Genomic DNA, 57671 nt, shown 5'->3' with positions numbered 1-57671 from the left:
AGAGCATAAAGTTTTAGGAAGTTTTCAATTTTATCCTGAGCAAAACAAATTGGTTAAAAAAGCTTTTGAAATTCCACTTTCAAAGAAAGAATGTGAGTTATTAGAAATTTTTGTTGCCAATCCAAATCAGATCATAAAAAGAGAAGAACTTACCAAAAAAGTCTGGGAAGATAATGGCGTTTTTGTAGGAAGAAGTTTAGATACTTATATTTCTAAATTAAGAAAAAAGCTACAAGAAGATGAAAACATTAAACTAACAAATGTACATGGAGTTGGTTATAAGTTAGAGATAAAGTAAAAATTGTATAGAATTATTAGTTGTTTTACAACTCTCTTTTTTAGTAAAAAATTATTTGGCATTAAATTTGAAATGAAAATTTAAATTCAAATAAAAAAACATTATGATTAAAAAACAATTATTAGCAGTTTTTAGTTTATTTATAATAATTTCTTGTTCATCAAATGATGATGACACAGAATATATAACACATTTAGATGGAGATTTAGAAATTCGATCACTTAAAGATTTAAAAGACCCAACCATTAAAGGGTATACAACAATTAATGGAAATTTAATTATCAATTATACAGATAAAGTGGAAGATTTAAGTGCTCTAGAAAATTTAGAAATAATAAATGGAGGTATACTAATTAGACACAATGATAACTTAAAATCTTTACAAGGTCTGGAAAATATTACAAAATTAGATTTTTTGGAAATTGAATATAATCTTGAACTAACCTCGCTAAATGGACTTGATAATTTAACGAATATATCAAATAGTTTAACTATTGCCGAAAATCGTAAATTAGAAAATCTAAACTCTTTGAATAGTTTAACTGATATTGGTGTTCAATTTTTTCTTTCTAACAATAATTTATTGAACAACCTAAATGGCCTTGAAAATTTAAAAAAAATTCCTCAAATAATAATTTTGAATAATTTGAATTTAATTAGTATTAGTGGGTTAGAAGGAATTTCTTCTTCTGCTGATATTAGTATTTTATCTAACGACTCATTGACTAATTTTTGTTCTTTAGTTCAGTTTGTACAAGCAAATAGTCAGACTATTAAATTTTCTACTGGATTTAATAGTTACAATCCTTCAATAGACGATTTAATTAAGAATAATTGTTCTAATTAAAAAAACTATTACCAAAATCATCTATAATTAATTGTTGGTAAAAGCCAATTTTTAAAAAACTTATTGGGTTCTCAAAATAAAAAAACGACGAATATTAATATTCGTCGTTTTTAACTTTACAATTATTTTATTTTTCTAATGAAAAATTTAAATACAAAGAAAACGTTTGTTTAGGTATAACACTTCCTCCAAATAAATTATAAGAAATTGGTAGGGTATAATTAGCTCCTAAAATAAAATCTTTAGTAGATAATTCTGCTCCAAATGTTCCATTAAAAACATTTCCATCTGTTTTAGAAACTTCTTCACTAAATTGTTCTATTTTATTATAAGTATTTCCTGAAAGACCTAAAAAAGGCAAAAACAAATATTTTTCTTTAGAAATAGTATAATATAAATTAGAAGCATAACTAAACTGATTTCCAAACCTATAATTATTTTTATTTTCCCCTTTTAAATAATAGGTTAGGTTCGTATTTACACCAAATTTATCTGCTTTATAACTATGAGCGATTCCAAAAACACCATCAAAACTACCTGTTCCTAATTGAAAACCTGGGTTTACTCTATTTGTTAATGTTTCTTCGAATTTACCTGTTGGCAATTTGGTTCCTAAACCAATTTCTAAAGAATGATTCGATAGTTCTTTAGCAACAAATGAATAAGAGTCTTCTTTATCTTTCTTAAGCTTCTTAAATAATTTAATTTTATACCAGCCCATAACAGTTACATCTCCAAAACCATTAATATTTTCTGACCTGTCTGTATATTTTCTCTTTAAATCTTGATAAGGTAAAATTGCACTCACATAAAAATTTTCTGTTAGAGGAACCCTTCCCCAAAGCTGATAAGTATGAAAGTTTTCTTTGCTTGTTGGTGAGTTTAAGAAAATTCCATCTTTAGACTCGAAACTTTGATAAATATAACGTAAACCAATAAAACTGGCGTTATTTAAAGTCCCTAAACCAAAACTTCCACTGCTAGTAGAGCAACTACATAAATCACAAGAAAAACTAACTTGTGATATAACTATAAACCCTAAAACAAGGATTAATTTTTTTATTTTAAAATTCGGCAAAACGTTCATCATTTAAAAATGTATTATCTGTTAATGTTTTTAAAAAAGCGATTAAAGCTGTTTTATCATCTGTAGTTAAATCAATTCCTAAACTACCATCATTTTTTACTAATATTGGATCTATTATTCCTCCATTTTCTGTCATTCCATCTGTATAAAAATTAAGAACATCTTCTAACGTTCCAAATCTTCCATCATGCATATACGGAAAAGACATTTCTATGTTTCTAAGACTAGGTACTCTAAATTTATAGAAATCTACTTCATAACCAGAAACACGTTTTCTACCCTCTTCTTCTGTAAATTTTGTATTGTAAGGAATTCCGTTATTTCTATAGGTTTTGTCTGTAAATAACTCTCCAGAATGACAAGTTGCACATTTATTTTTAAATATTTCTAAGCCTTTACTTTCTATAGTTGTAAAAACTGTATTGTCTTCATTTCTAACAACTTTATCATATTTAGAATCTCCAGAAATCATAGTTACCATAAATTGAGAAAGTGCTTTTAACATTCTTTCTGATGTTACTTCTGCATCTCCAAAAGCATTTGTAAATAAAATTTCATACTCTTTATAAGAACTCAATTTTTCTAATACAGAAGGAATAGTTTCATTCATTTCTACTTCACTTGTTATGGGTATAATTGGTTGAAGATCTAAATGAATTGCGGCTCCATCCCAAGTAAATTCTGTAAAAAAAGCTAAGTTTTGTATTGGTTGTGTATTTCTAAAACCCATTTTTCCATCTACTCCATGACTAATAGTATGCCCATGATGTGTAAATGCTGAAGCTTGTTCATGACAAAATCCACAAGAAATAATTCCATCAGAAGCTAATTTTCCTTCATAAAATAATTTTTTACCCAAAGCAACTCCTTCTTCTGTTAAAGGGTTATTTGTTAAATCGTATTCTAATTCTGGAAAATTACTAGGTACTTTTAATTCTAAATTCTTAGGGATTACCATATACTCTTCTTCTTTAGAACAAGAATAAAGTATACAAATACCTAAAAAAACTATACTTATTTTCTTCATAATTAAAAGATTAAAAACGCAACTAGAAAAACACTAATTGCGTTTTATATAATAATTAATTATGTACGTGATCTACAGAAAACATACCATTAACATTGGTAGCAATTTGTGGAGATTTTACTGCATCTACATGTATTTGAGCAGCATCATCTAATAAAAAGCTTGTGGTACCAGATAATACATTAGATATATCTGAAACCACATGTATTTCTGGTGTTAAATCTGTTCTAACTCTTGCTGTGTTTGTTAAGTCTAAAGTTATTTCTTTATAATTATCAAGAGCTGTACCATGGCTTCCCATGTGAAAAGCGAAAGCAGTTTCTGTAGTTGTGTTTTCTGAAGTATAAACGCCTTCAAAAACAAAAAACTTATAACCTGCTTGCCAAGACCACATCATACCTGCATCTTGAGCTAGGGTTAAAAAATCTCCTTGACCTGTTGCTCCTTCTAAATATTTTTCTTGATCTACACCAATTCCGAAAGTTATTTTTGTATAATTTCCTGCAGGAATATTAGAAAGGTTTATAAACTGAGAGGATCCATCTTCTTCACTAATTATAAAATAAGAATCTTCTTTTGGATATGTAAAAATAACTCCATCTTCATCTTCTAATCTAATATTACTAACAATGTATTTTACTTTAGAAATTTTAACCTCTTCTGTTTCATTTGCATTATAAGAGGTTGTAGTTAATAATAAATCTGATGTACTATAAGAATTATCAAATTCTAAAGAAACATTTCCTTCTCCTGTAATTTCTTCTTCTTCGTTTGAACATGCAGTAATTGTTAGCGCAATAAAAAATGCAGCTATGTATTTTGTAATTTTCATAATTTTCTTTTTAAATACTTATTGGTTTAAAGTATTTTATTTTAATAATGGTTGTTATTTTTATAGCACAGTTTTTTATATATAAAGCCTGTGCCCTATATAAATTGTACTAAAAATTAAAATTTGCGTATTATTTTAAGAAAGAAAATCTGGTGGTTGTTCTAAAAGATTAACAAAATTTGTTGGATTTAAAAATTTTAATTTCCAATTATCTTTTATGTTTACCTTAAGTAACTTTTTTATATTATAACTATAGTCTTTTTCTTTAAAAACAGGAAAAAAAGCTTCAGAAATTGTATTGAAACCTTTTATATCTTTGTTAGAAAGATCTATTTGAGGAGCAATTTGTTTTGCTAAATGACATTTACCATTACATTGCAATTGTGGTTTTTCTTTATTTACACAATACGTTTCTATAATGTAATCTATATTATACTCAAAATAGGCGATATACCCTAAATGATAGATTGGTCTAAGAGCAAATGCCATAAATAATGTTATGAAAATAAATTTTTTCAGAAAATATTTTTTTCGCAAATATAGTGCTTAAATAAGATAGATATAGTGATAAATTAGAATTTTTCTGGCACAAAAGTTTGATAGTCTAAAGGAGGTCTTACATAGCCTTTATGTTCTGGTAATGGTGGTAATTCAATTGGTTTTAAATCTATTTTTTCGTAAGGTATTTTACTTAAAACATGACTAATACAATTTAAACGTGCTTTTTTTTTATTATCTGCATTTACAACGTACCAAGGCACTTGTTTTGTATCTGTATGTGCAAACATGTTGTCTTTGGCTTTAGAATACTCTAACCATCGTGAACGAGATTGTAAATCCATAGGGCTAAATTTCCATCTTTTTAACGGATTAGAAATTCTGTTTTTAAAACGTCTTTCTTGTTCTTCATCGCTTACAGAAAACCAATATTTTAAAACAATAGTTCCAGATCTTACCAACATACGTTCAAACTCCGGACAAGAACGTAAAAACTCGTCATATTCATCATCTGTACAAAAACCCATTACCTTTTCTACACCTGCTCTATTATACCAACTTCTATCAAACAAAACAATTTCTCCTGCTGCAGGTAAATAAGGTACGTATCGCTGAAAATACCATTGTGTTTTTTCTCTTTCTGTTGGTACACCCAATGCAACAACTTTACAAACTCTAGGGTTTAAAGGTTCTGTAAAACGTTTAATGGTTCCTCCTTTTCCAGAAGCATCTCTTCCTTCAAAAACAATTACAACTTTTAAACCTTGTTTTTTTACCCATTCTTGTAAATTAACCAATTCTGTATGCAGTTTTGCAATTTCTAGATCGTAATTAAATTTCTTTTTCTTGTTATTTTTAGAAGTCGATTTTTCCATTCTACCAATTTACAAAAATTAGAAAAAACACAATGGTATTTACACCTATATTACCTATTTTAAATCAATTATAAATAATATAAGGCTAGATTTATATGTTTATTTCATCAAATAAAAAAATCCTATTTTTGCGATTCTATTATTAAAGTAAATTTTTGTTAAACTATTATTCATATCCTCATAGTACTTCTAAAGAATGGGTAACCTTTGTTCATGGGGCAGGAGGAAGCAGTTCTATTTGGTACAAACAAATTAGAGACTTTAAAAGCCATTTTAATGTTCTAATTTTAGATTTACGTGGTCATGGGGCTAGCAAACCTACTTTAAAAGATACATTTAACCCTAAATATACTTTTGATTCTATAACTCATGATATTGTTGAAGTTATAGAACATCTTAAAATAGAAAAATCTCACTTTATTGGTATTTCTTTAGGTACAATTTTAATAAGAAACCTCGCTGAAAAAAGAAAAGAATTGGTACAAAGTATGATAATGGGTGGCGCTATTATTAAACTTAATTTTCGCTCTCAAGTGTTAATGAAAGTTGGTAATATATTTAAATCTGTAGTTCCTTATATGATGCTGTATAAACTATTTGCATTTATTATTATGCCAAAGAAAAATCATAAAAAATCAAGATCACTTTTTGTAAATGAAGCTAAAAAATTATATCAAAAAGAGTTTTTACGTTGGTTTAAATTAACTTCTGAAATAAATCCTTTATTACGCTTTTTTAGAACAAAAGACATTAAAATTCCTACTTTATATATAATGGGAGCAGAAGACCATTTGTTTTTACCTTCTATTAAAAACATTGTTTCTAAGCATGTTACTTCTTCTTTATTTGTTGTAGATAATTGTGGTCATGTTGTAAATGTAGAGCAGCCAGAAACTTTTAATAACCAAACTATTCGTTTTATTACATCTTTAAACATATAGTATTTTAATCGTTAAATTGGTTAACCAATTTCGTAAAATTGAACTATATTTGCTCTATAAAAGCATTTGTCATGAATCAAATAATTACTTTTGGTGAGGTTTTAATGAGAATTTCGCCACGAGGAAACAAAAAATTTATCCAATCTAATAACGTTGAGTTTTATTTTGGAGGTACAGAATTAAACGTAGGTATTTCTATTTCAAATTTTGGAGGAGATGTTAAACATATTTCTTGTATTTCTGATGATTTTATTGGAGATACAGCTATATCTTATTTAAGAAGATTTGGTGTAAGTACATCTGCAATTGTGCGCTCTAAAAGACCTTTAGGGGTTTATTTTTTAGAAGTTGGTGCAGTAATAAGACCAAGTTCTATTTCATACAATCGCTCTCATTCTTCGTTTTCAGAAATTCAACCAGAAATGGTAGATTGGGAAACCTCTTTAAAAAAAGGCAAATGGTTTCATTGGACAGGTATTACACCTGCTTTAAACAAAGGAAGTAAAGAAACGCTTTTAGAAGGTTTAAAACTAGCCAAAACAAAAGGAATGCAAATTTCTGCAGACCCAACGTATAGAAGTGGTTTGTGGAAATATGGAGAAAATCCAAGAGAAGTTTTATCTGAAATGGTATCGTATTCTACTGTTTTTATTGGCGGAATTAATGAAATTAACGAGCTTTTAGAAACTGATTTTTCGTACTCTAACGAAGATTTTATTGAAGCAAGTAAGCAATTAATGATAAAATACCCATCTATTGAAAAAGTGTTTGATAAAATTAGAACTTCCATTAATTCTTCTTGGCATAAAATTAGAGCTAGAATGTGGAATGGTATTGAATTTAGAGAAACTGAAGATATAGACATTACACACATTGTTGATAGAATTGGTACTGGTGATGCTTTTGCTGCTGGATTAATTCATGGACTACAAAAATTTGACGACTATAAAGCAATGCAATTTGGATCTGCAGCTTGTGCCATAAAACACACGTACTTAGGTGATGTAAATTATGCAGTTGAAGATGAAGTAATTAGTATTTTAGAAGGAAATATGACTGGAAGATTAAAAAGATAATTTTTTATAAAAATAAAAAAGGCGAGTTTTAAAAAACTCGCCTTTTTTTTATGGTTTGAAATAAAACTTAATTCATTAAATCTTCAATTTCATCTGCTTCAATGGGTATATTTCCCATTAAATTAAATGGTTCTCCTTTTTCTTGTACCACAACATCATCTTCTAAACGAATTCCAAAACCTTCATCAGGAATGTAAATTCCTGGTTCTACAGTAAATACCATATTTGCTTTCATCGGTTCATGTAACAAGCCATAATCATGCGTATCTAATCCCATATGATGAGAAGTACCGTGCATAAAATACTTTTTATATGCTGGCCAATTTTTATCTTCATTTTGCACATCTGCCTTGTCTAACAATCCTAAACCTAACAACTCAGATGTCATCACTTTACCAACTTCCACATGATATTCTTTCCATAAAGTTCCCGGAAGTAACATTTTTGTGGCTTCTTTTTTAACATGATTTACAGCATTGTAAACTGCTTTTTGTCTGTCAGTAAAACTCCCTGAAACAGGAATCGTTCTAGATAAATCACTTTTATAATTTGCATATTCTGCAGCAATATCAAATAGGATTAAATCTCCTGCATTACATTGTTGATTATTCTCAATATAATGCAAAACATTGGCATTGTTTCCACTTGCAATAATTGGCGTATATGCAAACCCTTTAGATCTGTTTCTTACAAACTCATGTAATAATTCAGCTTCAATTTCATATTCCCAAACGCCTGGTTTTACAAAACCTAAAATTCTTCTAAACCCTTTTTCGGTAATATTACATGCATGTTGAATTAAATCTAACTCAATTTGATCTTTTACAGAACGTAAACCTTGTAAAATTGGATTGCTTTTTGCAACAGAATGTGCAGGATATTTTGCTAATAACCATTTTGTAAAACGATCTTCTCGAGTTTCTGTTTCTACATTTGCTCTGTAATGTTCGTTTGTGTTGATGTAAAAAGTATCTGCATAGGTACTAATTTCAAATAAGACCTTTTCTAAATCTTGCAACCAAAGTACAGTTTTAATTCCGCTGGTTTTAAAAGCAGCTTCCTTAGTTAATTTCTCTCCTTCCCAAATAGCAATATGCTCATTGGTTTCTCTTACAAATAAAACTTCTTTGTAAGCTTCATTTGGGCAATCTGGAAATAGGAACAACACGCTTTCTTCTTGATCTACACCACTTAAATATAAAATATCCCTGTGTTGTTCAAAAGGCATTGTACTATCTGCACTAATTGGGTAAATGTCGTTAGAATTAAAAACCGCTAAACTATTTGGCTTCATAGCAGAAGTAAAATGTTTACGATTTTTTATAAAAAGTTCTGAATTTATAGGTTGATATTTCATCTGATTTTGAATTTGTAAAAACAAATGTAACGATAATATCAACAATAAAAAATGACACTAAAAACGTTTCTTTTTTGGAGCGCCTGTTCTTCCTCTTCCAGAAGTATTTGCAGGTTTTTTACCTTTAAAATGTGGCTTTCTTTTTGGGTTATTCTTCTTAGAATTATCGCTAGAATTATTTTGAGAATTACCATTTGTTTTTTTCTTCTTTTTACCAAAAGAACTTTTACTTTGTGATGCTGCTCTTTTTGGTGGCGCAGTATCAGTTGGTTCAAAACCTTCTACAACAGTAGATTTTAATTTTTCTTTAAGTAACTTTTCTATTTCACTTTGATATTCTGTTTCTTCACTACACACTAAAGAAATAGCCTCTCCTGCTGCTCCTGCTCTACCAGTTCTACCAATTCTATGTACATAATCTTCTGGTACATTTGGTAATTCGTAATTTATTACGTGTGGCAATAACGGAATATCTAAACCACGTGCTGCAATATCTGTTGCTACTAAAATTCTAATAGAATTGTCTTTAAAGTTTTTTAAGGCTTTTGTTCTTGCGCCTTGACTCTTATTTCCATGAATTGCTGCAGCAGAAATTTTTTCTTGTATTAACTTTTTAGTTAATTTATTAGCTCCATGTTTTGTTCTTGTAAAAATTAAAACTTGATTCCAATTATTGTCTTTTATCAACTTAATTGTAAACTCAGTTTTTTTCTTTTTATCAACCTTAAAAACTTTATGAGTTACTTTTTTTGCTGTAGAGTTTTGTGGAGCCGTTTCAACCTCAACAGGGTTTCTTAAAATACCAGCTGCTAACTTTTTTATATCTTTAGAAAATGTAGCAGAAAACATCAAGTTTTGACGTTTTGTAGGCATAAAACTAATAATTTTGTTAATATCTCTAACAAAACCCATGTCTAACATTCTGTCTGCTTCATCTAGAATTAAAACATCAACTCTTTTAAAAGAAACCGCTTTTTGGTCATGTAAATCTAATAATCTACCAGGTGTTGCTACTAAAACATCTACACCTCTTTTTAAAGTTGCAATTTGTGGTTTTGCATTTACGCCACCAAAAACTACTGCCGATTTAATGTTTACATACTTACTGTATTCTCTAACATTATCGTAAACCTGAGCGGCTAACTCTCTTGTTGGTGTTAAAACTAACGCTCTTAGTGGTCTATATTTTGGATGTTTAGTGTCTGATAAATATTGTAAAACAGGTAACGTAAAACCAGCTGTTTTACCTGTTCCTGTTTGGGCAGAAGCTAAAATATCTTTGCCTTCTAAAATATGTGGAATTGCTTTTTCTTGTATTGGAGATGGTTTGGTATATCCTTTTTCGGCAACTGCTTTTACCAATGCTTGAGATAAACCTAAATCTGAAAATGTCATAGAAATCTTTTAAGAAACCAACTTTATGTAGTTGTTTCTGCTGCAAAGATACGTTGTTTTAAATTGAAGATAGTACTTATCTTAATTCCCAATTTATGTTAATTTTTTTGAAATTATTAATACTAATAGTAATTTCAGCAATTCAAACCAAACCTTAATAATTATGAAGTTTATTTTTAAGTTTCTATTTCTATGTTTTTCAACATCACTAATTGCTCAAAACCCTACAAATGCTGATGTAATTCAGCAATCTTTAGTAAAGAAAACTAAAATGATGGAAACATCATTGGTAAAAAACATCGATTTTACAAATATCGGTCCAACTGTTATGAGTGGGCGTGTTGTAGATGTTGCGGTAAATCCAGATAATACCACAGAATTTTACGTTGGTTATGCATCTGGAGGTTTGTGGTACACAAATAATAATGGAACCACTTTTACACCTGTTCTAGATAATTCTCCAACTCAAAATATTGGAGATATTGCTGTAGACTGGAAATCTGGAGCCATTTGGGTTGGTACAGGTGAAAAAAATTCTTCTCGCTCTTCTTATTCAGGAATTGGTTTATTAAAATCTATAGATAAAGGAAAAACTTGGAGCAATGTTGGTTTGTTAGATTCTCATCATATTAGTAGAATTTTAATCAACCCAAATAATTCAAATGAAGTTGTTGTTGGAGTTATTGGTCATTTATATTCATCAAATAAAGAAAGAGGAATTTTTAAAACAACTGATGGAGGTAAAACTTGGAAAAAAACACTTTATATCAATAAAGAAACAGGTATTATAGATGTTGCGTTTGCTCCAGAAAATTTTAATGTAATGTATGCTGCTTCATGGGAAAGAGAGCGTAAAGCATGGAACTTTGATGGAGATGGAAAAAAATCTGCCATTTATAAAAGTACTAATGCTGGTAAAACTTGGAAAAAAATAACTAAAGAAAATGGATTTCCTACTGGTGATGGGGTTGGTAGAATTGGATTGGCCGTTTTTAATGAAAATACAGTGTATGCATTACATGACAACCAATTTAGAAGACCCAAAAAAGCAAATAAAAAAACTTCAAAAAGTTTAACAAAAGAAGATTTTAAAACAATGACTTCTGATGAGTTTTTAAATTTATCAGATAAAAAACTAAATTCTTATTTAAAAAATAATGGTTTTCAAGAAAAATATAGAGCAGAAAATGTAAAACAAATGGTGAGAGTAGGTACTGTAAAACCAATTGATTTGGCAAAATATTTAGAAGACGCAAACTCTATGTTATTTGACACACAGGTAATTGGTGCAGAAGTATTTAAAACTACTAATGGTGGAAATTCTTGGACAAAAACACACAAAGAATTTTTAGATGGAGTTTATAGTTCTTACGGATATTATTTTGGTGAAATACGAGTAGATTTACAAGATGAAAACGGAATTTATGTTCTTGGAGTTCCAATTATAAAATCTAAAGATGGAGGAAAAACATTTACTTCTATAAGTAGAGAAAATGTACATTCAGATCATCAAGCATTATGGGTTAATCCTAAAAAAACTGGACATATTATTAATGGAAATGATGGTGGTTTAAATCTTTCTTATGATGATGGAGAAAACTGGATTAAGTTAAACGATCCTGCTGTTGGGCAATTTTACTCAGTTTATGCAGACAATCAAAAAAATTATAAGGTATATGGTGGTTTACAAGACAATGGTGTTTGGGTTGGCAATCATAATGCACAAATAAACAAACGTTGGCAGCAATCTGGTCAAAATCCTTATGAATCAATTATGGGTGGAGATGGAATGCAAGTACAAGTTGATGATAGAAACCCAAATATTGTGTATACAGGTTATCAATTTGGAAACTATTACAGAATTGATAGAGAAAATGGTAAAAACAAATACATTCAACCAAAACATACCTTAGGCGAAAACCCTTATCGTTTTAATTGGCAAACTCCAATTCATTTGTCTAAACACAACCAAGATATTTTATATTTAGGAGGTAATAAATTACACCGTTCTTTAAATAAAGGTGATGATTGGGAAACCATTTCTAACGATTTAACAACTGGAGGTAAAAAAGGAAATGTTGCTTACGGAACATTAACTTCAATTTCAGAAAGCCCGTTTCAATTTGGATTATTATACACAGGTTCTGATGATGGTTTAGTGCATGTTTCTAAAAACGGAGGAGGAAGTTGGACTCGTATTTCTGATAATTTACCACAGAATTTATGGGTTTCTAGAGTGATTGCTTCTCAATTTAAAAAAGAACGTGTTTATGTTACTTTAAACGGATATCGTTTTGATGATTTTACCCCTTATATTTATGTTTCTGACAATTATGGGCAAACTTGGAAAAGTATTAGTAGTAACATTCCAACTTCATCAGTAAACGTTATAAAAGAAGATTCTGAAAACGAAAATGTATTGTATTTAGGTACAGATAATGGTTTGTATGTTTCTTTTAACCAAGGAAAATCTTGGGAGGCTTTTAGTAAAAACTTACCAAATGTTGCTGTACATGATTTGGTAATTCAACCCACAGCAAAACATTTAATTGTAGGTACACATGGTAGAAGTTTATATAAAGCTGAAATTGCTTCTTTACAAAAAATGAACGAAGAAGTTTTATTAAAAACAACAACTATTTTTACTATAAAAAATATACGTAAAGGAAGAAGTTGGGGAAGTTCTTGGAGCCAATGGAGGGCTGCATTTATTCCTGAAATAAAAATTCCTTTTTATCTAAATTCAAGTAAAAACATAAACATCGATATTTATTCTGGTGATGTTAAAATAAATTCAATTTCTATAGATGCAGACAAAGGTTTTAATGAAGCAATTTATGATGTTTCTTTTTCTGAAGAAGGTTTAAAATCTTATAAGAAAGAAAATAAAGATGCTGTTATTAAGAAAGCTAAAAATGATATTTATTATTTACCAAAAGGAAAATACGTTGTTAAAATTGGTGATGCAAAAGGTGAGTTTGAAGTGAAATAGAATTTAGCTTTTATTAGTTAAATAGTTTGAGATTTCTCAACTCCATTTCGTTCGAAATGACACTCTTAATTATTATTTCGATTATCAATAGAAAGCGAAAAATGGTATCATTAGAGATTTCTCAATTACGTTTCTCTCTATTCGAAATAACACTCATATTGTCATTTCGAATAGAGAGAAATCTTATATTAGTTTTATGAAAAAGACATTAGGAACTCATAATTATTACATTTACATAATTACTAATAAAACTAAATCCGTTTTATATATTGGGGTGACAAATGATTTAAAGGAAAGACTTTATTACCATTCTAATCCAGAAGCAAATTCTAAACATTTTTCTCATAAATACAATTGTAAATATTTAATTTATTTTGAACATTATCAGGATATTGAAACTGCAATTAGTAGAGAAAAGCAATTGAAAAAATGGAGTAGAAAGAAAAAAGACTTTTTGATTTCTACTAAAAATCCAAATTGGGGTTTTTTAAATGATGAGGTTTAAAAGAGATTTTTCGACTACGTTTCACTTCGCTCAAAATGACATACAACTTGTCATTTCGACCTTGTGGAGAAATCTATTAAAAACTTAATTGAATTTTAGCGTTTTTTTGTATTTCAGAAGTATGATTAAAAAACAAATTTTGAGATTCAAATTCAACTTCTATTAACCAATAAGAACCTTTAAAATAAGAATTTAAAACAGTTGCTTCTGTATCAGAATTTTCTACAACTTGTATTTGATGTGGATAAACTAAAACAGTTTTATTATTGATGGTAATTTCATTTACATCATCGAACAAAGCAGCAATATATTTCTCTTTTGGATTGTTGTAAATCTCTTTAGGAGAATTGTTTTCTATAATCTTGTTGTCTTTAATAACAATTAATGTATCTGCAAAAGAAAGCGCATCATTTTTATCGTGAGTAGCCACAATACAAGCAATATTTTTTTGTTTTAAATAACTAAATAAGTTTCTACGTAAAGAGTTTTTTTTGAAGTTATCTATCTGCCCAAAAGGTTCATCTAAAAGTAAAAGTTTTGGTTCTTTTGCCAAAGCTCTAGCAATAGCAACACGTTGTTTTTGACCTCCACTTAAGTTTTTAACCATAGTGTTTTCAAATGCCTGCATTTGTATAACTTTTAGTAATTCTTGTGTTCTGGCTTCGCTTTCTTCTGGATAAAAACGCGATAAGAATTTTTTAATATTTTCAGATACAGAAATGTAGGGCATTAAATCGAAATCTTGTGCTACGTATTTAAAGTTTATAAAACCTGGAACTAGTTGTTTTTTGGGACCTATAATTTTGTCTTCTTTCCAGAAAATTTCTCCTTCATTTAAGTCTACTAACCCATAAATTGCTTTTAAAAGTGTCGATTTTCCACAACCACTTTCTCCCATTACACAAAGATGTTCTCCTTCTTGTAAAGAGAAATTAAAATCGTTTAGAATTGATTTTTTTTTGTGATATTGAAAAGAAATGTTGTTCACTTTTAACATGCTGCAAAAATAGGTTTTCTATTTGATTTTTGATTGCAAAAAAAATAGCAAATACGCCTGCGTTAACGATTGAACGGTTTGTTTGAGCTCGTTGAAGAATGAAACAGCGAGTAGTGAAAGCGTGACCCTTGTGGTAACGCCCAAAAAAAAACCGACACAAAATTGTATCGGTTTTAAAATTTATACGAAAATCTACTTAAGATTTAATTTTACTTTTTGGTGGATTTGGTAATTGATCAAACCCCATATTGAATAAAGTAAACCCAAAAATATCTGAATATTGCTCAATAGTTTTTGCAACTGGAGTTCCTGCTCCATGACCTGCATTGGTTTCTATTCTTATTAAAGTAGGATTGCTACCTGTTTGTTTTTCTTGCAATTCTGCTGCAAATTTAAAACTATGTGCTGGTACAACTCTATCATCATGATCTCCTGTTGTTACCATTGTTGCTGGGTATTTTACACCCTTTTTTACATTATGAACTGGCGAATATCCTTTTAAATAATCGAACATTTCTTTGCTATCATTAGCTGTTCCATAATCATATGCCCAACCTGCACCTGCAGTAAATGTATGATAACGTAACATGTCTAAAACCCCAACTGCTGGTAAAGCAACTTTCATTAATTCTGGTCTTTGTGTCATTATTGCTCCAACTAATAAACCTCCATTAGAACCTCCACGAATTGCTAAATAATCTGAAGAGGTGTATTTATTTTTAATTAAATATTCTGCTGCTGCAATAAAATCGTCAAATACATTTTGTTTTTTTAACTGCGTTCCTGCATCGTGCCATTTTTTACCATATTCTCCACCTCCACGTAAATTAGGAACTGCATATACACCTCCTTGTTCCATCCAAACTGCGTTTGCAATACTAAAACTTGGTGTTAAACTGATATTGAAACCTCCATAACCATATAAAATAGTTGGGTTTTTTCCATTTAATTCTACTCCTTTTTTATGTGTAATAATCATTGGTACTTTTGTACCATCTTTAGATGTGTAAAAAACTTGTTTACTTGTATATGCATCTGAATTGAAATCTACTGCAGGTTTCCAATAAGATTCATAGGTTCCGTCTTTTGGATTGAACTTATATAAAGAACCAGGAGTACTATAATTTGTAAATGAAAAATACAATTCTTTTGCTTCTGTTTTTCCGCCAAAACCACCAGAAGAACCAACTCCAGGTAATTTTACTTCTCTAATTAATTTTCCATCAAAATCGTATTGTAACACTTTAGAAACAGCATCTACCATATATTCTGTAAAGAAATATCCTGCACCAGAACTTAAACTTAAAACGTTTTCTGTTTCTGGTATAAAATCTTTCCAATTTTCTTGCGTAGGATTTTTAAAATCTACTGTTACTACTTTTTTATTTGGCGCATTTAAATTGGTTACTAAATACAATTTACTTCCTCTGTTTTCTGTAACATACGTATCACTTTCTACAGTTTCTATAATTGGTTTAAGCTTACTATTTTTGTCTTCTAAGTCTTTAATAAATAACTTATTTCCTGATGTAGAAACTGATGCAGAAACTAATAAATACTTATTGTCTTCTGTTAAATAACCACCTACATATCTGTGTTTTTCTGAAGCTTTTGCTCCAAAAATAACAGCGTCTTCTTTTTGTGAAGTTCCTAATTTATGATAGTATAATTTGTGTTGATCTGTTTTTGCAGACAACTCACTTCCTTTTGGTTTGTCGTAACTAGAATAGTAGAAACCTTCGTTTTTGTACCAAGAAATTCCTGAGAATTTTACATCAACTAACGTGTCTTCTTTTATCAATTTAGATTCTGCATCCATAACAATAATCTTTCTCCAATCAGATCCTCCTTCAGAAATTGCATAAGCAGCTGTTTTTCCATCTTCAGAAAAACTTAACGAACCTAAAGAAGTTGTTCCGTCTTTAGAAAACGTATTTGGATCTAGAAAAATTTCAGCATCAGAATTTCCTTTTGTTCTATAAATTACATTCTGATTTTGTAATCCGTCATTTTTAGAAAAATAAGTGTAATCTCCTTCTTTAAAAGGAGTTCCTATTTTTTCGTAATTCCATAATTCTGATAAACGCGATTTTAGTTGTTCTCTGTATGGAATCTTACTTAAATAATCGAAAGTAACTTTGTTTTCTGCTTTTACCCAAGCTTCTGTTTCTTTGCTTCTATCATCTTCTAACCAACGGTAATTGTCTATAATTTCGATTCCGAAATAAGAATCTATAACTGGTTTTTTGTTTATTTTTGGATACATAAATTACTTTTATAAACCTTAAAAATAGAGTTTACTTTTTAAGATTTCTATTTTTTTTCTAATAATTAACAGTTTGTAATTTTAGATGTTATAAAACGACTACTTTTGTGTAAAACAGATTTATTATGACAGAAAACTTAACGAAAGCAATCTTTTTAGAAAAGGTGTTTAATTTTGAAGAAAATAAAGAATGGAAATTTGAAGGAAATAAACCTGCTTTGATAGATTTTTATGCAGATTGGTGTGGACCTTGTAAAATGTTAGCTCCTGTTTTAGAAACATTATCAGAAGAATATAAAGGTAAAATAGATATTTACAAAATTGATACAGAAGCAGAACAAGAATTAGCTGCAGCATTTGGAATTAGAAGTATTCCTTCTATGTTATTTTGTCCTGCAGAAGGAGAACCACAAATGGCAAATGGTGCTTTACCAAAAGCAGAATTAGAACGTATTATTGCAGATGTTTTAAAGGTAGAAAAGTAATATAATATCTAATAAATAAAAAAGAGGCTGCCTGAAAAGGTTTTAGTGATGTCATTTTGAGCTTAGTCGAAAAATCTATATTATTTATTATCAATAGTAAAAGATTTCTCCATAAAGTCGAAATGACAGCTAATTTTACTTTTTAGAAAGCCTCTTTTTTATTTGTCTGTTTTAATATCATTTATCTCAAAATCTGCAAAATATACTTTTTCATCTCTAAGTTTATGGGCATATTTTAAACTTCTATAAATACCCCATTTTGGTCTTGCGTACACCATAGTTTCATACCAAGTTTGAATGTTTTTTTTATCAACTTTTAAAATTGTTTTGCCTTCTAATGTTTTTAAAGTTACAGCATAACTTCCGTTTTTACCATAAGTAATAGTTTCATCTGCAACAATCCATTTTCCTGTAATTTTAGCTAATTTTACACTGCTTAAAACCTCTTGTTCATCTTGATCTATGTACACAATGTCAAAACTTCTTTTTCCTTTTTTTTCTCTAGCCATAAAAGCAAATAAAGGTTCGTTTGTTTCTGTTAATCTGTAGGTTATTTGATGTAAGTTTGTATGTCTTGATGATGCTTTAAACCCTTTTTCTAGTTTAAATTTCCATTTATAATTTAGAGTTTCTCCTTCAGTTGCTAAAATAATGTCGCTAGATCTTTTGTGCGCTTTAATTTCATTTCGTTGTCTGTCAAAACGTTTACACCTGTCTTTGTCGTGTTTAATATGAATAATAAATTCAAAAACATACTTGTTTAAAGTTTTATCAAACACTTCTTTAATGTGCCTTCCAAAATCTTTATGATTACAATCTGGCACTTCTACAGCTGTTTTATTTTCTGAAATAAGTACAGAGTTTATCAACTCATATGTGTTTCCTTCTCCATCTGCAGTTAATTTTACTTGAGTAAATCCATCATTAGAAAAAAATAGAATAAAAATTGTGATTAAATTTAGTAGTTTTTTTAGGTTATGAAAATGCATAAATAGTTTGCTTTTTGAATTACTAAAGTAATTAAAATCTACATTCTTAAAATTACAACACATAAGAATCTAATGTATAAGAAAATTATGTATATATTTGTAAAAGAGATTTCTCCTAATTCTTCGTTCGAAATGACATTTAATAAGAGAAAATCATCAGTAAAACATTTAAATTATGGGAAATCAGAAATTATACAAAGGTTCTTTACAAACCATCATTTTAAAATTATTAGAAACTAATGATAAAATGTATGGTTATGAAATTACACAAAAGGTAAAAGAACTCACCAAAGGCGAATTAAAAATTACTGAAGGTGCTTTGTATCCTGCACTGCACAAATTAGAAGCTGATGGTTTGTTAGATGTAGAGGTGGCAAAAGTTGGAAACCGACTTAGAAAATATTACAAATTAACAGAAAGTGGCACCAAAGAAACTGCCAACAAGTTAGATGAAATGCAAGAATTTTTAAGAACGATGCAACAATTGGTAAATCCTAAATTTAGTTTGGAGTAAATATTTTTTAGCTATGGAATTAACAACAGAACAAATAGAAAAAATAGAACATTATTTAGATATAAAGGATATAAAATTTATAGATGTAAGGTTTGAAGTTTTAGATCATATTATTTCTGATATTGAAGTAAAAACGCAAACAGAAAAATTAGATTTTAAAACTGCATTTAATAATGTTACAGTTAAATGGAATAAACATTTAAAACATTCTTCTAGTTATATGTTTGGTATAATGTTTAGTGTTCCTAAAATTGTATTAGAAAAAGCAAAAAAGAGGTTTTCAAACTGGTTTTTCATTCCTTTTCCAATCTTTATTGCTACATATTTTCTTATTGAAAAATCAAGTTATATTTTATCTGAAACTGCAAAAAACGGACTTAACCTGTTTTTTCAAATTTCATCTATTTGCACTCTTATTATTTTTTTAGTTTTATTTATATTAAAATTAAAAAACAAGACATCAACAACCTATAGTTTTATATTAAATACACAAAGTTTAAATTTACTTATGGTGTTAATTCTTTTATTTGATTTTGATTATCTTACTAAAAATGGAACTTTAGACTCAATTCAAGTCACAATGTTAATAGGTTTTATTTATTCTACATATACTTATTTTTATTTCTACAAAAAACACAAAGAAGCCATCAAAAAATATAAAATTGTATAAGAATGAAACTAACCCAATCTCACATAAAAGAACTCTACAATTTCACCAGAAAACATTATGTAGAATATTATGATGTACAAACAGAATTGGTAGATCATTTGGCAAATGATATTGAGCAAATTTTAGAAGAAAAACCAAAATTAACTTTTGAACAAGCAAGAGATAAATCATTCAAAAAATTTGGTGTATTTGGTTTTATGACTGTTGTAGAACAGAAACAAAATCAAATGACTAAGAAGTATTTTAAAACCATTTTAAGCTTCGCAAAAGAATGGTTTCGTTTACCTAAAATAATTCTTACAATTTTAATAGCATTCGCTTTTTATTACATTCAAGAAATACCTAAAGCTTATTTTATATATGCATCAATTTATGGTATTATTATATTTTTAGAAGTCTTCATTCTTTTTAGAAACAAAAGAAAATCTAACAAACAGTTTAAAGAAACAGGTAAAAAATGGATGTTTCAAAATATTATTCAGATAAACGGAATTGGTGCCTCAGCATTAATAATGTTTTATATTTTCGATTATTCTATACCAAATAACGCTAAGGATTTTTTATTTATGGGAGATTTTAGACGATTTTTTTCAGCTTTACTAATTTCTGCAGTTGTAATTTTAGGATATATAACTCTAATTGTAATCCCACAAAAAGCAGAAGAATTACTAGAAGAAACCTATCCAGAATATAAATTATCAAAAACTTTGTAACAAATTCTATTTTTAAACTACTTATTACCAATCAAACTAATTACTACATATGATTTTACACTTTTTAAAACTAGAATGGAAACAATTTGTTCGTTCAGCTTCTTTTGGAAAAAGTATAGCACTAAAAATATTGATGGCGTTTTTAGCTCTCTATTTTATTGTTTCTTTTTTAGCAATTGGAGTTGGAGGATATTATATTCTAAAAAAAGAATTTCCAGAACAAGATCCTTTACAAATTGTAAACTCCTACTTGCTTTTTGCAATTTTTGGAGAACTAATATTCAGGTATTTAATGCAAAAAATACCAATAATGAATATAAAACCAATGCTTATTCTGCCTATTAAGAAAAGTAAGTTGGTACATTATGTATTAGGAAAATCCTCTTTCTCATTTTTTAATATTATGGGATTGTTTTTTTACATTCCTTTTGCAATTGTTTTAATAAAAGAAGGGTATAACACAGCAGGAGTTTTTGGCTGGTTATTTACAATGATTTTAATTATTCAATCTGCAAATTTCTTAAACTTTTTAATCAATAAAAACAATATTGCTTTAGGTATTATTGGTGCAATTTTGTTAGCATTAATTGGCTTACAAAAGTTTAATATTGTTGATGTAGTTGGTTATGGAGGTCAAATTTTTGATGCTATTTATGCAAAACCAATTTATTCTTTAGTAGGTGTTGTTGTATTGGTTGTTTTATATCAATTAAATTACAAACAATTACGAAATCAAGTATATTTAGATGAAGCAGTTGCTGCAAAAGTAGAAGAAGCCAACACTTCTGATATGACTTGGGCAGATAAATTAGGTGATGTTGCTCCGTTTATAAAAAACGACATGCGTTTAATTTGGAGAAATAAAAGAACAAAAACAGTATTTATGATGTCTTTTCTATTTTTGTTTTACGGATTAATATTTTTTAAAAATCCAGCAGTAATAGAAAAAATGCCAGCAATGTTAATTTTTGCAGCGCTATTTATTACAGGTGGTTTCACTTTAAATTACGGTCAATTTATTCCTGCTTGGGACAGTGCACACTATAAAATGTTAATGAGTCAAAGTTTTAGATATCGTAAATTTTTAGAGTCTAAATGGTTTTTAATGGTTGCAATGACAGCAATTTTATACTTTTTAAGCATTCCTTACATCTATTTTGGATGGGATATTTTCTTAATGATTACAGCAGGAGCAATCTTTAATATTGGTTTTAATTCTTTGTTTTTGTTGTATGCAGGTTCTTTTAACAGAAAAAGAATCGATTTAACAAAAGGAGGTTTTTCTAACATGCAAGGTACAAGTGCAACACAGTTTTTAATAGTAATACCAATTATGGGAATACCAATGTTATTATTTTGGGGGTTTAGTTCTCTAATTAATTTTAATGCAGGTATAATTGCAATTGCAGTTGTAGGAATTTTAGGATTAGTTCTAAAAAACTATATCATGAATTTTATCGAAAAAAAATACATTAAAGACAAATACGCTATGATTAACGCTTTTGGTAAAGAAGCATAATTCAACCTTTTAAAAAGACACAATGATTACAATAGATACAATTTCAAAAAAATACGGAAAAGCAGAAGTTTTAAACGTTTCATCATTAGAAATACCAACAGGACAAAGTTTTGGTTTAGTGGGTAATAATGGTGCAGGAAAAACAACATTATTCAATATTTTATTAGACTTAATTAGACCCACAACTGGTGCAATTACTAATAACGATATTGTTGTAAACCAAAGTGAAGCATGGAAAAACTTTACAGGTTCTTTTATAGATGAATCTTTTTTAATAGGATATTTAACTCCAGAAGAATATTTCGATTTTATTGGAGATTTAAGAGGAATGAATAAAGCAGATGTAAAATCTTTTTTAACTCAGTTTGATGAATTTTTTAATGATGAAATTATTGGAAAGAAAAAATATTTAAGAGATTTAAGTAAAGGAAATCAGAAAAAAGCAGGAATTGTAGCTGCGTTAATGGGAAATCCACAGGTAGTAATTTTAGATGAACCATTTGCAAATTTAGACCCAACAACTCAAATTAGATTAAAAAATATCATTAAAACCTTAACAGAAAACAGAGAAATTACAGTATTAGTTTCTAGCCACGATTTAACGCACGTTACAGAAGTTTGCGAAAGAATTGTGGTTTTAGATAAAGGAAATGTGGTAAAAGACATAGAAACATCTGCAGAAACTTTAAAAGAATTAGAAAGCTATTTTTCTGTATAAGCACTCTTTTCTTAATTTATTACTATTTTTACGCTCTTATTTATACTATTTTCAACAAAAAATAGTTGTAAATAAGAGTTTTTATTTTCTTAGCCCTTTAAAATAGTTGTTAAACTAATATTTGTTTGTGTGAAAATCATCAAAAAAATAATATTTATTCTTTCTGTATTTGCAGTTATATATTCTTGTAGCACAAAAAAAGATACAGTTGTTAGCAGAAATTGGCATTCATTAAACACAAAATACAATGTATTATTTAATGGTAAAGAAGCATTTAAAAAAGGGGTTGAAGCAATAAATAATGATTATAAAGATGATTGGTTTCAACAATTACCAATAGAACCTTTAAAGTTTGAAGGCGAAAAACTAGAAATACCAACATTTAATTCTGGTATGGGAGCTGGTTTTGGTGATAAAAATAAAGAAGAAAAAAAAGCTTCTACTCCATTTGGTATTGCAGAAGAAAAAGCAGTAAAATCGATTCAGAAACACGGAATGAATATTGATGGTAATGAGCGTAACAGTCAAATAGATGATGCTTATTTACTCTTAGGAAAAGCACGTTATTACGATGAACGTTATATACCTGCCATTGAAGCTTTTAATTATGTTATTACCACTTATCCTTTTGCAAGTTTAATTAATGAAACTAAAATCTGGAGAGCAAAAACTAATATCAGATTAGATAATGAAGAGTTTGCTATAGAATCATTAAAACTTTTACTTCAAGTAAAAGATACTTTAGAAATAGACTTGCCAGAAGAAATTAAAGAACAAGGTTATACAGCTTTAGCAATGGCTTATGTTAAAACAGATAGTATTCAAAAAGTAAAAAAATATCTTGTTAAAGCAACAAAAACTTTAAAAGATAGAAATCAAGGAGCAAGAAACTTATTTATTTTGGGTCAGATTTTAAGTTCAGAAAACAAGAAAGATTCTGCGTCAATGGTTTTTAATAAAATTATCGACTTTAAAAAAGCACCAAAAAAATATAAAATGCATGCTCATATTGAGTTAGCAAAAAATTCTACTAACGATTCAACAACGGTAGTTGTTTTAGAAAAGTTACATAAATTAATTAAAGAAAGAGAAAACAAACCTTATTTAGACGAGTTATACTATCAAGTTGGATTTTTGCATGAAAAAAATGATAGCATCAATTTAGCCGTAAATTATTATAAAAAATCTTTAAGAGCACAATCTGTAAACGTAAAACAGAAAACGTATACTTTTGAAAGATTAGGAAACATTAATTTTAAAAATTCTAAATACAAATTAGCAAGTGCTTATTATGATAGTATTTTAAACATTTCTAAAGATACACATAGTTTAAGAATTAGACGTATTAAGAGAAAGCACAAAAACTTAGCTTCTTTAATTAAGTTTGAAAACATTGTTACAAAAAACGATAGTATTTTAAAAATTACATCTCTTTCTAAAACCGATCAAGAAGTATATTTTCAGAAATATATAGATGATTTAAAAAAAGCAGATAAAGATGCTGCTCAGTTAAAATTAAATAAAGCAGCCTTTGGCGATACTTTTGGTGGTAGTTCTTTACAATCTAACAAAAAAGGAAAATGGTATTTTTATAACCCACAATCATTAAGTTTTGGTCAAACAGAATTTAAAAGGATTTGGGGAGATAGAAAATTAGAAGATGATTGGAGATGGTCTTCTAAAACTTCTTCTAACATAACAGACAATGATTCTGTACAAGTTGTACAAAAAAAATTACGTTACGACTTAGAAAGCTATATTAAAACAATTCCAACAAGAAAAGGAGCCATAGACACTTTAAATCTAGATAGAAACCAAGCCTTATACGAATTAGGATTAATTTATAAAGAGCAATTTAAAAATCCAAATATTGCATTAAATAGACTAGAAAGAGTTGCTTCATTAAACCCAAAAGAAGAATTAATTCTACCCATAAACTGGCATTTGTATCAAATTTATAAAGATTTGGGTAATAAAACAAAAGCCAATAAACATAAAAATGTAATTCTTACAGATTATGCAACCACTGTTTTTGCAAAAAATATAAAATATCCAAATAAAAAAAATAAAGAAGAAATTTCTGTAACCGAAATAGAAACAAAATATAAAGAATTGTATTACTTATATAAAGATAATCAGTTTAAAGAAACCGTTAAACAAGTAGTAGATTTACTACCATCAATAGAAAATTCAAAATTAATTGCTAAATTTGAACTTTTAAGAGCCTATGCTATAGGAAAGTATACAGATAAAAAAACTTATAAATTTGCACTAGAAGCCATAATTATTAAATATGGAAATACAGAAGAAGGAAAAAGAGCAAAAGAAATAGTTGAACAATTAAGTAAGTAAAATGTTTAGTAATAAAGACAAGAAACCTCAAAAAAATAAAGTTATGGAAAGAAATGTTGTAGCTAAAAACACAACAATTATTGGAGACATTAAATCTGATGGAGATTTTAGAATTGATGGAACTTTAGAGGGAACATTAATTACAAATGGAAGAGTAATTATTGGTACAGATGGATTTATTAAAGGAAAAGTAGAAGCTACAAATGCAGATATAGAAGGTGAGTTTTCTGGAGAACTTTTGGTATCAAATACATTAACTATAAAAGGAACTGCAGATATTTCTGGAGATGTAACTATAGGAAAACTTTCTATAGAACCAGGAGCATCATTTAATGCAACATGTGCAATGAAAGGAGCTATAAAAGAATTGAATTCTTCTAATGACAAAAAAAGACGCTCAGAAAAAACCGCTTCATAAAGCTATGCAACTCTCAGGTGCAGGTTTGCAAATGGGATTGACAATTTATTTAGGTTTTTTATTCGGAGAATGGTTAGATGTAAAATTCGAAACTTCCTTTTTAACTGAAACAATAACTTTAATTGCCATTTTTTTTGCCATGTATTCATTAATAAAACAAGCGAATAAAATTAATGATTAGAAGCATTTTTGTTTTTACTGTTATTTTCTTTATTTTATTTCTACTAAGCTTTTCTTTTCATGAATTTTTAGTAGAAAACCAACAAATAACACTACCTTTTTCACTCAAAAAAGTATACATTTTTCACCTTGGTTTTTCATTGTTAATTTGTATTAATTTTTTAGTATTTTCTACTGTTAATAAAATATTTGAACAACTTGGTTTTATCTATCTAGGTACAATTATTTTAAAACTTATTCTTTTTAGTTTAATCTTTCAAAAGTCTTTGTTTTCAAAAGAAGAGCTCAGTTTTACGGCAAGAGTATCTTTATTTATTCCTATGATTGTATTTTTATTAACAGAAGCTGTATTTGTTACCAAAATATTGAAGAAAAAACAATAATAAATAATTCCCACAAAAAAAGGTTTGAGATTCTGAATAATTCTATATCTTTGCGCGGAATTTAGAAAGCGTATTTTTACAATGAAGATTGCACAAAAAACAATCAAGTTTCTTTTAATAGCAGCAATAACCTTTTTTACTTCAATAGGTTATGCTACAGAATCTGATAAAAAGCACGATAACCAGAATGATGGTGGTCGTGTAAATACGAAGGCAGAAGTAGAAGCATATATTCTACATCATATTAAAGATTCTCACGACTTTTCACTTTGGTCTTATACCTCAGATGAAGGAGAAAGAAAACATGTTGGTTTTCCTTTACCAGTAATCATTTGGTCTAGTCAAGGTTTGGTAACATTTATGTCGTCAGAATTTCATCATAATGATGATGGTCATGTAATTGTAGAAAAAAATGGATTAAAATTCACAAAGATTCACTCTAAAATATACGAATTAGATAAAGAAGCTGCAACAGTTTCTTTTGATGAAACTCATCATGCAACCAATGCTCATAAAGTATTAGACTTTTCTATTACTAAAAGTGTTGTGGGTATTTTATTAATAGGTTTCTTATTATTATTCTGGTTCTCTAGATTAGCAAAACAATACAAAACCAAACAAATCCCAACAGGTTTTGCAAGAGTTTTAGAACCTTTGGTATTATATGTAAGAGATGAAATTGCACGACCAAATATTGGAGACAAGCATTATAGAAGATTTACAGGGTATTTATTAACTGTATTTTTCTTTATTTGGGTTTTAAACTTAGCAGGTTTAACTCCTTTAGGATTTAACGTTACTGGACAATTAGCAGTTACAGGATGTTTAGCAATTTTTACATTAATAATTTATACTTTTAGTGGTAATAAAGGATACTGGATGCATATGATTTGGATGCCAGGGGTTCCTGTTTTAATAAGACCCGTTTTAGCAATTATAGAATTAGCTGGAGCATTAATTATTAAACCATTTTCATTATTAGTACGTTTGTTCGCAAACATATCAGCAGGTCATATTGTGGTAATGAGCTTAATAGCAATCATGTTTACTCTTAAAGAATCACTTGGTGTGGTTGGAGCAACAGGTTTGTCTTTAGTATTATCATTTTTTATAACATTAATTGAGGTTTTAGTGGCTTTCTTACAGGCTTATATCTTTACAATGCTTTCAGCATTATTCATAGGTATGGCTGTAGCAGATCACTCAGAAGCTCATTAATACAAATTTGTTTAATTTAATAAAAATACATTTATTATGTACAATTTAATTGGAGCAGGATTAATCGTAATCGGAGCAGGAATTGGTTTAGGTCAAATTGGTGGAAAAGCAATGGAAGGTATTGCTAGACAACCAGAAGCAACTGGAAAAATTCAAACAGCAATGATTATTATCGCTGCATTATTAGAAGGTTTAGCATTTGGTGCATTATTCTTAGGAAAATAATCCAAACAAAAACAAAAAATAGCGTTCTGTAACGGTTGGTTACAGAACCTGTTTTTAAAATTAAACAACTAGAAACAAAAAAATTAATTAGTTTATAGAATGGAAACTTTATTAAACGATTTTTCACCAGGATTATTTGCAGTATCTACAATCTTATTATTAGCATTAATTGCTTTAATGGTAAAGTTTGCTTGGAAACCTATTTTAAACTCTTTAGAAGAAAGAGAATCTGGTATCGAAAACGCTTTAGCAGCTGCAGAAAATGCACGTAAAGAAATGCAAAACCTACAAGCAGATAATGAAAGACTTGTAAAAGAAGCAAGAGCAGAAAGAGATGCAATGATGAAAGAAGCTAGAGACATTAGAGATAATATGTTAGCTGAAGCAAAAGAAGACGCTAAAGAAGTAACTACAAAACTAATAGAAAATGCACAAGCTTCTATAGTTCAAGAAAAGCAAGCTGCTTTGGCAGAACTTAAAAAGAACGTTGCAGAATTATCTATTGGTATCGCAGAATCAGTAATTAAAAAAGAATTATCTTCTAAAGATGATCAACTTAAATTAGTTGAAGGAATCTTAAAAGATGTTACTTTAAATTAAAATAGAATGAAAGACGCAAGAGCAGCATTACGTTACGCAAAAGCAATTTTAAATCTTGCTAAAGACTCTAATTTAGAAACAGTTGTTAATGACGATATGTTATTAATTGCAGATACAGTTTCTAAAAACGATGATTTTGAAGTAATGTTAAGAAGCCCAATTGTTAAATCTGAAGACAAAATAAAAGTTTTAAACGGTTTATTTGATGGTAAGGTTAACAATATTACTCTTGGCTTATTTCACCTGTTACAAGATAATAAAAGAATAGCTTTACTAGAAGCAATAGCTAAACAGTATGCAATCATTTATGATTTTGATAAACATACACAAGAAGCTAAAGTTACTACTGCAGTTCCTTTAACAAAAGAAGTTGAGAAAGAAGTTTTAGCTAAAATTGTTGACTTAACAGGAGAAAAAGCAAATTTAGTAAACGAAGTAAACCCTAATATTTTAGGAGGATTTATTTTGCGTGTAGGAGATGTGCAGTATGATGCAAGTATCTCTAATTATTTAAGTGAATTGAAAAAGGAATTTGACAACAGTCATTACATTCCTAAAATTTAATAATACATCAAATTATAAAAGATGGCAAGTATTAAACCAGCTGAAGTATCAGCAATTTTAAAACAACAGTTAACAAATTTTGAAGCTAAAGCAACTTTAAATGAAGTAGGAACTGTTTTACAAGTAGGAGATGGAATTGCTCGTGTATACGGTCTTTCGAATGTTCAATATGGTGAATTAGTAGAATTTGAAAACGGACTAGAAGGTATCGTATTAAACTTAGAAGAAGATAATGCAGGAGTTGTATTGTTAGGAGCTTCTACATCAGTAAAAGAAGGTTCTACTGTTAAACGTACAGAAAGAATTGCTTCTTTACAAGCAGGTGAAGGTGTTGTAGGTCGTGTGTTAGATACTTTAGGAAATCCTATAGATGGTAAGGGACCAATTTCTGGAGAAACTTATCAAATGCCTTTAGAGCGTAGAGCTCCTGGGGTTATTTTTAGAGAGCCAGTAACAGAGCCATTACAAACTGGTATTAAATCTATTGATGCAATGATTCCTGTTGGTAGAGGTCAACGTGAGTTAATCATTGGAGATAGACAAACTGGTAAATCTACAGTTGCTATAGATACTATTTTAAATCAAAAAGAATTTTACGATGCTGGTGAGCCAGTATATTGTATATATGTAGCTATCGGTCAGAAAGCTTCTACTGTTGCAGCAATTGCAAACATGTTAGAAGAAAAAGGAGCATTAGCTTATACAACCATTGTTGCTGCAAATGCATCAGATCCTGCAGCAATGCAAGTATATGCACCATTTGCTGGAGCTGCAATTGGAGAATACTTTAGAGATTCTGGAAGACCAGCTTTAATCATTTATGATGATTTATCTAAACAAGCTGTTGCTTACCGTGAAATTTCTTTATTATTAAGAAGACCTCCAGGACGTGAGGCTTATCCTGGTGATGTATTTTACTTACACTCAAGATTATTAGAACGTGCTGCAAAAGTTATTAATGATGATACAATTGCAAGTGAAATGAATGATTTACCAGATTCTTTAAAAGGAATTGTAAAAGGTGGGGGTTCTTTAACTGCATTGCCAATTATTGAAACACAAGCAGGTGACGTTTCTGCATATATTCCAACAAACGTAATTTCGATTACAGATGGACAAATTTTCTTAGATGGAGATTTATTTAACTCTGGTGTTCGTCCAGCAATTAACGTAGGTATTTCTGTATCTCGTGTTGGTGGTAACGCACAGATTAAATCTATGAAAAAAGTATCTGGTACTTTAAAATTAGATCAAGCTCAGTTTAGAGAATTAGAAGCATTTGCTAAATTCGGTTCAGATTTAGATGCAGCTACTTTAAGTGTAATTTCTAAAGGACAACGTAACGTTGAAATTTTAAAACAAGCACAAAATGATCCTTTCTCAGTAGAAGATCAAGTTGCAATTATTTATGCAGGTTCTAAAAACTTATTAAAAGATGTTCCTGTAGATCAGGTTAAGAAATTCGAGAAAGATTATATCGATTACTTAAACGCAAAACATAGAGATACTTTAGATGTTTTAAAGTCTGGTAAATTAACTCCAGAAACAATTGCTGTTTTAGAAGCAGCAGCTAAAGAAATTTCTACACATTTCGAATAAAAATTAGTTGTCATTCCCACGAAAGTGGGAATTTCAAAATTTCAATAGAATGGCAAACTTAAAAGAAATACGTAATAGAATTACCTCTATTAAATCTACAATGCAGATTACATCTGCCATGAAAATGGTATCTGCTGCAAAGTTGAAAAAAGCACAAGATGCAATTACGGCAATGAGACCGTATTCATCTAAACTAACTGAATTATTGCAAAATTTAAGTGCAACTTTAGATAGTGATGCTGGTGGAGCATATTCAACACAAAGAGAGGTTTCTAAAGTTTTATTAGTTGTAGTAACTTCTAATAGAGGTTTATGTGGTGGTTTTAACTCATCTATTACAAAAGAAGTTATTAAAACTGTAAATGAAAATTACAGTAATGTTGATGTTGATTTATTTGCTATCGGTAAAAAAGGTGGTGATGTTTTATCTAAACAATTTAATATTGTAGCAACAAGAAACGATATTTACGATGATTTAACTTTTGATAATGTAGCTGCAATTGCAGAAAAATTAATGAGCCTTTATACAGAAGGCACGTATGATAAAATAGAAATTCTTTACAACCAGTTTAAGAATGCTGCAACTCAAATTCCTCAAGTAGAACAATTTTTGCCAATTAAACCTATTGAGGGTGGAAATGCTTCTGATGTTAACTCTGATTATATCTTTGAACCTTCTAAATTAGAAATTATAGAAGCTTTAATACCTAAGTCTTTAAAAACTCAATTATACAAAGCTATTAGAGATAGTTTTGCCTCTGAACATGGTGCACGTATGACTGCAATGCATAAAGCTACAGACAACGCAACAGAGTTAAGAGACGAATTATTATTAACTTATAATAAAGCACGTCAAGCAGCAATTACTAATGAAATCTTAGAGATTGTTGGTGGAGCTGAAGCTTTAAATAACTAAAATAATTTTTTTATAAAATACAAAGCGAACCAATTTGGTTCGCTTTTTTTATATATTGGCATAGCGTTTGAACTTATTCTTAAAAAACAAAAATGAAGACAATGAAATTTTTATCAATACTGACAATAATTTTTGGATTTTCACAATGTGGAAGTACTAATTTTGAAACAAACCCTCCATTTCAAATTGATTCAGCAGAATACCATTCTTGGGTTGGAGGTGTACCAGGAGTTAGTGGTATTAATGTGCAAATTAAATTAAAAAATAAATCTGCAATAGCATTTAATTCACTTTATTTTAGAAAAAAATCTACTAAAGTAGAAATAAAAGATGCTTCACTTTTAATAGCACATTATAATACTTCTAAAAGAAATAAACCTGATTTAATTTTACATTCAGATTCTAAAAAGGAACTAAAAAACAAAATTCCTGATCCTGATAAATTTCCTTTCGAATTAAAAGAAAATGAAGCTGTTCTAAGTTATCAATTAGGTGGAAAAACTAGATACATTAAAATTAAAGACATAAAAAAACAAAATAGAAACTCTTTTCCTAAGATACAATAATCATTTAATTATCAGATAAAAACCACTCAATTATGAGTGGTTTTTTATTTTGGCACACATTTTGAAATTACATAAGCATAACCATTAAATACAAGCTTATGAAATCTTTAAAATTACTTTTAACAATTATTATAACAGCAACACTGTTAAGTTCTTGTACAACTTATTATGAAGATTCTTATGATAGCCAGATTTATATAGAAAATGTAGTATCTAACTATGATGTTTGGTATGTAGATTATCATAGAACTACTGGAAATGGAGATATTCCATATGTATCAAAAGCATTTACTTTATCATTTTTAAACGGAATTTTATATGCAAATAATAATATTGTAGATATTGGTAAAACAGGAAATGGTTTAGGAATTGATGTGGGAACTTACAATACATATAATGGTTTACTAAATACAAATCATGATATAGATGGTGCAAACGATTTTGAAGTTACTCTAATATCTAGCAATGAAATACAATTATATAACTACAAACAGAATGTAAATTATTACCTTATTGGTTATCAAATAAATCAATTTGACTATGATAAATTATTTTATGAAAACATAGAATACTTTTTACAAGAATATGTTGCCTGGGAAAAAGAAACTACAATAGGTGGAATGCCAAATGCTTTTGATGAGGAAAACTTTTTAGCGTTTACGCCAGAAAATATAACAACATTTTATAGTTCTAAAAATAATTTTGGCACACAAATTGATTATATTAATTGGAGTTTCGTTGGTGGATATGAAATCTACGATGTAACAGGGTATGAAAATTTAAAGATTTTAACACTTAATTATGATGGTGGAGATATTGAAGAGTTCGAATTAAGCGTTATTAATGATAGAAGAATAGAACTTTACAATGTAGATTCGAAAACTACATATGAGTTTTCTGGAAGAGGGTTTGTACAATATTTAAAAAGTACAAAAAATAAAAAAGAAGCAAAAGATCTTGTAAGAAATGAGGGAAGAAAACGTACTAAAATAGAAAGAAAAACAAAGAATAGAAGAAATTTAAAATAAGTTTGGTTAGTTGATTTTTGATTGGTTAGTTACCAATCAAAAGGAAAACCGCTCTTTACAGAGCGGTTTTTTCTTTGTTAAAAAAATTAATGAAAATTTTATTTTATAAACCATAAACGAAACAACTTGTTTTTATACTTTTAAAGAAAGAAATATTAGGGTACAAATATGAGTAAAACAGCATTTATTACAGGAGCAACATCAGGAATTGGAAAAGCAACTGCTGAAATTTTCGCAAAAAACAATATAAGACTCGTGCTTTGTGGAAGAAGAACTGAAAGATTAAAAAAACTTCAAAAAGAATTAAGTAAACTTACAGAAGTTACCACTTTACAATTTGATGTTTCTAAAAGAACAGAAGTAGAAACTGCAATCAATTCACTTCCAGAAAATTTTAAACAAATTGATATCTTGATCAATAATGCTGGTAATGCACATGGTTTATCAACAATACAAGATGGTAGTATTGATGATTGGGATGCTATGTTAGATATTAACGTAAAGGGTTTATTATATGTTTCTAAAGCAATTATTCCTCAAATGACAGAAAGAAATAGTGGCTTTATTGTAAATATTGGCTCTATTGCTGCAAAAGACGTGTATCCTAACGGAAATGTATATTGTGCTTCTAAACATGCTGTAAACGCTCTAAATAAAGGAATGAGAATAGATTTAAACAAACATAACATTCGTGTTTCTGCAATTCATCCTGGAGCTGTAGAAACTGAGTTTTCTGATGTTCGTTTTAAAGGTGATACTGAAAAAGCGAAATCTGTTTATGCAGGTTATAAAGCTTTACAAGCTGATGATATTGCAGATATTATTTATTTTGTAGTTACAAGACCTTACCATGTAAATATTGAAGATTTGGTTGTGTATCCAACTGCACAAGCAACTCCAACAATTTTGAATAAGAATTGAAATGATTAACAAACGCTTACTTATTAAAAAACTACTTTCTCATAATGATGAGAATAGTTTTTATGATAAAAAGCAAGAAATATCATTAAGTTCTAAAGACGGAAAAGCAAAATTTTTAAAACACGTTTGTGCGCTTTCTAATTCTAACCCAAAAAACAATTCTTACATCGTAATTGGTATTGAAGATGAAGAAAACAAAATTATTGGTGTAGACTTTTTTGATGACAGTAAGATTCAAAATTTGGTAAATGCATACCTTAAAAATCCACCAAAGATTGAGTATGAAAATGTACCTTTTCCAAGATTACCTCGTCATAAAGTAATTGGCTTAGTTACTATACATCCAAATAACAAAATTACATCACTTTTAAAAAATACTTGGAAATATAAAAAAGGAACTTCGTTTTATAGAAGAGGAAGTATTTCTATATCAACCCCTAAAAACTTCGAATTAAGAAATACTAACAAAAAAATTGTTGATGCCATAGAAAAAAATGCGGGTAATAATATTGAATTAACTTTAAATGGCGTTTTCGATTTTATTAATAATCATAAACCAACACACAAACCAAAATACAAGGTTTTTAATGAGCAATTTGTGTTGTGTTGGGCAGGAAAAAGCAAGATAATTAATAATAAAGAATTTTTTTCTAGAGTAGATATTGAGTTAATAAATGAACAAGTAAAATTATTTTTTTCTGCTTTAGATGATGTACAGATAAGTTATAATAAAAACTCTTTTATTGTAACAGAATACATTTTATTAGGATTAGAGAAAGAAGAAAAATATTATCCTTTAGAAAAAACAATTATCAATTTTAAAAATAACGGAAAGCATAATATTTTAAAAGAGTTCTTATTTGTTGCACCAAAATTTAATACAGAAACCATTCTAGAAATTTATAACAGTTGCAATGCTATTATTAAAAAACTTGAAAACAAAATACCCCTTTCAGGTCTAGAACACGAAGATGTTTTGCGCTTACCTACAAACTGCCTAATTTGTTATTTGCATGGTTTTTTAGAAGCTGAAGAACAACTAAAAAAGGCAAAAAATCATATTAGAAACCTTAAAGACAAAACTACCTATATCAAATACAAAGAAGCATTGCGTGTCATTAGAAAAGTAAAATATAGTTAGGATTATTATTTCTTACAAAATAAATTTGAAAAACTTTTTTAAGTAAGTTTTAGAAATAGAACATTTAAAATCTAACCTCTTCATAAGCTCCATAAATAAAAGAATTACATCTCCTAATAAATAAGGAAAAATGGTAGTTGCTATAAATACTTTATTCTTGTATTTTATTTGTTAAACATGGTACTGTCTAAATTCTGATTGAACTTAATATCTTTCGTAATTTCTTCTACCCAAGCATCCTTAATTACATTCGCATTCCAATCTGACTTTGTGTATTTACGATACGTAGTTAATAAAACGCCTTCTATATTTTCATACTTTACACGCATTAAAATAGGGTCTGTAACATTTTTAGAAACTACAGTAAATAGAAACTGATCTACTAAGTTTGTTTTTGGATTAATATATAGTTGATAAATATCTGAAGCTTCATCATTTATTAAATCAAAAGTGATTTTCACAACCTCGTATATTTTATTATCTACATTTTTTTGTCCTAAATACTCATAATTAATACCTGGATCTAATAATTTTTGCATCATTGCAAACCAATAAAAATTAGTCTTACGAGTAAAATTTACACTTGATATAGCTTTACTGCCAGTAACTTCTTCTCCATCTATTTTTAACCAAAAGTCTTTTCCATTATAACCTTGTTCCATTTTTCCCTTTAAATTTGGTAATGTTCTTTGGTGCTTCAAATACCTTCCATGAGATAATTCACCATCAAAAATATAAGACTCTATAGATACATCTTCTTTTTGATCAGGAGTTCGATATGTATAATTAAAAACGATATCCTTCAAGTTTAGTAAGTCTTGATAATGACCTGTTTTTTGAGTCATTTTATAGACTAACTCATGCCCTTTGTTTTTGAATTTAGGTGTTTTAACTTCTATTTTTTTTGATGTTACTCCGTTATTTTCCTTTTTATTTCCACAAGAAATTATTAACGTACTAAAAATAATTGCAATAATTAATTTTGAATAATGCATGTTTTCTTTTATTTAATAATCCCGCTTTAATTTTAAATAGAGATTGTGATTAGTGTATTTATTGTTTATTAATTATTTCGATTAAAACCTCTTTAAAAGTATCTACAGGTTGGGCTCCAGTAATTGCACTTTGTCTATTAAATACAATTGTTGGTACAGAACTAACACCTAAATTTTGCCAATACTTTTCTTTACTTTTAATTTCAAAACGAGCTTCTTCGTTATCTAATTTAGATAAACCTTCTTCAGCATTTAAACCAACATCTAATAAAGCTTGTTTTAAAACGGCTCTTTTAGAAACATCTTTACGATCGCTAAAAAATGCCTTTGTTAATGTCATTTTTAATTCGGTTTGTTTACCAAAGTCTTTAGCATATTCTAATAAAACATGTGCATCAAAAGTATTTACCATTCTCATTTCATCAAAATAATCAAATTTGAAACCTAGTTCTGCTCCAGCTTCTGTCATATTTTGTTTCGATGCTTTTTGTTGTTCAGGAGTAGAACCATATTTTTCAGTAATATGTTCATTTACATTCTGACCTTCTGCAGGCATATTAGGATTTAACTCAAAAGGTTGCCATTCAATTTCTATTTGATCTTCAATTCCAAGTTCAGTAATTGCTTTTTCTAAACGTTTGTATCCAATGGTACACCAAGGACAAACTACATCAGAAACGATATCTATTTTTAATTTTGTTTTCATTTTATTTTTTTATTGCTATTTATAAGAAACAAGAATATCAGCTGCTTTTTTTAAGTTAGGTACCTCAATTTCAGTTTTTGGAGCTAAAGGAAAAGTCTGTTGTCCTGGTCTACTTATAAAAGCAGCTCTCCATCTAGCCCAAAGTGCACCTGCAACATCCCAACCATGTGCTGCAATTAGCATACATTCATTAGGTTTTACATCCAATTCATTTGCTGCCCAATTATATGTATCAGTAAAAGGTTTAAATTTAGCAACAGTTTCAACGCTAAGTCTTTCATCAAAATAATTAGTTAAGCCAGCACTTTCAAATTGTTTAGTAACCCCTTCTTTAGATGAGTTTGTTAATGCTACTAATTTATAACCAGCCTGCTTTAATAGTGTTAAAGCGTCTTTTACTTCTGGATGCGCAGGTAAATCGCGTAACCCAGATAGTATAACTTTGCGAGCATCTTCTTCAGAGATTATAATGTTATTATTTGCTGCTACCATTTGTAAAGCTGCTGCACCAATATGTCCAAAAGGTTCATAGCGTCCACTTGCCGAAACAACTAACGAATATTGTAACATCGTAGTAAACCATAATGACAATAGGTCTTCATTTCCACCTAAAGCAACACCAACTTCTTTTTTCATTTTTGTGAGATCTAGAAGCGTCTCATTAACATCAAAAAATAATACTTTAGGTCTGATTTTAGTTTCCATTTAGAATAGATTTTTATTATAATAAACCTTCCACATTAAAAGGGAAAATTTAATACTATTTATCTGAATTATTGAGGAGTAACATTTTATTTTTTCCAAGCAAATTTTTGAAAAGGAGCATCAACAGGAGTATTTGCAATATGGTTTGTATAATTACTTATTACTTTTTGAGACAACCCTAAAATGATTTCTAAAACTTGTTTCTCTTTATAACCAGCTTCATAAAAAGCTTGTAATTCTTCTTGTGATACATGACCACGATTACGAACTATAAGCAAAGTCATTGTACGTAATGCCTCTAATTTTTGGTTTTCAAGAGGCGTTTCATTTCTTAATGCTTCTGTAATACTTTGATCAACTTTCATCATGTTTGCTATTGCAGTATGTGCAGGAACACAATAATGACATTCATGCTCAACGTTAATAGTTTGCCATACTACTGTTAATTCATCTTTATCAAAAGAAGATTGCGTAAACAATTTGTGTATTGTTTGGTAAGCCTCTAATAATTCTGGAGCATTTGCTAATACTCCATGTAATCCAGGTATCATTCCGTTAGCTTTTAATGATTTTTCTAATAATGCTTTGCTTCCTTCTGGAGCAGTTTCGATGTTGTGTATTTTTAAAGATGTCATAATTTCAATTTTTAATTTATTGTGTTTTTATCTAAACAATCGTTTAGTTATTTGTTAAAAAAAAGGTTTAAATATTTTTGAATGTCATTTCTATATAATCTTCAATTTCTTTTTTGTTATTAACTCTACTAGCAGCAGCTAAACCATGTTTTGCTAATACTAAAAAGTTAGCTTCTTTAAGTACAGTTTCTTCATCTTTTGATGAATCCATTTTTAATTTTTCAATGAATAATTTTTTTAGATTATCCATAAAAGATGTCATTTGGTTATTTACCACTTCATCTTCGCTTTCTGAAAATTCATTATAGGTATTTGTAACTAAACAACCTTTTTGATTTCCTTCTTTATGGCAAATAGCAACAGAATCGTAAAAAAATTGTTTAATATCTTCAACGCCACCTGTAGCATTTTTAAATTTATCAAACATAGTTTTTGTTTTAGCCTTATAACTTTTTAAGCTTTCTATAAAAACTCCATGCTTATTTCCAAAACTAGCATATATAGAAAACTTATTGATGCCCATTTCTTTTTCAAGCATTTGCATTGAGGTATTTTCATAACCGTTTTTCCAAAACAAATTCATTGCTTTATCAATAACCTCTTCTTCTATATATTGTTTTTTTCTTGCCATTATTTATAATTACATCACAAAACTAAACAATCGGTTAGTAATAACAAAGCATTTTAACAATAAATATCAAAAAAGCCCGGAATTTTCCGAGCTTTTTAAATTGTAAATTAAAATTACAAGTCTTTATAAATCAAACTTTATGCCTTGTGCTAAAGGCAATTCATCAGAATAATTTACAGTATTCGTTTGTCTTCTCATATACACTTTCCAAGCATCAGAACCAGATTCTCTACCTCCACCTGTTTCTTTTTCTCCACCAAAAGCGCCACCAATTTCTGCACCAGAAGTTCCAATATTTACGTTTGCAATTCCACAATCTGAACCTGCATAAGACAAGAATTTCTCTGCTTCTTTCATTTCATTAGTCATAATTGCTGATGATAAACCTTGAGCAACACCATTTTGTTTCTCAATGGCATTTTCAACTTCTCCAGAATATTTCATTAAATATAAAATTGGTGCAAAAGTTTCATGTTGAACAATTTCAAAGTGATTTTCTGCTTCAACAATTGCTGGTTTTACATAACAACCAGACTCATAACCATCTCCTTCTAAAACACCACCTTCCACTAATACATTTCCACCTTCTGCTTTCGCTTTTTCTATTGCAGCTAAATACGTATTTACAGCATCATAATCAATTAACGGCCCAACATGATTATTTTCATCTAATGGATTTCCTATTTTAATTTGTTTGTAAGCACCAACAATGGCATCTTTAACTTTATCATAAACAGATTCATGAATTATCAATCTTCTAGTTGATGTACATCTTTGCCCACAAGTACCAACAGCTCCAAAAACAGCACCAGGTACCACAACTTTTAAGTCTGCAGTTGGTGTAATAATAATGGCATTGTTACCTCCTAATTCTAATAAAGATTTCCCAAAACGTTGTGCAACAGTTGCACCAACAATTCTTCCCATTCTTGTAGAACCTGTTGCAGAAACTAATGGAATTCTAGTATCACAAGTCATCATTTCTCCAACTTTATAATCTCCGTTAATAATACAAGAAATTCCTTCTAGTAAATTATTTTCTTTTAAAATTTCTGCAATAATATTTTGACAAGCAACAGCACATAAAGGTGCTTTTTCTGAAGCTTTCCAAACACAAACATCACCACAAATCCACGCTAAAGCAGTGTTCCACGCCCAAACTGCTACAGGAAAATTAAAAGCAGAAATAATACCAACAACTCCTATTGGATGCCATTGTTCTCTCATAACATGTCCTGGTCTTTCAGACGGAATTGTTTGCCCATTTAATTGACGAGATAACCCAACAGCAAAGTCACAGATATCAATCATTTCTTGAACTTCACCATAACCTTCTTGCAAAGATTTTCCCATTTCATAAGAAACTAATTTTCCTAAAGGTTCTTTTAAATCTCTTAATTTATTACCAAATTGACGAACAATTTCTCCTCTTTGTGGAGCAGGCATATTTCTAAATGATAAAAACGCTTTAGTGGCAGTTTCCATCACTTTTTCATAATCTTCTTTTGTAGTCGATTTTACTTTACCAATCAACTTACCATCAACAGGAGAAAAACTTTCAATAATTTCTCCATTCGAAAAATTATTTGAACCTGTAGAAGTTCCTTCATTTACATCTTTTACACCTAATTTCAGTAAAGATTCTTTAATTCCAAAGTCTATCATTTTGTTGTTCCGTTTTTGTTGTTTACATTCGAGTAACGAAATTACGAATAATTTTATATATACTTAAATTAAACAAAAACATTATTTATTGTTTAATTTTAAACAAATATCATGAAAAAACTCTTTCTTATTCTTGCTTCATTTTTAGTTCTGATATCATGTAAAAATGAATCTGAATTTTCTTTAAAACAGAATATATCAAATGTAAAAAAAAGTAAATTTGCTATTATAATTCATGGTGGAGCAGGTACAATTTTGAAAAAAAACATGTCTGATGAAAAAGAGGCAGCTTATAAAGCTAAATTAGAAGAAGCCATAAAAGTTGGACATACTATTTTAAAAAATGGTGGAACAAGTACAGCAGCAGTAATGAGAACGATACAAGTTATGGAAGAATCTCCATTATTTAATGCTGGTAAAGGAGCTGTTTTTACACATGAAGAAACCAATGAATTAGATGCTTCTTTTATGGATGGAAAAACTTTAAATGCTGGTGCAGTTGCTGGTGTTACTAATGTAAAAAGCCCTATTGAATTAGCTATTAAAGTAATGACAGATTCTGATCATGTAATGCTTTCTGGTAAAGGAGCTTCTGTTTTTGCTAAAGAAAAAGGGTTGGAAATTGTTGATCCTAATTATTTTTATACTGAAAGACGTTTTAAATCGCTTCAAAGAATTAAAAATAGAAACAAAACAGAACTAGACCATGATGATAAAAAAGCAGCTTTTTATGATGCAGATATTAAAAATGAAAAATTTGGTACTGTAGGTTGTGTAGCTTTAGATAAAGAAGGAAATATTGCAGCAGGAACGTCTACTGGAGGGATGACTAATAAACGTTGGGGAAGAATTGGAGATGCACCTATAATAGGTTCTGGTACATATGCAAATAATTTAACCTGTGGAGTTTCTTCTACAGGTTGGGGAGAGTATTTTATAAGAACTCAAGTTGCTTATGATATTTCTGCTCAGATGGAATATCAACAAAAAACACTAAAAGAAGCAACAAAAGATGTTATTCAAAATAAATTAACAAAACTTGGAGGCACAGGTGGTGTTGTAGCTTTAGATAAAAACGGAAATATGTCTTTTGAGTTTAATACAGCAGGGATGTACAGAGCTTCTATGAATGATAAAGGGCAATTAATAGTAAAAATCTACAAAGAATAAGACAACCATTCTTCTGGTATTGGCCCTAAATTAAGTTCTATTTCTTTTGATTTAATTTTCTTTTTATACCCTAATCTAGAAATTTTAGGAATAGATAAGTTTACGTTATTTTTTTTATTTATTAATTCTAAAGTTTCTTCAATTGTTCTTTTATTACATAGTACTAAACTATTCATCATAGCATTAGATTCTTTTTCTAAATCATAAAAATCTACAAAATAAGCAGGTTTATTATCTCTATAAATAAGCCATTGTGTATGTTTTTTGTTTTTAAGTTCAACAATTTCTTTTGTTCCACTAAATGTTCTATATACAGTTTTTAAAAATGTCATTTTTTATATTATAAGTAATTAAATAATTAAAATATTATATTAATCGTATTTTACAGCCCTAAAATTAACATATACTTAATTTAAAGATGATGCAAATTTAATTGATTAATATTTAATTTCTTTATTTTTTCGTTTAAACAACAAATATAATCGGTGAATTATTGTTAAAAATTAAATTTAACTCCAGAGTAAATACCTAAGTTAAATGGAGAAAATCCGTTATCGTTTTTATAAAACGTATTTAATTGCACTTTAAACATTGGGTTTAAATTTAAAGACCAATTTTTATGTAAAGAATAATTAAAATCTAACCCTAAATTTCCGCTAAAATTAATAGCGTTTAAATTGGTAGCTTTACCAGATTTTGTAAGAAAGGTTGTTCTTAAATTTACTTCATTCTTATTTAAAAATAAAGAGCTAAACCCCGTAACAATTTGCGAATTAAATTTATTTGTATCTAAAAAAGTATATTTAATTTCAAGTGGAATTTCTATGTAACCAAAGTTTTGATTTAGATTTCCATTCAAACTTTGTGTGTTTAATATAGAATTACTAGCAAAATCTGATTTTTCTTTAGATGCTGTCTCAAAAGAAAAAGAACTTCCATTATTAAACGATATAGAAGATACGTTTTTTGATATTGATGATACAACTGTAATATTATTATTTACATAACTCATTTCTTGCTTATGAATACCAGATTGAATCGTCCATTTATCATTTATTTTATAACCAATTTGAAAACCATAAGAAAAAGAATTTTTACCTTCTGTAGAGTTAGATAAACTTGAAGCTACTGGAGAAGAATTTGAAAATGAATTAGAATTTAAAACTGCAAAAACTGGAGCAACCATCCATTTTTTTATTTCTTTATGGTTAGAAAAAACACTGTCTTTATTTTGTTTTAAATTATTTAAATCTACTTTCTTAATGTTAGTTTTATTAATATTATTAACCTTATCCTCTTGCTTATCTGGTGTTGTTTTATCAGAATAAATCTGTTCTTTTTTTATTACATTTTGCTGTTCTTTTTTTGAAGAATCTATTTTTTCTAGTTTAGAATTGTCAGCTAAAAAAATCTTTTTCATAGCGTTTTTTGTGCTAACTAATGTCTTCTTCTTTTCAGAATTATTCTTTATAATTTGTTTTGTATTTACTTTTTTATTTGCAACAATTACTTTTTTCTTAAAGTTATCTACAGAAATTGTCGAATCTATTTTTATATTGGTTTCTACCTCAACTTTTTCTATAGAACTTTCTGTTATAATAATTTTAGAATCTGTTTTATTAAAATCATTTTCTTCGTTTGAAAACGGAAACAAAAACAACCCTAAAACAAATAGGGCTGCAATACCTCCATTAACAAACCACCAAATAGGAATAATTTTTCTTTTTTTATGTTGAAGCTTAGATTCTATATTGTTCCATACTTTTTTACTTGGAGTTACCTCCAAATTTTTAAGTTGTTTTTGAAACATTTTATCTAAATTATTTTGATCCATTAATTATTTTTTAATTCATTTTTTTGATGATTTTCTAACTTTTCTTTTAAAATTTTTCTAGCTCTAGAAAGATTAGATTTTGATGTTCCTACAGATATTTTTAACAATGCTGCAATTTCTTTATGCGAATAACTATCTAACACATATAAATTAAAAACTAACCTATATCTATCTGGTAATTGTTGTATAAACTCTAACAAAACATCAACATTAAAAATGGTACTATCTAAACTAATTTCTTCTACTTCATCTATTGTAGAAACTTTTTCTACAATTTGTAAATTTGGTTGTGCTCTATATTTTTGTAATACTGTATTTATAGTAATTCTTTTTAACCAACCTTCAAAAGAACCTTTATGTTTGTATTGTTTAATTTTATTAAAAATGGTAATAAAACTATCTTGTAAATTGTCTTCTGCATCTTGATAATTACTTGAATATTTTAAACAAATAGCAAAAAGTTTATCAGCATAAAGTTGATAAACCTCTGTTTGTGCTGCTATTTTTTGTTTGCAACAATCTTGTATGAGTTTTTCTAGTTTGATGCTTCTAATTTACAGGAACTATTACTTCCTCAAAAATATTATCTCCATTACTATCTGTTCCTTTAAAGAATTTAAAAACATAATCTTCTTCTTGAGATGCTTTTACAGCAAACTTCTTTTCTTCTTGTATTAAAGCGTCTGTACAATTTTGATCTAATTCTACAAATGCTGTTATGGCAACTATTCTTGTAGTATCTTTTGTTTCATAATAAATACGATCAAAAGAATAACATCCATTTGGTAACGTATATTTTACTTTAATTGTATCTATTTCGCCTAAAATAAAACTTGCAGGAGTTATAGCTTCATCAATTGGTAAATACTCAAATTGATAATTTGGTGTATCAATATCATTATTAAAACAAGAATAGAAAACAAGTAATCCAAATAAAAGCAGCGTAATTTTTTTCATTTTATAATAGTTTTTTAAATTAATATTTAAGTGTTGGATATCCATTTTGGCATTCTACAGATTTTGGCGCATTTGCAATATCACAAGTAGAAATTATACCATATTTATAATTAAAATCTTTTTCTGCTTCAGAATAAGTTGCTACTTTTTTTAGAAATGTAACAGTATCTATTTGATTAGAATAGGCAATATATCCTTGAGGGCCACCACAAGCTTTTGCACCATAAGCTGTAAATAACCACTCACTTGAGTCTGTGCAAGAAACACTATAAGATAGATTTTGTATTTCATCAAACAAATCCATTAAGTTTCTATGGTCTATTTCTTGCTCTGTTAATTCTCTTTTTACTACTAATTCTTTTTCTGTAAGTGATAGAATTCTCCAAGCATAATTTGTTGGATAACTTTGTGTAGATATACTAATAAGTGTATTTTCTAATTCAAAAGTCCCATCAATATTAAAAAAAGTTAAAGGTGGTGTACCACACCAACCAAAAGTATGTTCTACAAAATCTCCATTTTGAGCAAATGAAATTCCATAACTTTCGTCTGAAAATGAATTTGCTCTTTTAAAGGTAGTGGTTTCTCCATCATAAACAGGTTCTACCCAAAAACCTAATAATAAGTTTTCTGAATCTATTATTGGCTCATTAGTTTCGCAATTACTAAAAACCATAACAACTGCAAAAACAACTAGATATTTAAAAATTGACTTCATATATAGACTTCTTTTCTTAAAGATGTAAAAAAGGTAAAAAGGTTGCGTTAAATAATGTTTTTTATTGATTTTCTGGCATTCCTATTTTTCCTATAAAGCAAATAGAACCAGTTTCTTTTTCTGTAATTGTGTACAAAAAAGGCTTATTTATTATTATTTCTTTATTTGGTTGCGTAGAAGTAGTTTCTATAGCAACAATAGTAACAGCAGCAGCTTCTGTTCCTTTTTCATTAACTTCTATAAATGTTTTTTGTAAAACATAAGATATTTTTAAAAACACATCGCTAATTCCATTAAAATTTGCATTTGCAGAGAATGCATTTTCTAAACCTAAATCAACTAGACCTTCATTTAATTTTTTTTGATAAGAAGATTTAAATTTTGGAATTGTTAAGTTGATAGCTTGATTTTTAAAGTTTTCAGTCCAACTTTTCCAATTATCAGTATTTAAAAGATTTATAATATCTGTTGTTGTTTTATTCTCTTTTGGAAGTATAACAGTCATTGTGTATTTATCATTCTTATAAGGTAGTTTAACAGCAGAAAAAGAAGTGTTTTCATAAAATGATAAATCATTAGTAAGATTCATCATTTCTACATTTTCTGTGCTATTTTCGCCATAAAAAGGAAGTTCTTTAGTGTTTTCTTCTTCAAATTTATATTTCCAATCACTTTTAAAATACAAAGCATTTATAAGAAACATAGCATCTGTTGGACTAATCGTTTCTATAATTGTTGGTATTTTTTGATGTGTTTTATCTGACACCCAATTATTTATAGTATTAACTGAATTAACATCAGAAAAGTCTAAATTTTTAACATCAGCATTGTAATAATTTTTATTTGTGTTGATGAAATCTTCTTTTACAGAAAATGTTTTTTCTATCCAAATAGAATTTGCAATTTCAAATATAGAGCCAACAGAGTTATCAGATAAATTCACACTTATTTCTCTATTTATTTCATTAATTTCATTAGGGAGAAAATCAGTATAATTTAATGTATTTTCAAAAGCTGTTTTAGTTTCACTTTCTGATCCATTATACACCATACCTAACGCTAAAGATAAACTTACAGGAGAAATCATAAAGTTTTCATTTGCTTCTGTAGTAGCAATGTTTTTAAAAATATCAAATGCAAACTTGTTGTTGGCTTCTATAAAAATCTCGCTTTTGGGTATAGTGTTAAAAGGAGTTATTTCTTCTGTATTAGAAGTACAAGATTGTAGTAGAACAACAAAAAGCACTTTTATTAAAACATATTTTCTCATATATAGACTTCTTTTCTTACAAGATGTAAAAATTTTAAAAAGGTTGCGTTAAATAATTCTATTTTTGCAAAAGTATATGCAAGAATCTATTTTTAACATACAGTCAGATAATGATTTTAAGCAAGTAGCCTTAGAAGTTTTTAAACATCAATTTAAAAATAATAAAGTATACAGGTCTTTTTGCGATTTATTATACATTCATCCTTCTGATGTTTCTACCGTTAAAGAAATTCCGTTTTTACCTATTCAGTTTTTTAAGAGCAGAAAAGTACTTTCATCTTTAGATGAAGTACAAGAAACTTTTACGAGTTCTGGTACAACAGGCAGCACAACAAGTAATCATTTTGTTACAGATATTAATCTATATAAAGAAAGTTATTTAAAAGGATTTGCACATTTTTATGGAAACATAGAAGACTATGTTGTTTTGGCTTTATTACCAAATTATTTAGAAAGAAAAGGTTCTTCTTTGGTTTTTATGGTGGATGATTTAATAACAAAATCTAAAAACTCAGAAAGTGGGTTTTATCTTAATAATATTGAAGAATTAGCTAAAAAACTAACAGAATTAGACCAAAAAAGACAAAAAGTGCTTTTAATTGGTGTTTCTTTTGCTTTGTTAGATTTGGTAGAATTGCAACAATTCAACTTAAAAAACACTATAATTATGGAAACTGGTGGTATGAAAGGAAGAAGGAAAGAATTGATTCGTGAAGAATTACATCAGTTATTAAAAAATGGTTTTAATGTTGATAAAATTCACTCAGAATATGGAATGACAGAATTATTGAGCCAAGGATATTCTAATGGAAATGGTATTTTTAAAACACCACCTTGGATGAAAATTCTAATAAGAGATACAGAAGATGCGTTAACAATTCAACCAGTTAAAAAAAATGGCGGAATAAATGTAATTGATTTAGCCAATTACAATTCATGCTCATTTATTGCTACGCAAGATTTAGGAAAAGTACACAAAAACGGAACATTTGAAATTGTTGGTCGTTTTGACAATTCTGATATTAGAGGTTGTAATTTGATGGTTTTGTAAACTTAACTTTCTCAAAAAAATCTTCATAAATAATAAAAGCGAAAATTTTAAAATTTTCGCTTTTATTATTTAATTATTTTCTGATTTTATTCGCTCTTCAATGCATTCCAACCTTGTGCTTTTAACTCAATTTCTTGATTTGCTCTAGTAACTAAATTTAATCCTTGGCTTTCTGCAGTAATATGACCCACAATAGAAAAATTTGGATTTCCTTTAATTTTATCAAAATCTGCAATTGGTACCGTAAATAAAAGTTCGTAATCTTCACCTCCACTTAAAGCAACCATTGTAGAATCTAACTCAAACTCTTCACAAGTAGAAATTACTTGAGGATCTAAGGGTAATTTATCTTCATATACCTTACAGCCTACTTTACTTTGTGTACAAATATGAAAAAGCTCTGATGAAAGTCCATCAGAAATATCAATCATAGATGTTGGTTTTACATCTAATTCTTTTAACAATCCTGCAATATCTTTACGAGCTTCTGGTTTTAATTGACGCTCAATTAAATAGGTGTAATTATCTAAATCTGGCTGATTATTTGGGTCTACTTTAAATACTTGTTTCTCTCTTTCTAAAACTTGTAATCCTAAATAAGCAGCACCTAAATCTCCAGAAACTACAATTAAATCAGTTTCTTTTGCGCCATTTCTATACACAACTTCTTCTTTTTCTGCCTTACCTATAGCTGTAACAGAAATTAAAATTCCTTTGGTAGAAGATGTTGTATCTCCACCAATTAAATCTACTTTATAAGTATTACAAGCCAATTGAATTCCTGCATATAATTCTTCTATTGCTTCTAAAGAAAACCGATTAGAAACAGCAATAGAAACCGTAATTTGTTCTGCAACTCCATTCATTGCATACACATCAGATAAATTTACCATTACAGCTTTATATCCTAAATGCTTTAAAGGCATATAACTTAAATCGAAATGCACACCTTCTACCAACAAATCTGTTGTTACTAAAGTTTGTTTTTCTGAAGCTTGCAAAACAGCTGCATCATCTCCTACAGCTTTTACTGTTGATGCATTTTCTACCTTAAAATATTTTGTAATATGATTGATTAAACCAAACTCTCCTAACTCCGCTAACGATGTTTTTTGTGTATTTTTATCTTCTAACATGCTGCAAAGATAGGTACATTCTAAAAAACCACAGAACTACTTTAACACCTATCTTTATTTATTTTATATTTTAAATAGTATTTTTGATGAACAACTACTACAATAATAATTTTACTAAAAACGTTTAATAGATTCTAAAAGTAATTAAATGATAAAAAAGACATTTTTCATAACACTAATCACATTGGTTTTTAGTTGTACAAAAAATGATGTTTTTGAAAGAGAAAATCAAATAATCATTAATCCTATTGCAAAATGTGAAAATGGTTTAGCAGGAGAATATCCTTGTAATGACTACGATTTATTAACACATTTTTCTTTAGAAGAATTTGGTGGTTCAGATACAGTTATAAGTGACTCTTGGGGATGGACACATGCTACTTCTAAAAAAGAGTTTGCTTTAATTTGTACCAACAAAGGGGTTACTTTTATTAATATTACAGATCCTGCAAATGCTGTTATTGTAGGAACTTTAAAAACAAATAGTGAAGAAAATGGCATAAGAAATATTATAACATTTCAATCTTTTGTATATGTTATAAGTGAATCTCCAGACCATGGAGTTCAATCTTTAAACTTAGAAAAATTACTTAATATTAATACTCCTCCAATAGAATTTACATCAGATAGAGATTATACTTTTTTTAAATATGCAAGCAACATTTCTATTAATGAAAATACTGATTTTGCTTACGTTTCAGGAACAAATACTTTTAGTGGAGGTATTCATTTTTTAAATTTAAATGATCCATCTAAAATAAAAGATGCTGGTGGTTATTCTAACAATTCATATGGTAATAAAACTAAAGTAATTACTTATAAAGGACCAGATACAGATTATACAGATAAAGAAATTTTAATTGGTAGCAACAATAATGAAGTTGTTATCTTAGATATTACAGATAAAGAAAACCCTGTAAAAATAACCTCTTTCACTTATCCAAATATTGGTAAAACACATCCAAATGGGTTTACTGAAGATTTTAAATATTTTATTTTTGGTGATGAATTAGATGAAATAAATAACAGCGCTAATACCAATATAATTATTTACGATTTTACAGATTTAGACAATCCTATTCATCATTTTAATTACACAGGTAATACAACTGCTATAGATAAAAATGGGTACATAAAAGGAACCAATTATTATTTAGCTAATTACACAAGTGGAATAAGAATTCTAGATATTTCTAATATTGATAATAAATCTTTTACTGAAATTGGTTTTTTTGACACCTATACAGAAAACAATAATTCAGAAACAAAAGGAGTTGTAAATGTATATCCGTATTTAGAAAGCGGAAACATTATTGTGAGTGATACAAACAATGGATTCTTTCTAATTAGAAAAAGTAAAACATAATAATTTTTTATTTTTCTTCTAAAAAAGGAGTATTTTGGTCAACTAACCTTTTTTTATGACTCGTTTTTTCTTCCTTTTCTTTATTTTTTTAATCAGTGTTTCTAAAGCTACTGCACAAAAAATAATTAATATTGCTGAGGCAGAAGCTAAATCTGCTAAATCTAAAATTCATTTTAAAGCAAACCCAAACACATCAAATTACGATATTACGTACCATAAACTAGAGTTTACTGTAGATCCTGCTGTAACAAATATTAAAGGAAAAGTAACAACAACTTTTACTGCTTTAGATAATTTAAATACTGTTACTTTCGATTTAGATGATAATATGACTGTAACCTCAGTATCTCAAAACGAAAATTCAGTTTCATTTTTACAAAACTCTAATGATGAATTAATAATTACACTTGAAAATAGTTTAAATCAAGGAAATTCTACATCAGTTTCTATATCTTATAATGGTAACCCAAAAAGCAGTGGTTTTGGTTCTTTTGAGTTTAACAATCATAATGGAACTCCAATTCTCTGGACACTTTCTGAACCTTATGGCGCTTTAGGTTGGTGGCCTTGTAAGCAAGATTTGAATGATAAAATTGATGAAATTGATGTTTACATAACTGCACCAGAACAATACACATCAGTTTCTAACGGATTACAACAAAGTGCAACAATAACTGCAGGACAAAAAACGACTCATTTTAAACATCAATATCCTATTCCTGCATATTTAATTGCTATTGCAGTTACAAATTACGAAACCTATTCTCATACCATTTCTAATAACGGAAATCCTTTTCCAATAGTAAACTATGTATATCCAGAAAATTTAACTTCTGCTCAAAATAGTACAGAAGTAACTGTTGATATTATGAATCATTTTATTGATTTGTTTGGTAATTATCCTTTTGAAAATGAAAAATATGGTCATGCTCAATTTGGTTGGGGAGGAGGAATGGAACACACAACTGTTTCATTTATGGGGAATTTTAATAGAGGTTTAATTGCTCACGAGTTGGCACATCAATGGTTTGGAAATAAAGTTACTTGTGGAAGCTGGAAAGACATTTGGTTAAATGAAGGCTTTGCAACCTATTTATCTGGATTAACAGTAGAACATTTAGATGGTGAAACTGCCTTTAAAAGTTGGAGGAATTCTACAATTAATTCTACAACCTCTGCTACTGATGGAGCCATTTATCTTTCTGATATTGATACAATAAGTGTAGGTAGAATTTTTAACGGAAGATTATCTTATAACAAAGGCGCAATGGTTTTACATATGTTGCGTAAAAAATTAGGTAATACTAACTTTTTTAAAGGTTTAAAAAATTACCTTTCAGATTCTAATTTAGCTTATGGGTATGCAAAAACTCCTGATTTAATAGCACATTTAGAAACTACAAGCAATTTAGACTTAGAAGAGTTTTTTAATGATTGGGTTTACAATCAAGGATATCCAACTTATAATGTAAAATGGAATCAAACTACTGCTACTTCAATAAATATTGAATTAAATCAAACTCAAAGTCATAGTTCTGTTTCTTTTTTTGAAGCCAATGTTCCTATTCGTTTACATGGAACAAATGGAGAAATTTTAGACATTGTTATAGACAACACAAGTAATAATGAAACCTTTGTAGAAAATGTGAATTTTACCATCAGTTCTTTAGAAATTGATCCTGATGTTCATTTAATTTCAAAGAACAATAATGTTACTTTAAGTGTAGAAAACAACACTTTTTTATCAGAAAACATTACTCTTTTTCCAAATCCAATAAATGATGTTTTAACAATTAAAACATCAGAAAATATTATTTTAAATAAAGTAAGCATCTACAATTCTTTAGGTAAAGAAGTTTTAAAATCTACCAATAAAGAAATAAACCTAAACCAACTTAGTTCTGGAATTTATTTTATTAAAGTAATTACAGATTATGGAGATTTCTATAAAAAAATTGCTAAAAACTAATCCGTAGTAAAATAAATACCCTTTATAAATAAGTTTTTCTATTTTTACCGATATAAAAATAATTCATTCTTTTGATTTCTATAAACACTACAGAAAATAAAAAAATCTATTTTGCTTCAGACCAACATTTGGGTGCTCCTACTCCAGAAGCTAGTTTTCCTCGTGAAAAAAAGTTTGTTGCTTGGTTAAATGAAGTAAAAAAAGATGCCGAAGCTATTTTTTTATTAGGAGATTTATTCGATTTTTGGTTTGAGTACAAAACTGTTGTTCCAAAAGGGTTTGTAAGAGTTTTAGGAAAATTAGCAGAAATAAAAGACTCAGGAATTCCAATCTATTTTTTTATAGGCAATCATGATTTATGGATGAATGATTATTTCGAAAAAGAATTAAATATTCCTGTGTATCATAAACCACAAGAATTTTTAATCAACAATAAAAAATTTCTTATTGGTCATGGAGATGGTTTAGGCCCTGGAGATCATGGATATAAACGCATGAAAAAAGTATTTACTTTTCCGTTATTTAAATGGATGTTTAAATGGTTGCATCCAGATTTGGGTGTACGTTTAGGACATTATATGTCTGTAAAAAATAAATTAATTTCTGGTGATGAAGATGCAAAATATTTAGGTGATGAAAATGAATGGTTGGTTATTTATTGTAAAGAAAAACTAACAAAACAATATTACGATTATTTTGTGTTTGGTCATAGACATCTTCCTTTAGAAATAAAACTAGAAGAAAATAGTACCTATATAAACTTAGGAGATTGGATTCAATATTTTACCTATGGAGAATTTAATAAATCTGAATTTAAACTGTTAAAATTCAATCAAAATTCCCTTTAAATTAAACAAAAACTTACGAAATCTTTAACCAACTTTTAACAAAAAGCAAAATGTTAAAATTGTAGTTTTGTTTTCGTAAAATTTAACACCTAATACAATATTACAATGGATGTAGATGTAAGAGCTATTAATGAAAAAATAGAAAGAGAGAGTGCCTTTATAGATATTCTTACTCTTGAAATGAATAAAGTTATTGTAGGTCAAAAACAAATGATAGAAAGTTTGTTAATTGGTTTACTTGGTAATGGACATATTTTATTAGAAGGAGTTCCTGGTTTGGCAAAAACCTTAGCAATTAACACTTTGTCCAAAGCTGTACAAGGTAGTTTTAGTAGAGTTCAGTTTACTCCAGATTTATTACCTGCAGATGTTGTTGGAACTATGATTTACAACATGCAAAAAAATAATTTCGAAATTAAAAAAGGACCAATTTTTGCAAATTTTGTGTTAGCAGATGAGATTAACAGAGCGCCAGCCAAAGTGCAATCTGCCTTATTAGAAGCAATGCAAGAACGCCAGATTACAATTGGAGACACAACTTTTAAGTTAGATGAACCTTTTTTAGTAATGGCTACTCAAAACCCGGTAGAACAAGAAGGAACATATCCTTTACCAGAAGCACAAGTAGATAGGTTTATGCTAAAAGTTGTAATTGATTATCCAAAATTACAAGATGAGCAAATGATTATGCGTCAGAATTTAACAGGCGGATTTGCAAAAGTAAATCCTGTTGTTTCTATAGACCAAATTATAAAAGCAAGAGAAGTTGCAAATGAAGTTTACATGGATGAAAAAATTGAGAAATACATTCTAGATATTATTTTTGCAACGCGTTATCCAGAGAAATATAACTTACCACAATTAAAAGATTTAATCAATTTTGGAGCTTCACCTCGTGGAAGTATCAATTTAGCAAAAGCAGCAAAATGTTATGCTTTTATTAAAAGAAGAGGTTATGTAATACCAGAAGATGTTAGAGCTGTAGTTACAGATGTTTTACGTCACAGAATAGGAATTACCTATGAAGCTGAAGCAGAAAATGTAACTTCTGTAGACATTATTAACTCTATTATCAACGAAGTTGAAGTACCTTAGAAATGAGTTGGTAGTATTCAGTAACAGTTTGCAGTTGCTTACTCATACTAAATACTAATGTAAAAACTCAACAGTTTGCTAATAACTGCAAACTGAGACTGAAAACTGTTTACTAAAAAAATGGAAACTAAAGAAATACTTAAAAAAGTTCGTAAAATAGAGATTAAGACACGTCGTTTGTCTGATCATATTTTTGGAGGTGAATATCATTCATCATTCAAAGGACGAGGTATGACTTTTTCTGAAGTACGTCAATACCAATTTGGAGATGATGTAAGAGCTATAGATTGGAATGTTACTGCACGTTATAACGAACCTTATATTAAGGTTTTTGAAGAAGAACGTGAGTTAACAATGATGTTAATGGTAGATGTTTCTGGATCTGAATTATTTGGAACATCAACGCAGTTTAAAAAAGATACCGTTACAGAAATTGCTGCAACATTGGCGTTTTCTGCAACTCAAAATAACGATAAAGTTGGTTTAATTTTATTTTCTGATGATATTGAGCTTTTTATTCCTCCTAAAAAAGGAAAAAGTCACGTATTAAGAATCATTAGAGAATTAATTGAATTCAAACCAAAAAGTAAAAAAACGGACATTTCTGTAGCTTTAAAATTTTTATCAAGTGTGATGAAAAAAAGAGCCATTGTTTTTATGTTATCTGATTTTATGGATGATGATTACGAAAAAACTTTGAAAATTGCAGCAAAAAAACACGACTTAACAGGTATAAGAGTTTTTGATAAACATGATGAAGAAATTCCTAATTTAGGAATGGTACCCATGTTAGATTCAGAAACAGATACTGTTCAATTGATAAACACTTCATCAAAATCTGTAAGAACAAGTTACAAGGCAAATGCTTTACGTTTGTCTGACTATTATGTAAATATGTTTAAAAGAAGTGGCGCAGGTACTATTAGCACTAGAGTTGATGAAAGTTACGTAAAAAAATTATTAGGTTATTTTAAACACAAAGGAAGATAGTTTTTGAAATGAAAAAACAAATATTCTACATATTATTCTTATTTATTTCTACTATTGGTTTTGCACAAGAATCAATGGTAAAAGCAGAAATTGACACCACCAATATTAGAATTGGTGAGCAATTCAGTTTAAAAATTTCTGTTGATGAAACTCAGAATGTAATTCTACAAAAATTACAATTAAAAGGATTAGAAATTATAGATTCTACCAAAGTTGATACCGTAAAAAATTCGCTTGTTAGAAAATATATTTTAACAGGTTTTGATAGTGGTGCATTTTACATTCCGCAACAACAAATTTTTGTAAAAAATCAAGCTTTTTTAACAGATTCTTTGTTAGTAAATGTAGCAACAATTACTGTAGACACTACAAAAGTGAAGAAGTTCCCTATTAAATCTATTAAAAGTGAACCTTTAACTTTCGACGATTTTAAAATCTACATTTACATTCTTTTAGCTGCATTGGCAATTATTGGTTTCTGGATTTATTGGTTTGTCATCAGAAAACGAAAAGAAGAGGAAGAAGAACAAACTTACAGAGCTTTGCCTCCTTATGAAGAAGCTATTTTTAAACTGAATGAGTTAGATGAAAAATTATTGTGGCAAAACAATAAAGTAAAAGAATATTATTCTGAATTAACAGAAATTGTTCGTGGTTATATTGAGCGAGAACTAAAAGTACCTGCTTTAGAAAAAACTACTGACGAAGTTTTAGACATGTTAAAAGATTTTAAAAAATCAGAAACAATTTTAACATCAGAAGATACAATCAAAAAACTAAAAGATTTATTACAAGAAGCAGATTTGGTAAAATTTGCAAAATCTAAACCTTTGGCTTTAGAAATAGAAGAAGATAGAAAAGACGCACAAGACATTGTGAGTAATTTAAAACCTAAACCAATTATTGAAGAAAATGATGAATTGGAGTAATTTTGAATTTCATAATCCTGAGTTTTTGTGGTTGCTAATTTTAATTCCATTATTAGCAATTTGGTATTTTTTTATGCGCAAAAAAGACACTGCTGTCTTAACAATGCCAAGTGTAAAAGGTTTCAAAACAGATTCACTTATATCTAAGTTAAAACCAGTTTTATATTTACTAAGGTTATTAGCATTAGCAGCAATTATTGTTGCTTTGGCAAGACCAAGAAACGTTTCTGTAAGTAAAAAAACAAAAACAAACAGAGGTATAGATATTGTTATGGCTATTGATGTTTCTGCAAGTATGTTGGCTAGAGATTTAAAGCCAAACCGTTTAGAAGCTCTTAAAAAAGTAGCTGTAGATTTTGTTGATAGAAGGCCAAATGATAGAATAGGAATTGTAGTTTATGCAGGAGAGAGCTTTACACAAACACCAATTACAAGTGATAAAGGAATTGTAAAACGAACTATTTCTGAATTGAAATGGGGACAATTAGAAGGAGGAACTGCCATAGGAATGGGATTAGGTTCTGCAGTAAATAGACTAAAAGAAAGTAATGCAAAAAGTAAAGTAATTATTCTTTTAACAGATGGTGTAAATAATTCTGGTAACATAGATCCAAGAACTGCAACAGAATTAGCAAAAGAATTAGAAATAAAAACATACACTATTGGAATTGGAACCAATGGAATGGCAGATTTTCCTTGGAGTAGAGATCCAAGAACTGGTAAATTACAGTTTAGAAAACAGCAAGTAGAGATTGATGAAAAGTTATTAGAAGAAATAGCTTCTGAAACTGATGGAAAATATTTTAGAGCAACAGATAACACATCATTAAAAGAAATTTATGATGAAATTGACAAGCTAGAAAAAACAAAAATTGAAGAGTTTAAATACTATAATTATCAAGAAAAATATAGAATTTTTGTCTTTTTAGCATTAGGATTCTTATTATTAGAATTTGTTTTAAGAAATACAATATTTAAAAGTTTTATATAAATTGTTGTGTAAATCCTTTAAGAAAATCGCAATTAAAGAACAATTAAAAGTTTACACAATTAAACAATTACACGTTTTCAAATGTATAAGATAGAAGAACCAATTTATTTTACCTTTTTAATAATCATTCCTGCAATGATTGTTATTTTCTTGTTGGTTTTATGGTGGAAAAAAAGAACCCAAAAGAAATTTTCTGATTTAAATTTATTGAAAAGGTTAGCGCCAAATTCATCAATATTTAAATCTGTTTTAAAGTTGATAATTTTACTTTTAGGAATCACTTTTTTAATTATTTCATTGGTAAATCCAAAAATGGGAACCAAACTAAAAACAGTAAAAAGAGAAGGTGTAGATGTTGTTTTTGCTTTAGATGTTTCTAAAAGTATGTTGGCCGAAGATATTGCGCCAAATAGGTTAGAAAAAGCAAAACAGATTATCTCTAAAACTATTAACAAATTGGGTTCTGATAGAGTTGGAATCATCATTTACGCTGGTAATTCTTATCCGCTTTTACCAATTACAACAGATCATGCTGCTGCAAATATGTTTTTGCAAAATGCAAATCCAGATATGGTTTCTAGTCAAGGAACAGATATTAATGGAGCCTTAGAATTGGCAAAAACCTATTATAATAACGATGAGCAAACCAATCGTTTTTTAATTATTATTTCTGATGGAGAAGATCATCAAGAAGAAACAAAACAAGTTGCTCAAACTTTAACAAACGAAGGTGTAAAGATTTATACTATTGGAGTTGGTACAGAAAATGGAGGTCCAATTCCTATGCGTTTAAATGGCTCTATAATTGGCTATAAAAAAGATAGAAAAGGAGAAACTGTAATTACAAAACGTAAACCAGAAGTTTTACAAGGTATTGCAGATGCTGCTGATGGACAATATATTGATGGTAATGTTACAGAAAGACCTGTAAAAGTGATTGCAGATATTATTGCAAATGCAGAAAAAAACGAATTTGAGACAAAACAATTCTCTGATTACAAAGACCAATTTCAATGGTTTATAGCAATTGGATTATTATTCTTAATTATTGATATTTTCTTATTTGAAAAGAAAACAAAATGGTTAACAAAAGTTGATTTGTTTAACGAAGAAAACACCAAAAAATAACATGAAGAACTTTAAATACATTCTTATCGTTTTCTTGATGCTTTTTTCATCAAAAGAAATATTAGCACAAAAAGATTCTATCGCTTTACAAAGAAAAGCTAGAAAATTATTACGTAGTGGAAATGAATTGTATCAAAAAAAGCAATTTACAGATGCGTCTGTTGCTTATC

Annotated in this window: 59 protein-coding genes (1 of these 59 running past the window's edge); 36 read left to right on the top strand and 23 right to left on the bottom strand. The window is 28.5% G+C overall.

Annotated elements, in window-relative coordinates:
• Nucleotides 1-298, top strand: the 3' portion of a protein-coding gene (locus ABJG40_RS07455; RefSeq protein WP_348023951.1) for a winged helix-turn-helix domain-containing protein. Its footprint begins 560 nt before the window's first position; 298 of the gene's 858 nt are visible here — the last part of the coding sequence; its start codon lies beyond the left edge, outside the window; the stop codon is at nt 296-298.
• A gap of 103 nt (nt 299-401) precedes the next feature.
• Nucleotides 402-1145: a hypothetical protein gene (locus ABJG40_RS07450; RefSeq protein WP_348023950.1), complete on the top strand. Its 744-nt coding sequence runs from the start codon at nt 402-404 to the stop codon at nt 1143-1145.
• Between the two features lie 127 nt (nt 1146-1272).
• Here the strand turns inward: ABJG40_RS07450 and ABJG40_RS07445 are convergent, their stop codons facing one another.
• The 5 genes from ABJG40_RS07445 to ppk2 form a co-directional block, all read right to left on the bottom strand.
• Nucleotides 1273-2235, bottom strand: a complete 963-nt coding sequence (locus tag ABJG40_RS07445; RefSeq protein WP_348023949.1) for a hypothetical protein — start codon at nt 2233-2235, stop codon at nt 1273-1275.
• The gene (locus tag ABJG40_RS07440) at nt 2210-3259 is read right to left on the bottom strand and encodes a cytochrome c peroxidase (protein ID WP_348023948.1); all 1050 of its coding nucleotides are present in this window, start codon (nt 3257-3259) and stop codon (nt 2210-2212) included. Before ABJG40_RS07440 ends, ABJG40_RS07445 begins: the two co-directional genes overlap by 26 nt.
• A 55-nt stretch (nt 3260-3314) precedes the next feature.
• Entirely contained in the window at nt 3315-4091 is a 777-nt protein-coding gene (locus ABJG40_RS07435) for an MbnP family protein (protein ID WP_348023947.1), read from the bottom strand.
• 135 nt (nt 4092-4226) lie between these two features.
• A complete protein-coding gene (locus ABJG40_RS07430) occupies nt 4227-4580 on the bottom strand; it encodes a hypothetical protein (protein ID WP_348023946.1) in 354 nt (117 codons plus the stop codon).
• 83 nt (nt 4581-4663) lie between these two features.
• Nucleotides 4664-5464: a polyphosphate kinase 2 gene (gene ppk2, locus ABJG40_RS07425; protein WP_348023945.1), complete on the bottom strand. Its 801-nt coding sequence runs from the start codon at nt 5462-5464 to the stop codon at nt 4664-4666.
• Between the two features lie 155 nt (nt 5465-5619).
• Between ppk2 and ABJG40_RS07420 the strand changes: the two genes are divergently transcribed.
• A complete protein-coding gene (locus ABJG40_RS07420; protein WP_348023944.1) occupies nt 5620-6405 on the top strand; it encodes an alpha/beta hydrolase in 786 nt (261 codons plus the stop codon).
• A gap of 71 nt (nt 6406-6476) precedes the next feature.
• The gene (locus tag ABJG40_RS07415; RefSeq protein ID WP_348023943.1) at nt 6477-7481 is read left to right on the top strand and encodes a sugar kinase; all 1005 of its coding nucleotides are present in this window, start codon (nt 6477-6479) and stop codon (nt 7479-7481) included.
• Between the two features lie 67 nt (nt 7482-7548).
• Here ABJG40_RS07415 and ABJG40_RS07410 read toward each other — a convergent pair whose 3' ends face one another.
• The gene (locus ABJG40_RS07410) at nt 7549-8838 is read right to left on the bottom strand and encodes an aminopeptidase P family protein (protein WP_348023942.1); all 1290 of its coding nucleotides are present in this window, start codon (nt 8836-8838) and stop codon (nt 7549-7551) included.
• Between the two features lie 57 nt (nt 8839-8895).
• The gene (locus ABJG40_RS07405; protein ID WP_348023941.1) at nt 8896-10233 is read right to left on the bottom strand and encodes a DEAD/DEAH box helicase; all 1338 of its coding nucleotides are present in this window, start codon (nt 10231-10233) and stop codon (nt 8896-8898) included.
• 163 nt (nt 10234-10396) lie between these two features.
• Here ABJG40_RS07405 and ABJG40_RS07400 point away from each other — a divergent pair, with 163 nt between their 5' ends.
• Both ABJG40_RS07400 and ABJG40_RS07395 read left to right on the top strand, forming a co-directional pair.
• A complete protein-coding gene (locus tag ABJG40_RS07400) occupies nt 10397-13225 on the top strand; it encodes a glycosyl hydrolase (RefSeq protein ID WP_348023940.1) in 2829 nt (942 codons plus the stop codon).
• 196 nt (nt 13226-13421) lie between these two features.
• Nucleotides 13422-13730 (top strand): GIY-YIG nuclease family protein, encoded by a 309-nt coding sequence (locus tag ABJG40_RS07395; protein WP_348023939.1) that lies wholly within the window; start codon nt 13422-13424, stop codon nt 13728-13730.
• Between the two features lie 76 nt (nt 13731-13806).
• Here ABJG40_RS07395 and ABJG40_RS07390 read toward each other — a convergent pair whose 3' ends face one another.
• On the bottom strand, nt 13807-14727 hold the full coding sequence (locus tag ABJG40_RS07390; RefSeq protein WP_348023938.1) for an ABC transporter ATP-binding protein: 921 nt from the start codon (nt 14725-14727) through the stop codon (nt 13807-13809).
• Between the two features lie 196 nt (nt 14728-14923).
• Nucleotides 14924-16993 carry a prolyl oligopeptidase family serine peptidase gene (locus tag ABJG40_RS07385; RefSeq protein ID WP_348023937.1) on the bottom strand — a complete coding sequence of 690 codons (2070 nt, stop codon included), beginning with the start codon at nt 16991-16993 and terminating at the stop codon, nt 14924-14926.
• Between the two features lie 125 nt (nt 16994-17118).
• On the opposite strand from ABJG40_RS07385, the gene trxA reads away from it, so the two are divergent.
• The gene (gene trxA, locus ABJG40_RS07380; protein ID WP_348023936.1) at nt 17119-17478 is read left to right on the top strand and encodes a thioredoxin; all 360 of its coding nucleotides are present in this window, start codon (nt 17119-17121) and stop codon (nt 17476-17478) included.
• A gap of 158 nt (nt 17479-17636) precedes the next feature.
• On the opposite strand, the gene ABJG40_RS07375 is transcribed toward trxA, so the two are convergent.
• Nucleotides 17637-18467 carry a fibronectin type III gene (locus ABJG40_RS07375; RefSeq protein ID WP_348023935.1) on the bottom strand — a complete coding sequence of 277 codons (831 nt, stop codon included), beginning with the start codon at nt 18465-18467 and terminating at the stop codon, nt 17637-17639.
• A gap of 175 nt (nt 18468-18642) precedes the next feature.
• On the opposite strand from ABJG40_RS07375, the gene ABJG40_RS07370 reads away from it, so the two are divergent.
• The 19 genes from ABJG40_RS07370 to ABJG40_RS07280 all read left to right on the top strand — a co-directional run bounded on the left by ABJG40_RS07370 (nt 18643) and on the right by ABJG40_RS07280 (nt 34712).
• Nucleotides 18643-18981, top strand: coding sequence for a PadR family transcriptional regulator (locus ABJG40_RS07370; RefSeq protein WP_348023934.1), 339 nt, complete (start codon nt 18643-18645; stop codon nt 18979-18981).
• Nucleotides 18982-18994: 13 nt separating this feature from the next.
• The gene (locus ABJG40_RS07365; protein ID WP_348023933.1) at nt 18995-19651 is read left to right on the top strand and encodes a hypothetical protein; all 657 of its coding nucleotides are present in this window, start codon (nt 18995-18997) and stop codon (nt 19649-19651) included.
• Nucleotides 19652-19653: 2 nt separating this feature from the next.
• A complete protein-coding gene (locus ABJG40_RS07360; RefSeq protein ID WP_348023932.1) occupies nt 19654-20364 on the top strand; it encodes a hypothetical protein in 711 nt (236 codons plus the stop codon).
• A gap of 49 nt (nt 20365-20413) precedes the next feature.
• Nucleotides 20414-21883, top strand: coding sequence for a DUF5687 family protein (locus tag ABJG40_RS07355; protein WP_348023931.1), 1470 nt, complete (start codon nt 20414-20416; stop codon nt 21881-21883).
• Between the two features lie 22 nt (nt 21884-21905).
• Nucleotides 21906-22601 carry an ABC transporter ATP-binding protein gene (locus ABJG40_RS07350; protein ID WP_348023930.1) on the top strand — a complete coding sequence of 232 codons (696 nt, stop codon included), beginning with the start codon at nt 21906-21908 and terminating at the stop codon, nt 22599-22601.
• Nucleotides 22602-22730: 129 nt separating this feature from the next.
• The gene (locus tag ABJG40_RS07345; protein ID WP_348023929.1) at nt 22731-24953 is read left to right on the top strand and encodes a hypothetical protein; all 2223 of its coding nucleotides are present in this window, start codon (nt 22731-22733) and stop codon (nt 24951-24953) included.
• Nucleotides 24954-24996: 43 nt separating this feature from the next.
• Nucleotides 24997-25371: a polymer-forming cytoskeletal protein gene (locus ABJG40_RS07340; protein WP_348023928.1), complete on the top strand. Its 375-nt coding sequence runs from the start codon at nt 24997-24999 to the stop codon at nt 25369-25371.
• Nucleotides 25334-25552: an AtpZ/AtpI family protein gene (locus ABJG40_RS07335; protein WP_348023927.1), complete on the top strand. Its 219-nt coding sequence runs from the start codon at nt 25334-25336 to the stop codon at nt 25550-25552. Before ABJG40_RS07340 ends, ABJG40_RS07335 begins: the two co-directional genes overlap by 38 nt.
• Nucleotides 25545-25934, top strand: coding sequence for a DUF6168 family protein (locus tag ABJG40_RS07330; protein WP_348023926.1), 390 nt, complete (start codon nt 25545-25547; stop codon nt 25932-25934). Before ABJG40_RS07335 ends, ABJG40_RS07330 begins: the two co-directional genes overlap by 8 nt.
• An 81-nt stretch (nt 25935-26015) precedes the next feature.
• A complete protein-coding gene (atpB, locus tag ABJG40_RS07325) occupies nt 26016-27152 on the top strand; it encodes a F0F1 ATP synthase subunit A (protein ID WP_348023925.1) in 1137 nt (378 codons plus the stop codon).
• Nucleotides 27153-27188: 36 nt separating this feature from the next.
• On the top strand, nt 27189-27377 hold the full coding sequence (atpE, locus tag ABJG40_RS07320) for an ATP synthase F0 subunit C (protein ID WP_013993139.1): 189 nt from the start codon (nt 27189-27191) through the stop codon (nt 27375-27377).
• 99 nt (nt 27378-27476) lie between these two features.
• Nucleotides 27477-27977: a F0F1 ATP synthase subunit B gene (locus ABJG40_RS07315; protein ID WP_348023924.1), complete on the top strand. Its 501-nt coding sequence runs from the start codon at nt 27477-27479 to the stop codon at nt 27975-27977.
• Between the two features lie 6 nt (nt 27978-27983).
• Nucleotides 27984-28541, top strand: a complete 558-nt coding sequence (atpH, locus tag ABJG40_RS07310) for an ATP synthase F1 subunit delta (RefSeq protein WP_348023923.1) — start codon at nt 27984-27986, stop codon at nt 28539-28541.
• A gap of 21 nt (nt 28542-28562) precedes the next feature.
• A complete protein-coding gene (gene atpA, locus ABJG40_RS07305; RefSeq protein WP_348023922.1) occupies nt 28563-30140 on the top strand; it encodes a F0F1 ATP synthase subunit alpha in 1578 nt (525 codons plus the stop codon).
• Between the two features lie 49 nt (nt 30141-30189).
• A complete protein-coding gene (gene atpG, locus ABJG40_RS07300; protein ID WP_348023921.1) occupies nt 30190-31056 on the top strand; it encodes an ATP synthase F1 subunit gamma in 867 nt (288 codons plus the stop codon).
• Nucleotides 31057-31157: 101 nt separating this feature from the next.
• The gene (locus ABJG40_RS07295; protein WP_348023920.1) at nt 31158-31622 is read left to right on the top strand and encodes a hypothetical protein; all 465 of its coding nucleotides are present in this window, start codon (nt 31158-31160) and stop codon (nt 31620-31622) included.
• A gap of 98 nt (nt 31623-31720) precedes the next feature.
• Entirely contained in the window at nt 31721-32650 is a 930-nt protein-coding gene (locus ABJG40_RS07290) for a hypothetical protein (RefSeq protein ID WP_348023919.1), read from the top strand.
• A 168-nt stretch (nt 32651-32818) separates the two neighbouring features.
• A complete protein-coding gene (locus tag ABJG40_RS07285; RefSeq protein WP_348023918.1) occupies nt 32819-33571 on the top strand; it encodes an SDR family NAD(P)-dependent oxidoreductase in 753 nt (250 codons plus the stop codon).
• A 1-nt stretch (nt 33572) separates the two neighbouring features.
• Nucleotides 33573-34712: an ATP-binding protein gene (locus ABJG40_RS07280; protein ID WP_348023917.1), complete on the top strand. Its 1140-nt coding sequence runs from the start codon at nt 33573-33575 to the stop codon at nt 34710-34712.
• 164 nt (nt 34713-34876) lie between these two features.
• Here ABJG40_RS07280 and ABJG40_RS07275 read toward each other — a convergent pair whose 3' ends face one another.
• The 6 genes from ABJG40_RS07275 to ABJG40_RS07250 all read right to left on the bottom strand — a co-directional run bounded on the left by ABJG40_RS07275 (nt 34877) and on the right by ABJG40_RS07250 (nt 40049).
• Nucleotides 34877-35707, bottom strand: a complete 831-nt coding sequence (locus ABJG40_RS07275; protein WP_348023916.1) for a hypothetical protein — start codon at nt 35705-35707, stop codon at nt 34877-34879.
• 58 nt (nt 35708-35765) lie between these two features.
• A complete protein-coding gene (locus tag ABJG40_RS07270) occupies nt 35766-36413 on the bottom strand; it encodes a DsbA family oxidoreductase (protein WP_348023915.1) in 648 nt (215 codons plus the stop codon).
• A 15-nt stretch (nt 36414-36428) separates the two neighbouring features.
• A complete protein-coding gene (locus tag ABJG40_RS07265; protein ID WP_348023914.1) occupies nt 36429-37118 on the bottom strand; it encodes a haloacid dehalogenase type II in 690 nt (229 codons plus the stop codon).
• A gap of 86 nt (nt 37119-37204) precedes the next feature.
• Complete coding sequence (locus ABJG40_RS07260) at nt 37205-37753, bottom strand: carboxymuconolactone decarboxylase family protein (protein WP_348023913.1); 549 nt, start codon at nt 37751-37753, stop codon at nt 37205-37207.
• A gap of 67 nt (nt 37754-37820) precedes the next feature.
• Nucleotides 37821-38384 carry a TetR/AcrR family transcriptional regulator gene (locus tag ABJG40_RS07255; protein WP_348023912.1) on the bottom strand — a complete coding sequence of 188 codons (564 nt, stop codon included), beginning with the start codon at nt 38382-38384 and terminating at the stop codon, nt 37821-37823.
• A 123-nt stretch (nt 38385-38507) separates the two neighbouring features.
• On the bottom strand, nt 38508-40049 hold the full coding sequence (locus tag ABJG40_RS07250) for an aldehyde dehydrogenase family protein (RefSeq protein ID WP_348023911.1): 1542 nt from the start codon (nt 40047-40049) through the stop codon (nt 38508-38510).
• 111 nt (nt 40050-40160) lie between these two features.
• On the opposite strand from ABJG40_RS07250, the gene ABJG40_RS07245 reads away from it, so the two are divergent.
• Nucleotides 40161-41219: an isoaspartyl peptidase/L-asparaginase gene (locus tag ABJG40_RS07245; RefSeq protein WP_348023910.1), complete on the top strand. Its 1059-nt coding sequence runs from the start codon at nt 40161-40163 to the stop codon at nt 41217-41219.
• Here the strand turns inward: ABJG40_RS07245 and ABJG40_RS07240 are convergent.
• From ABJG40_RS07240 to ABJG40_RS07215, 6 genes are all read right to left on the bottom strand, one after another.
• Entirely contained in the window at nt 41207-41551 is a 345-nt protein-coding gene (locus tag ABJG40_RS07240; RefSeq protein WP_348023909.1) for a hypothetical protein, read from the bottom strand. The two genes, ABJG40_RS07245 and ABJG40_RS07240, sit on opposite strands and share 13 nt — an antisense overlap.
• Before the next feature lie 164 nt (nt 41552-41715).
• On the bottom strand, nt 41716-43053 hold the full coding sequence (locus tag ABJG40_RS07235; protein WP_348023908.1) for a hypothetical protein: 1338 nt from the start codon (nt 43051-43053) through the stop codon (nt 41716-41718).
• Nucleotides 43053-43556, bottom strand: coding sequence for an RNA polymerase sigma factor (locus tag ABJG40_RS07230; protein ID WP_348024121.1), 504 nt, complete (start codon nt 43554-43556; stop codon nt 43053-43055). The genes ABJG40_RS07235 and ABJG40_RS07230 overlap by 1 nt, the downstream gene beginning before the upstream one ends.
• 46 nt (nt 43557-43602) lie before the next feature.
• Nucleotides 43603-44010, bottom strand: a complete 408-nt coding sequence (locus ABJG40_RS07225; RefSeq protein WP_348023907.1) for a hypothetical protein — start codon at nt 44008-44010, stop codon at nt 43603-43605.
• Nucleotides 44011-44029: 19 nt separating this feature from the next.
• Nucleotides 44030-44728, bottom strand: a complete 699-nt coding sequence (locus tag ABJG40_RS07220) for a hypothetical protein (protein ID WP_348023906.1) — start codon at nt 44726-44728, stop codon at nt 44030-44032.
• Nucleotides 44729-44789: 61 nt separating this feature from the next.
• Complete coding sequence (locus ABJG40_RS07215) at nt 44790-45998, bottom strand: serpin family protein (protein ID WP_348023905.1); 1209 nt, start codon at nt 45996-45998, stop codon at nt 44790-44792.
• A gap of 76 nt (nt 45999-46074) precedes the next feature.
• On the opposite strand from ABJG40_RS07215, the gene ABJG40_RS07210 reads away from it, so the two are divergent.
• Nucleotides 46075-47049, top strand: a complete 975-nt coding sequence (locus ABJG40_RS07210) for an acyl transferase (protein WP_348023904.1) — start codon at nt 46075-46077, stop codon at nt 47047-47049.
• Between the two features lie 86 nt (nt 47050-47135).
• On the opposite strand, the gene thiL is transcribed toward ABJG40_RS07210, so the two are convergent.
• Nucleotides 47136-48185, bottom strand: a complete 1050-nt coding sequence (gene thiL, locus ABJG40_RS07205; protein WP_348023903.1) for a thiamine-phosphate kinase — start codon at nt 48183-48185, stop codon at nt 47136-47138.
• A gap of 148 nt (nt 48186-48333) precedes the next feature.
• On the opposite strand from thiL, the gene ABJG40_RS07200 reads away from it, so the two are divergent.
• From ABJG40_RS07200 to ABJG40_RS07165, 8 genes are all read left to right on the top strand, one after another.
• Nucleotides 48334-49551 (top strand): choice-of-anchor B family protein, encoded by a 1218-nt coding sequence (locus ABJG40_RS07200; RefSeq protein WP_348023902.1) that lies wholly within the window; start codon nt 48334-48336, stop codon nt 49549-49551.
• A 55-nt stretch (nt 49552-49606) separates the two neighbouring features.
• On the top strand, nt 49607-51520 hold the full coding sequence (locus tag ABJG40_RS07195) for a M1 family aminopeptidase (RefSeq protein ID WP_348023901.1): 1914 nt from the start codon (nt 49607-49609) through the stop codon (nt 51518-51520).
• Between the two features lie 71 nt (nt 51521-51591).
• Nucleotides 51592-52368, top strand: a complete 777-nt coding sequence (locus tag ABJG40_RS07190; protein WP_348023900.1) for a UDP-2,3-diacylglucosamine diphosphatase — start codon at nt 51592-51594, stop codon at nt 52366-52368.
• A gap of 105 nt (nt 52369-52473) precedes the next feature.
• Nucleotides 52474-53463: a MoxR family ATPase gene (locus ABJG40_RS07185; protein WP_348023899.1), complete on the top strand. Its 990-nt coding sequence runs from the start codon at nt 52474-52476 to the stop codon at nt 53461-53463.
• A 120-nt stretch (nt 53464-53583) separates the two neighbouring features.
• Complete coding sequence (locus ABJG40_RS07180) at nt 53584-54453, top strand: DUF58 domain-containing protein (RefSeq protein WP_348023898.1); 870 nt, start codon at nt 53584-53586, stop codon at nt 54451-54453.
• Between the two features lie 8 nt (nt 54454-54461).
• Nucleotides 54462-55382 carry a hypothetical protein gene (locus ABJG40_RS07175; RefSeq protein WP_348023897.1) on the top strand — a complete coding sequence of 307 codons (921 nt, stop codon included), beginning with the start codon at nt 54462-54464 and terminating at the stop codon, nt 55380-55382.
• Complete coding sequence (locus tag ABJG40_RS07170) at nt 55369-56373, top strand: VWA domain-containing protein (RefSeq protein ID WP_348024120.1); 1005 nt, start codon at nt 55369-55371, stop codon at nt 56371-56373. Before ABJG40_RS07175 ends, ABJG40_RS07170 begins: the two co-directional genes overlap by 14 nt.
• Before the next feature lie 81 nt (nt 56374-56454).
• A complete protein-coding gene (locus tag ABJG40_RS07165) occupies nt 56455-57501 on the top strand; it encodes a VWA domain-containing protein (protein ID WP_348023896.1) in 1047 nt (348 codons plus the stop codon).
• The last annotated feature ends 170 nt before the right edge of the window (nt 57502-57671 follow it).

This window comes from Polaribacter sp., from assembly GCF_039939415.1.
Taxonomy (GTDB): domain Bacteria; phylum Bacteroidota; class Bacteroidia; order Flavobacteriales; family Flavobacteriaceae; genus Polaribacter.
This window is presented reverse-complemented; position numbering and strand designations above follow the sequence as displayed.

Excerpts from the sequence above, each read along its gene's own strand:
- ABJG40_RS07330 (WP_348023926.1), top strand. The coding sequence starts at position 25,545 with ATGATTAGAAGCATTTTTGTTTTTACTGTTATTTTCTTTATTTTATTT.
- ABJG40_RS07175 (WP_348023897.1), top strand. The coding sequence starts at position 54,462 with ATGAAAAAACAAATATTCTACATATTATTCTTATTTATTTCTACTATT.
- ABJG40_RS07165 (WP_348023896.1), top strand. The coding sequence starts at position 56,455 with ATGTATAAGATAGAAGAACCAATTTATTTTACCTTTTTAATAATCATT.
- ABJG40_RS07240 (WP_348023909.1), bottom strand. The coding sequence starts at position 41,551 with ATGACATTTTTAAAAACTGTATATAGAACATTTAGTGGAACAAAAGAA.
- atpA (WP_348023922.1), top strand. The coding sequence starts at position 28,563 with ATGGCAAGTATTAAACCAGCTGAAGTATCAGCAATTTTAAAACAACAG.
- ABJG40_RS07315 (WP_348023924.1), top strand. The coding sequence starts at position 27,477 with ATGGAAACTTTATTAAACGATTTTTCACCAGGATTATTTGCAGTATCT.
- ABJG40_RS07410 (WP_348023942.1), bottom strand. The coding sequence starts at position 8,838 with ATGAAATATCAACCTATAAATTCAGAACTTTTTATAAAAAATCGTAAA.
- ABJG40_RS07280 (WP_348023917.1), top strand. The coding sequence starts at position 33,573 with ATGATTAACAAACGCTTACTTATTAAAAAACTACTTTCTCATAATGAT.
- ABJG40_RS07390 (WP_348023938.1), bottom strand. The coding sequence starts at position 14,727 with ATGTTAAAAGTGAACAACATTTCTTTTCAATATCACAAAAAAAAATCA.
- atpE (WP_013993139.1), top strand. The coding sequence starts at position 27,189 with ATGTACAATTTAATTGGAGCAGGATTAATCGTAATCGGAGCAGGAATT.
- ABJG40_RS07375 (WP_348023935.1), bottom strand. The coding sequence starts at position 18,467 with ATGCATTTTCATAACCTAAAAAAACTACTAAATTTAATCACAATTTTT.
- ABJG40_RS07370 (WP_348023934.1), top strand. The coding sequence starts at position 18,643 with ATGGGAAATCAGAAATTATACAAAGGTTCTTTACAAACCATCATTTTA.
- thiL (WP_348023903.1), bottom strand. The coding sequence starts at position 48,185 with ATGTTAGAAGATAAAAATACACAAAAAACATCGTTAGCGGAGTTAGGA.
- ABJG40_RS07385 (WP_348023937.1), bottom strand. The coding sequence starts at position 16,993 with ATGTATCCAAAAATAAACAAAAAACCAGTTATAGATTCTTATTTCGGA.
- ABJG40_RS07235 (WP_348023908.1), bottom strand. The coding sequence starts at position 43,053 with ATGGATCAAAATAATTTAGATAAAATGTTTCAAAAACAACTTAAAAAT.
- atpH (WP_348023923.1), top strand. The coding sequence starts at position 27,984 with ATGAAAGACGCAAGAGCAGCATTACGTTACGCAAAAGCAATTTTAAAT.
- ABJG40_RS07260 (WP_348023913.1), bottom strand. The coding sequence starts at position 37,753 with ATGACATCTTTAAAAATACACAACATCGAAACTGCTCCAGAAGGAAGC.
- ABJG40_RS07270 (WP_348023915.1), bottom strand. The coding sequence starts at position 36,413 with ATGAAAACAAAATTAAAAATAGATATCGTTTCTGATGTAGTTTGTCCT.
- ABJG40_RS07215 (WP_348023905.1), bottom strand. The coding sequence starts at position 45,998 with ATGAGAAAATATGTTTTAATAAAAGTGCTTTTTGTTGTTCTACTACAA.
- ABJG40_RS07285 (WP_348023918.1), top strand. The coding sequence starts at position 32,819 with ATGAGTAAAACAGCATTTATTACAGGAGCAACATCAGGAATTGGAAAA.
- ABJG40_RS07290 (WP_348023919.1), top strand. The coding sequence starts at position 31,721 with ATGAAATCTTTAAAATTACTTTTAACAATTATTATAACAGCAACACTG.
- ABJG40_RS07435 (WP_348023947.1), bottom strand. The coding sequence starts at position 4,091 with ATGAAAATTACAAAATACATAGCTGCATTTTTTATTGCGCTAACAATT.
- ABJG40_RS07210 (WP_348023904.1), top strand. The coding sequence starts at position 46,075 with ATGCAAGAATCTATTTTTAACATACAGTCAGATAATGATTTTAAGCAA.
- ABJG40_RS07450 (WP_348023950.1), top strand. The coding sequence starts at position 402 with ATGATTAAAAAACAATTATTAGCAGTTTTTAGTTTATTTATAATAATT.
- ABJG40_RS07265 (WP_348023914.1), bottom strand. The coding sequence starts at position 37,118 with ATGGAAACTAAAATCAGACCTAAAGTATTATTTTTTGATGTTAATGAG.
- trxA (WP_348023936.1), top strand. The coding sequence starts at position 17,119 with ATGACAGAAAACTTAACGAAAGCAATCTTTTTAGAAAAGGTGTTTAAT.
- ABJG40_RS07360 (WP_348023932.1), top strand. The coding sequence starts at position 19,654 with ATGAAACTAACCCAATCTCACATAAAAGAACTCTACAATTTCACCAGA.
- ABJG40_RS07195 (WP_348023901.1), top strand. The coding sequence starts at position 49,607 with ATGACTCGTTTTTTCTTCCTTTTCTTTATTTTTTTAATCAGTGTTTCT.
- ABJG40_RS07255 (WP_348023912.1), bottom strand. The coding sequence starts at position 38,384 with ATGGCAAGAAAAAAACAATATATAGAAGAAGAGGTTATTGATAAAGCA.
- ABJG40_RS07340 (WP_348023928.1), top strand. The coding sequence starts at position 24,997 with ATGGAAAGAAATGTTGTAGCTAAAAACACAACAATTATTGGAGACATT.
- ABJG40_RS07430 (WP_348023946.1), bottom strand. The coding sequence starts at position 4,580 with ATGGCATTTGCTCTTAGACCAATCTATCATTTAGGGTATATCGCCTAT.
- ABJG40_RS07275 (WP_348023916.1), bottom strand. The coding sequence starts at position 35,707 with ATGCATTATTCAAAATTAATTATTGCAATTATTTTTAGTACGTTAATA.
- ABJG40_RS07250 (WP_348023911.1), bottom strand. The coding sequence starts at position 40,049 with ATGATAGACTTTGGAATTAAAGAATCTTTACTGAAATTAGGTGTAAAA.
- ABJG40_RS07405 (WP_348023941.1), bottom strand. The coding sequence starts at position 10,233 with ATGACATTTTCAGATTTAGGTTTATCTCAAGCATTGGTAAAAGCAGTT.
- ABJG40_RS07335 (WP_348023927.1), top strand. The coding sequence starts at position 25,334 with ATGACAAAAAAAGACGCTCAGAAAAAACCGCTTCATAAAGCTATGCAA.
- ABJG40_RS07365 (WP_348023933.1), top strand. The coding sequence starts at position 18,995 with ATGGAATTAACAACAGAACAAATAGAAAAAATAGAACATTATTTAGAT.
- ppk2 (WP_348023945.1), bottom strand. The coding sequence starts at position 5,464 with ATGGAAAAATCGACTTCTAAAAATAACAAGAAAAAGAAATTTAATTAC.
- ABJG40_RS07185 (WP_348023899.1), top strand. The coding sequence starts at position 52,474 with ATGGATGTAGATGTAAGAGCTATTAATGAAAAAATAGAAAGAGAGAGT.
- atpB (WP_348023925.1), top strand. The coding sequence starts at position 26,016 with ATGAAGATTGCACAAAAAACAATCAAGTTTCTTTTAATAGCAGCAATA.
- ABJG40_RS07245 (WP_348023910.1), top strand. The coding sequence starts at position 40,161 with ATGAAAAAACTCTTTCTTATTCTTGCTTCATTTTTAGTTCTGATATCA.
- ABJG40_RS07400 (WP_348023940.1), top strand. The coding sequence starts at position 10,397 with ATGAAGTTTATTTTTAAGTTTCTATTTCTATGTTTTTCAACATCACTA.
- ABJG40_RS07180 (WP_348023898.1), top strand. The coding sequence starts at position 53,584 with ATGGAAACTAAAGAAATACTTAAAAAAGTTCGTAAAATAGAGATTAAG.
- ABJG40_RS07355 (WP_348023931.1), top strand. The coding sequence starts at position 20,414 with ATGATTTTACACTTTTTAAAACTAGAATGGAAACAATTTGTTCGTTCA.
- ABJG40_RS07445 (WP_348023949.1), bottom strand. The coding sequence starts at position 2,235 with ATGATGAACGTTTTGCCGAATTTTAAAATAAAAAAATTAATCCTTGTT.
- ABJG40_RS07350 (WP_348023930.1), top strand. The coding sequence starts at position 21,906 with ATGATTACAATAGATACAATTTCAAAAAAATACGGAAAAGCAGAAGTT.
- ABJG40_RS07170 (WP_348024120.1), top strand. The coding sequence starts at position 55,369 with ATGAATTGGAGTAATTTTGAATTTCATAATCCTGAGTTTTTGTGGTTG.
- ABJG40_RS07395 (WP_348023939.1), top strand. The coding sequence starts at position 13,422 with ATGAAAAAGACATTAGGAACTCATAATTATTACATTTACATAATTACT.
- ABJG40_RS07295 (WP_348023920.1), top strand. The coding sequence starts at position 31,158 with ATGAAATTTTTATCAATACTGACAATAATTTTTGGATTTTCACAATGT.
- atpG (WP_348023921.1), top strand. The coding sequence starts at position 30,190 with ATGGCAAACTTAAAAGAAATACGTAATAGAATTACCTCTATTAAATCT.
- ABJG40_RS07415 (WP_348023943.1), top strand. The coding sequence starts at position 6,477 with ATGAATCAAATAATTACTTTTGGTGAGGTTTTAATGAGAATTTCGCCA.
- ABJG40_RS07220 (WP_348023906.1), bottom strand. The coding sequence starts at position 44,728 with ATGAAGTCAATTTTTAAATATCTAGTTGTTTTTGCAGTTGTTATGGTT.
- ABJG40_RS07200 (WP_348023902.1), top strand. The coding sequence starts at position 48,334 with ATGATAAAAAAGACATTTTTCATAACACTAATCACATTGGTTTTTAGT.
- ABJG40_RS07440 (WP_348023948.1), bottom strand. The coding sequence starts at position 3,259 with ATGAAGAAAATAAGTATAGTTTTTTTAGGTATTTGTATACTTTATTCT.
- ABJG40_RS07225 (WP_348023907.1), bottom strand. The coding sequence starts at position 44,010 with ATGAAAAAAATTACGCTGCTTTTATTTGGATTACTTGTTTTCTATTCT.